Origin of the sequence: Moorena bouillonii PNG (genome assembly GCF_001942495.1) — a bacterium.
Classification (GTDB): domain Bacteria; phylum Cyanobacteriota; class Cyanobacteriia; order Cyanobacteriales; family Coleofasciculaceae; genus Moorena; species Moorena bouillonii.
In genome coordinates, this window is the sequence record NZ_MKZS01000001.1 from 7926902 (window position 1) to 7984572 (window position 57671).

The 57671-nt window shown below is 43.8% G+C and carries 48 protein-coding genes (1 of these 48 cut by a window edge); 22 read left to right on the top strand and 26 right to left on the bottom strand.

All coding sequences use genetic code 11. The features are described 5' to 3' along the window. Positions 1-760 precede the first annotated feature (760 nt). From bicA to BJP37_RS32380, 5 genes are all read left to right on the top strand, one after another. Positions 761-2464, top strand: a complete 1704-nt coding sequence (bicA, locus tag BJP37_RS32360; RefSeq protein ID WP_075905156.1) for a bicarbonate transporter BicA — start codon at positions 761-763, stop codon at positions 2462-2464. Positions 2465-3087: 623 nt separating this feature from the next. After that, positions 3088-4074 (top strand): AAA-like domain-containing protein, encoded by a 987-nt coding sequence (locus BJP37_RS32365; RefSeq protein ID WP_229415356.1) that lies wholly within the window; start codon positions 3088-3090, stop codon positions 4072-4074. Between the two features lie 189 nt (positions 4075-4263). Then, a complete protein-coding gene (locus tag BJP37_RS32370; RefSeq protein ID WP_075905158.1) occupies positions 4264-4743 on the top strand; it encodes an AAA-like domain-containing protein in 480 nt (159 codons plus the stop codon). Between the two features lie 78 nt (positions 4744-4821). Continuing rightward, the gene (locus BJP37_RS32375) at positions 4822-5502 is read left to right on the top strand and encodes a calcium-binding protein (RefSeq protein ID WP_075905160.1); all 681 of its coding nucleotides are present in this window, start codon (positions 4822-4824) and stop codon (positions 5500-5502) included. Positions 5503-6050: 548 nt separating this feature from the next. Further along, positions 6051-7163 (top strand): FHA domain-containing protein, encoded by a 1113-nt coding sequence (locus BJP37_RS32380; RefSeq protein WP_075905162.1) that lies wholly within the window; start codon positions 6051-6053, stop codon positions 7161-7163. On the opposite strand, the gene BJP37_RS32385 is transcribed toward BJP37_RS32380, so the two are convergent. The 8 genes from BJP37_RS32385 to BJP37_RS32420 all read right to left on the bottom strand — a co-directional run bounded on the left by BJP37_RS32385 (position 7105) and on the right by BJP37_RS32420 (position 19311). Beyond that, positions 7105-8391 (bottom strand): ATP-binding response regulator, encoded by a 1287-nt coding sequence (locus BJP37_RS32385; protein WP_075905164.1) that lies wholly within the window; start codon positions 8389-8391, stop codon positions 7105-7107. The genes BJP37_RS32380 and BJP37_RS32385 overlap by 59 nt on opposite strands. 4 nt (positions 8392-8395) lie before the next feature. Continuing rightward, a complete protein-coding gene (locus tag BJP37_RS32390; protein WP_229415521.1) occupies positions 8396-10951 on the bottom strand; it encodes a CHASE2 domain-containing protein in 2556 nt (851 codons plus the stop codon). Positions 10952-11017: 66 nt separating this feature from the next. Beyond that, positions 11018-11542: a transposase gene (locus BJP37_RS45275; RefSeq protein WP_438941520.1), complete on the bottom strand. Its 525-nt coding sequence runs from the start codon at positions 11540-11542 to the stop codon at positions 11018-11020. Then, positions 11539-11943: a winged helix-turn-helix domain-containing protein gene (locus BJP37_RS45280; protein WP_438941521.1), complete on the bottom strand. Its 405-nt coding sequence runs from the start codon at positions 11941-11943 to the stop codon at positions 11539-11541. Before BJP37_RS45280 ends, BJP37_RS45275 begins: the two co-directional genes overlap by 4 nt. A 1116-nt stretch (positions 11944-13059) precedes the next feature. Beyond that, positions 13060-13758: a DUF928 domain-containing protein gene (locus BJP37_RS32410; protein WP_229415522.1), complete on the bottom strand. Its 699-nt coding sequence runs from the start codon at positions 13756-13758 to the stop codon at positions 13060-13062. Positions 13759-14140: 382 nt separating this feature from the next. Beyond that, positions 14141-15229 (bottom strand): CHAT domain-containing protein, encoded by a 1089-nt coding sequence (locus BJP37_RS43065; protein WP_229415523.1) that lies wholly within the window; start codon positions 15227-15229, stop codon positions 14141-14143. A gap of 167 nt (positions 15230-15396) precedes the next feature. Then, positions 15397-16755, bottom strand: a complete 1359-nt coding sequence (locus BJP37_RS43070; RefSeq protein ID WP_229415524.1) for a tetratricopeptide repeat protein — start codon at positions 16753-16755, stop codon at positions 15397-15399. An 810-nt stretch (positions 16756-17565) separates the two neighbouring features. Further along, positions 17566-19311, bottom strand: coding sequence for an ABC transporter ATP-binding protein (locus BJP37_RS32420; protein WP_075905172.1), 1746 nt, complete (start codon positions 19309-19311; stop codon positions 17566-17568). Positions 19312-19410: 99 nt separating this feature from the next. Here BJP37_RS32420 and BJP37_RS44145 point away from each other — a divergent pair, with 99 nt between their 5' ends. Then, positions 19411-19536 carry a hypothetical protein gene (locus tag BJP37_RS44145; protein ID WP_269087103.1) on the top strand — a complete coding sequence of 42 codons (126 nt, stop codon included), beginning with the start codon at positions 19411-19413 and terminating at the stop codon, positions 19534-19536. A gap of 15 nt (positions 19537-19551) precedes the next feature. On the opposite strand, the gene BJP37_RS32425 is transcribed toward BJP37_RS44145, so the two are convergent. Beyond that, positions 19552-20232: a hypothetical protein gene (locus BJP37_RS32425; RefSeq protein WP_075905174.1), complete on the bottom strand. Its 681-nt coding sequence runs from the start codon at positions 20230-20232 to the stop codon at positions 19552-19554. Between the two features lie 504 nt (positions 20233-20736). Between BJP37_RS32425 and BJP37_RS32430 the strand changes: the two genes are divergently transcribed. The 5 genes from BJP37_RS32430 to BJP37_RS32450 all read left to right on the top strand — a co-directional run bounded on the left by BJP37_RS32430 (position 20737) and on the right by BJP37_RS32450 (position 25101). Further along, complete coding sequence (locus BJP37_RS32430) at positions 20737-21072, top strand: hypothetical protein (RefSeq protein WP_075906684.1); 336 nt, start codon at positions 20737-20739, stop codon at positions 21070-21072. A 291-nt stretch (positions 21073-21363) separates the two neighbouring features. Further along, entirely contained in the window at positions 21364-21765 is a 402-nt protein-coding gene (locus BJP37_RS32435) for a hypothetical protein (protein WP_229415525.1), read from the top strand. A 270-nt stretch (positions 21766-22035) separates the two neighbouring features. Then, a complete protein-coding gene (locus tag BJP37_RS32440; protein ID WP_075905178.1) occupies positions 22036-23166 on the top strand; it encodes a glycosyltransferase in 1131 nt (376 codons plus the stop codon). Between the two features lie 100 nt (positions 23167-23266). Beyond that, positions 23267-23998, top strand: coding sequence for an undecaprenyl-phosphate galactose phosphotransferase family protein (locus BJP37_RS32445; protein WP_075905180.1), 732 nt, complete (start codon positions 23267-23269; stop codon positions 23996-23998). A gap of 542 nt (positions 23999-24540) precedes the next feature. Further along, positions 24541-25101: a 5-formyltetrahydrofolate cyclo-ligase gene (locus BJP37_RS32450; RefSeq protein WP_075905182.1), complete on the top strand. Its 561-nt coding sequence runs from the start codon at positions 24541-24543 to the stop codon at positions 25099-25101. Positions 25102-25160: 59 nt separating this feature from the next. Here the strand turns inward: BJP37_RS32450 and BJP37_RS32455 are convergent, their stop codons facing one another. The 9 genes from BJP37_RS32455 to BJP37_RS35105 form a co-directional block, all read right to left on the bottom strand. Further along, on the bottom strand, positions 25161-27719 hold the full coding sequence (locus BJP37_RS32455) for an HD family phosphohydrolase (protein ID WP_075905184.1): 2559 nt from the start codon (positions 27717-27719) through the stop codon (positions 25161-25163). Between the two features lie 95 nt (positions 27720-27814). Then, positions 27815-28183: an RRXRR domain-containing protein gene (locus BJP37_RS32460; protein ID WP_075905186.1), complete on the bottom strand. Its 369-nt coding sequence runs from the start codon at positions 28181-28183 to the stop codon at positions 27815-27817. A gap of 504 nt (positions 28184-28687) precedes the next feature. Next, on the bottom strand, positions 28688-29647 hold the full coding sequence (locus BJP37_RS32465) for an ADP-ribosylglycohydrolase family protein (protein WP_075905188.1): 960 nt from the start codon (positions 29645-29647) through the stop codon (positions 28688-28690). Positions 29648-29733: 86 nt separating this feature from the next. Beyond that, complete coding sequence (gene aroQ / locus BJP37_RS32470) at positions 29734-30204, bottom strand: type II 3-dehydroquinate dehydratase (protein WP_075905190.1); 471 nt, start codon at positions 30202-30204, stop codon at positions 29734-29736. A gap of 9 nt (positions 30205-30213) precedes the next feature. Continuing rightward, positions 30214-30354 (bottom strand): hypothetical protein, encoded by a 141-nt coding sequence (locus BJP37_RS41820; RefSeq protein ID WP_008177935.1) that lies wholly within the window; start codon positions 30352-30354, stop codon positions 30214-30216. A gap of 1009 nt (positions 30355-31363) precedes the next feature. Next, positions 31364-32338: a CHAD domain-containing protein gene (locus tag BJP37_RS32475; RefSeq protein ID WP_075905192.1), complete on the bottom strand. Its 975-nt coding sequence runs from the start codon at positions 32336-32338 to the stop codon at positions 31364-31366. A gap of 358 nt (positions 32339-32696) precedes the next feature. Continuing rightward, positions 32697-33533, bottom strand: a complete 837-nt coding sequence (locus BJP37_RS32480) for a pentapeptide repeat-containing protein (protein WP_075905194.1) — start codon at positions 33531-33533, stop codon at positions 32697-32699. A 91-nt stretch (positions 33534-33624) separates the two neighbouring features. Further along, the gene (gene ccmP, locus BJP37_RS32485; protein WP_044491860.1) at positions 33625-34266 is read right to left on the bottom strand and encodes a beta-carboxysome protein CcmP; all 642 of its coding nucleotides are present in this window, start codon (positions 34264-34266) and stop codon (positions 33625-33627) included. A 611-nt stretch (positions 34267-34877) separates the two neighbouring features. After that, a protein-coding gene (locus tag BJP37_RS35105; protein ID WP_143727908.1) for an IS5 family transposase occupies positions 34878-35692 on the bottom strand; the annotation gives its coding sequence in 2 pieces (ribosomal slippage) (positions 34878-35314 and positions 35314-35692; 816 coding nt in all). A gap of 626 nt (positions 35693-36318) precedes the next feature. Between BJP37_RS35105 and proS the strand changes: the two genes are divergently transcribed. After that, positions 36319-38130 carry a proline--tRNA ligase gene (gene proS / locus BJP37_RS32500; RefSeq protein ID WP_075905200.1) on the top strand — a complete coding sequence of 604 codons (1812 nt, stop codon included), beginning with the start codon at positions 36319-36321 and terminating at the stop codon, positions 38128-38130. A 122-nt stretch (positions 38131-38252) separates the two neighbouring features. On the opposite strand, the gene BJP37_RS32505 is transcribed toward proS, so the two are convergent. The 6 genes from BJP37_RS32505 to glnA form a co-directional block, all read right to left on the bottom strand. Beyond that, positions 38253-39509, bottom strand: coding sequence for an ATP-binding response regulator (locus tag BJP37_RS32505; RefSeq protein ID WP_075905202.1), 1257 nt, complete (start codon positions 39507-39509; stop codon positions 38253-38255). A 304-nt stretch (positions 39510-39813) separates the two neighbouring features. After that, entirely contained in the window at positions 39814-41121 is a 1308-nt protein-coding gene (locus tag BJP37_RS32510) for a hybrid sensor histidine kinase/response regulator (RefSeq protein WP_075905204.1), read from the bottom strand. Positions 41122-41732: 611 nt separating this feature from the next. Continuing rightward, positions 41733-42542: a lipoate--protein ligase family protein gene (locus BJP37_RS32520; protein ID WP_198954248.1), complete on the bottom strand. Its 810-nt coding sequence runs from the start codon at positions 42540-42542 to the stop codon at positions 41733-41735. A gap of 83 nt (positions 42543-42625) precedes the next feature. Beyond that, entirely contained in the window at positions 42626-43129 is a 504-nt protein-coding gene (locus tag BJP37_RS32525) for a YbjN domain-containing protein (protein ID WP_075905208.1), read from the bottom strand. 262 nt (positions 43130-43391) lie between these two features. After that, positions 43392-44291 (bottom strand): ferritin-like domain-containing protein, encoded by a 900-nt coding sequence (locus tag BJP37_RS32530; RefSeq protein WP_075905209.1) that lies wholly within the window; start codon positions 44289-44291, stop codon positions 43392-43394. A gap of 481 nt (positions 44292-44772) precedes the next feature. Continuing rightward, a complete protein-coding gene (gene glnA / locus BJP37_RS32540) occupies positions 44773-46194 on the bottom strand; it encodes a type I glutamate--ammonia ligase (RefSeq protein ID WP_075905211.1) in 1422 nt (473 codons plus the stop codon). Between the two features lie 1084 nt (positions 46195-47278). Between glnA and apcB the strand changes: the two genes are divergently transcribed. From apcB to BJP37_RS32570, 5 genes are all read left to right on the top strand, one after another. Continuing rightward, positions 47279-47788 carry an allophycocyanin subunit beta gene (gene apcB, locus BJP37_RS32550; protein ID WP_075905215.1) on the top strand — a complete coding sequence of 170 codons (510 nt, stop codon included), beginning with the start codon at positions 47279-47281 and terminating at the stop codon, positions 47786-47788. A 22-nt stretch (positions 47789-47810) separates the two neighbouring features. Continuing rightward, complete coding sequence (locus BJP37_RS37960; RefSeq protein ID WP_075905217.1) at positions 47811-47996, top strand: hypothetical protein; 186 nt, start codon at positions 47811-47813, stop codon at positions 47994-47996. Positions 47997-48258: 262 nt separating this feature from the next. After that, positions 48259-48969 (top strand): SOS response-associated peptidase, encoded by a 711-nt coding sequence (locus tag BJP37_RS32560; protein ID WP_075905219.1) that lies wholly within the window; start codon positions 48259-48261, stop codon positions 48967-48969. Positions 48970-48975: 6 nt separating this feature from the next. Continuing rightward, complete coding sequence (locus BJP37_RS32565) at positions 48976-49557, top strand: Uma2 family endonuclease (protein WP_075905221.1); 582 nt, start codon at positions 48976-48978, stop codon at positions 49555-49557. Positions 49558-49638: 81 nt separating this feature from the next. Further along, entirely contained in the window at positions 49639-49941 is a 303-nt protein-coding gene (locus BJP37_RS32570) for a hypothetical protein (protein WP_075905223.1), read from the top strand. Here BJP37_RS32570 and BJP37_RS32575 read toward each other — a convergent pair. Beyond that, positions 49919-50353: a helix-turn-helix domain-containing protein gene (locus tag BJP37_RS32575; protein ID WP_075905225.1), complete on the bottom strand. Its 435-nt coding sequence runs from the start codon at positions 50351-50353 to the stop codon at positions 49919-49921. The two genes, BJP37_RS32570 and BJP37_RS32575, sit on opposite strands and share 23 nt — an antisense overlap. Before the next feature lie 511 nt (positions 50354-50864). After that, positions 50865-52601 (bottom strand): glycosyltransferase family 39 protein, encoded by a 1737-nt coding sequence (locus tag BJP37_RS32580; RefSeq protein ID WP_075905227.1) that lies wholly within the window; start codon positions 52599-52601, stop codon positions 50865-50867. Between the two features lie 186 nt (positions 52602-52787). On the opposite strand from BJP37_RS32580, the gene BJP37_RS32585 reads away from it, so the two are divergent. From BJP37_RS32585 to BJP37_RS32605, 5 genes are all read left to right on the top strand, one after another. Next, positions 52788-53738, top strand: a complete 951-nt coding sequence (locus BJP37_RS32585; RefSeq protein WP_075905229.1) for a class I SAM-dependent methyltransferase — start codon at positions 52788-52790, stop codon at positions 53736-53738. Positions 53739-54642: 904 nt separating this feature from the next. Beyond that, positions 54643-54963 (top strand): AAA-like domain-containing protein, encoded by a 321-nt coding sequence (locus BJP37_RS32590; RefSeq protein WP_075905231.1) that lies wholly within the window; start codon positions 54643-54645, stop codon positions 54961-54963. Between the two features lie 24 nt (positions 54964-54987). Then, positions 54988-55869, top strand: a complete 882-nt coding sequence (locus BJP37_RS32595) for a hypothetical protein (protein WP_075905233.1) — start codon at positions 54988-54990, stop codon at positions 55867-55869. Positions 55870-56711: 842 nt separating this feature from the next. After that, positions 56712-57113, top strand: a complete 402-nt coding sequence (locus tag BJP37_RS37965) for a hypothetical protein (protein ID WP_143727909.1) — start codon at positions 56712-56714, stop codon at positions 57111-57113. 392 nt (positions 57114-57505) lie between these two features. Next, positions 57506-57671, top strand: the 5' portion of a protein-coding gene (locus tag BJP37_RS32605; RefSeq protein WP_075905237.1) for a XisI protein. Its footprint extends 164 nt past the window's final position; only the first 166 of its 330 coding nucleotides appear in the window; its start codon is at positions 57506-57508; the stop codon falls past the right edge of the window.

Consider the following 57671-nt stretch of genomic DNA (forward strand, 5'->3'; position numbering starts at 1 on the left):
TCGGGAATCGGGAATCGGGAATCGGGAATCGGGAATCGGGAATCGGGAATTGGGAGTTTTGAATCTAATTCCCCCCTTTTTTAAGGGGGGTTAGGGGGGATCTATGTACCTAATTTCAAAAGTGACATGCTCCCCGGCATACCGACATCAAATTAACTATAAAATAGGAGTTTTTTGTCTAGATTTTTAATAAAATTACTGGTCTGGTGGGCAGTGCCTAATACCAATTCAAAACCTCACAATCCTGTTGGTTCGCACTGCCCACCCTACATCTACATATATAGGTCTGGTGGGCAGTGCCTAATAACAATTCAAAACCTGAAAATCCTGTTGGTATCCACTGCCCAGCCTACATCTACTAGATTTTTAATAAAATTACTCCTCTGGTGGGCAGTGCATAATAACAATTGAAAACCTGACAATCCTGTTAGTACGCACTGCCCACCCTACATCTACTTCTTCCCACACTTCCCACCCTCCCCACACTTCCCACCCTCCCCACACTTCCCACCCTCTCCCTATCTCCCCTGCCGATAAAGCAAATCGATAATTGCCATGAGTTTTTCTTAAGTTAATAGATTTATTAATAAATTATTAATACTAAGTTAAAGGCTTATGTTTCTGGGGGTTGTGTCTTGACCATAGACTTAAGTAAATGATTTTAGTAAGATCATTAAATAAATCTAATGGATGTATTTGCAGTACAGTAAAAAGTAGTTACCTACATGTAATGTAACAATTACCTAAATGTAATTTAACAATGCAACTAACTAACCAAATTCACTTTCGTAACATTAAGGGGGATATTTTTGGTGGACTAACCGCCGCCGTTATCGCCCTCCCCATGGCTCTTACCTTCGGTGTCGCCTCCGGTGCTGGGGCAGAAGCTGGTTTGTGGGGTGCTGTATTAATCGGCTTTTTTGCTGCGGTATTTGGAGGTACTCCCACCCTAATTTCTGAACCCACTGGCCCCATGACGGTGGTGATGACAGCGGTAATTGCTAACCTTACCGCTGCTAATGCAGACAACGGCTTGGCTATGGCTTTTACCGTGGTCATGTTAGCCGGAATTTTTCAAATTCTGTTTGGCTTTCTGCGCCTAGGCAAATACATTACGTTGATGCCCTACACCGTCATTTCCGGTTTTATGTCGGGTATTGGCATCATACTAATTATTTTGCAAACTGCTCCTTTCTTGGGTCAAGGTAGCCCTAAAGGTGGCGTCATTGGCACAGTTACTAGTTTGCCCGAACTGATAGCAAACATCAACCCGATTGAAACTATTTTAGCTGTTTTGACGGTAGCAATTCTTGTTTTGATGCCCCGCAAATGGAAACGCATCTTACCCCCCCAGTTGGTAGCATTAATTCTGGGAACAGTTTTGTCTTTGGTGTTTTTCTCTGGAGTAGAGATTCGCCGTATTGGGGAAATTGCTGTTGGTTTGCCTAATTTGCGTCTACCGGTGTTTACCACTCAACAGTTACAATTAATGGTGGTTGATGCTTTGGTGCTAGCTACACTGGGCTGCATTGATGCATTACTAACGTCCCTGGTGGCTGATAGTTTAACCCGCACCGAACATGATTCTAATAAAGAGTTGATGGGTCAGGGTTTAGGTAATTTGGTATCCGGTTTATTTGGCGGTATTCCTGGGGCTGGCGCAACCATGGGAACTGTGGTTAATATCCAAGCCGGGGGTAGGAGTGCCCTTTCTGGAATCGCCCGTGCTTTAGCATTACTAGTAGTTGTGCTGTGGGCTGCCCCCCTCACCAAAAGTATTCCCCTTGCTGTTTTGGCTGGTATCGCCCTCAAGGTAGGTATTGATATTATTGACTGGGGTTTCCTCAAGCGTGCCCATAAAATTTCTTGGAAAGCATCCCTGATTATGTACGGGGTGATTTTACTGACTGTTTTTGTTGACTTGATTGTGGCCGTGGGAGTAGGAGTATTTATTGCCAATATCCTCACCATTGAGCGTCTTAGTGCTCATAGAGCAGACAGTGTTAAGGCGATTACCTATGACGATGAGGAAATTCAGCTTTCCCAGGAAGAAAAAGTACTATTGGATCAAGGTGACGGTCGTATTGTACTGTTTCATCTCAGTGGACCGATGATTTTTGGGGTTGCCAAGGCAATTTCCCGTCAACACAATGCCATTGAAGGTTTTGATGTACTGATTCTGGATTTCAGTGATGTACCTATTTTAGGTGTTACCGCTACCCTAGCTTTGGAAAATGCTATTCAAGAAGCCTTAGATAAAGGTCGTCAAGTATTTATTGTAGGGGCAGCAGGCAAAACCAGAAAGCGCTTACAAAGCTTGGATATCTGGCATAAGATTCCAGCCCAAAACCTAGAAGTTAGTCGTTTAGAAGCACTGCGGTTGTCTCGTACGATCGTGAATAACTATCAAAATTATGCACCAAGTCAGGCACAAGCTAATTTTGATTTGTCAGCTGATATATAAGTTTTGTTGTAAGCATTTATAGCTTTGGCTTAAAAAAACTTGAGTTCGATAACTGATCAATCACCTTTCCTTAATGGTTTCCAGCTTTGGCTTAAAAAAACTTGAGTTCGATAACTGATTAATCAGCTTTGCTAATTGATTAATCAGCTTTTCCTTAAACAAACCTGATTAATCAATTAGCAAACGTTACAAATGAGAAAGAATTTGCGTTAGTTACTTAATCCGTAGTAATAATAGCACTGAAGCGTTGAATGTTTAAAACGTTCAACGCTTCTGACTTTTTGATACCTTTTGATAGTTGTTTAGTTAACAAAAATAAAAATTATTTAAAATAAATTAAAATATCGACGTCTTGCATAAATAGCCAACAACAGGGTGATAAGTACTATAGCGTTTATAGGATTTATGAGGTACGCTTCTAAACCTCAAAGTCCCCCTTGATAAGGGGGATTTAGGGGGATCTATTTGTACCTCATAGCATAGAGTGAGCCGTAGTGAGCCGTAGGGTGGGCAGTGGATAAGACCAATTGAAAAGCTGACAATCGCTTTGCTAGCCACTGCCCACCCTACCTCAACGTTTGCCTCTTGCCTTGCCCTAATATTCCCAAAACATTTTTACTGACATGATTGCTCAAGAATTTGATGAGTTTTACCCCTCCCGTCCAGTTCTGAGTGTAGTCTCTGGAGTAGACTCAGAATCAGAGTTAGCTTGGATACAAGCAAAAGAGTCTGCTGATCAAGTTGTCTTCAAAAATACAGGCAAACATCTCAGTGACATTGAAACCAAAGTACTTCAGGGTTCCTGGGAAGGGAAAACCTATGAGCAGATCGCCAATAGGTATGGCTACAGTGCTGAGTATCTTAACAAAGATATCGGCAACAAATTATGGAATAAGCTGTCAGAAGCCTTAGGAGAAAGGGTTACCAAAAATAGTTTCAAACAAGCACTGAAAAGAGCATGGAAAAAGTGTCAAAGTAAATCAGTTAGCACTAATAGAGAGCAGCAACCATCTGAGCCCCTAACAACGCTACCATTTCCGTCGGGTTGGGTGGCCCTGGATTCACCTCTTTATGTGGACCGAGACAGCATCGAATCTCTCTGTTACGATACCGTTATTATGCCTGGTTCCCTGATTCAGATTAAAGCACCAAAGCTAATGGGAAAAACCTCCTTAATGATGAGGATTCTAGCTCATGCTCAATCCCAGGATTTTCAAACGGTGTATTTAGATTTGAATAGTGTAGACCGAGCCATTTTAACGGATTTAGATAAATTCCTACGCTGGCTCTGTTTGAAAGTTGGTCGGCAGTTAAAGTTAGACAATCAGTTAAATGATTATTGGGATACAGAGATTTTGGGTAGTAACGATAACTGCACAGTCTATTTTGAAGAGTATTTACTGGCAGAAATAGATTGTCCCCTAGTCTTAGCATTGGATGAAGTCGATCGAGTTTTTCCCTACCCCGAAGTAATAGAAGACTTTTTAGGGATGCTGCGCAGCTGGCATGAGAAAGCCAAGATTTCAGATATCTGGAAGCAACTGCGGCTAGTGATAGCACATTCTACCTCAGGGGGTGACAAGCGCTCTTTAAAATCTTACAGGGGTTAGGTTAATGGGGTTAGGTGTTAGGTAAAATTGCCCTGGCGGGATGGATTGATTAAAACTATCATTGACAAAGTATGCGTGAAAATTGCTTCAATTGCTGGGAAATACAAATGACACCGATGCGCTCATTTTACCCAATACCTAAAACCTAAAACCTAACACCTATATAGGTTTGAGCTTTGTTGTCACCCCGTGAGACATTCTACAGAAGTTTATATTCCCTTGGACTTAAATCAATCTTCCTTTAACGCTGGGATTCCAGTAGAGTTGCGAGAGTTTGACCAACAGCAGGTAAAAAATTTGGCTCAGCTCCATGGACTAAATTGGGAGAATGCCCAGATAGAGAAATTAATGACAATGGTATCTGGTCATCCCTATCTGGTACGGTTAGCGATGTATGAAATTGGCTCTGGCAAGGTAACATTCCAGCAGTTGTGGCAAGATGCACCGACAGAAGCAGGTATTTATAGCAACCATTTGCGGCGACATTTAGAAACACTGCAACAATCACCAGAGTTGCTTCAGGCCCTCAAGAAAGTTGTCACGTCATCCGAGCCAGTGGAACTAAATCCCATAGAGATTTACAAACTACACAGTATGGGGTTGATAGAGCGACAGGGTAACTATGTTCTCGCTGCAATTTGTATCGGGAATATTTTTACCAAGTTCTAGCTTTTAGGTAAGCATCTGCGCTACGCGCACGCTGCGCGAACAGCTGTCAGCTATCAGCTAATGAAACAGCAAACATGAATGGCAGATATTTTTGGTAATAGCAATCCTAATGTGCTACCTGGCACAAACAACAGCGACAGAATCTTTGGTTTGGGTGATGATGATCAACTGCGTGGTGGAGGTGGATACGATCGGCTATTTGGCGATCGCAATGCTCCAGGAGAGCAGCCTATAATTATTATCCCCGGAAATGACACCCTTTGGGGAGGTGGCGGCACTGACGAACTGTTTGGCGATGCTGGTAATGACTTCCTCGATGGTGGCAATGACGATGACTCCCTTGAGGGTGGCATAGGTAATGATACTCTGCTTGGGGGTGATGGCAATGATACTCTCGTTGGTGTTAATCCCTTGGCAATAACACCCGGTTTTGATGAGATTGACTCCCTAACTGGTGGTTCTGGAGGAGATCTATTTGTGCTTGGTGATGCTAATCAAGCTTACTATGACCATCTAGGCGAGAGTGATTTTGCTATCATCACAGATTTGAATCTGTTTGAGGATAGTATTCAACTCAACGGAAATCCTGCTCGCTATGAATTGCAAGAAGAAACCGTCATCCTTGATTCTGGAGATGTGATTCAGGGACTAGGAATTTACGCTATCCAAGAAAGTTCCGGTTCAAATGATTTGATTGGTTTGATAGAAAACTCCCCCATAGGTCTGGATTTGAACGATTCTGTATTTAATTTCGTTTAGTTTCTATTGAACCAAACTTGATAGAGTGCGGTCTGAACTTGACTCAGATCGCCTCTTTAAGCACAACAGAAATCGATGTTGCCAGAATTTAAATTCTAGGTTCGCTGTCAATCATATCATCAATTTTTTCCAGAAAACTGTGTCTATTTCCATTAGCTTTAATCGCATTTTCTGAACCACCATGAATATTGGCTAGTAAATTATAGCGTTTCTAGGACTCATGAGGTACACATTATTTTTTACTTCTTCCCTCTTCCCTTCCCCTCCTGGGAGGGGTTAGGGGTTGGTTCCTCTTTCTTCTTCTCTGCTCCCTGCTCCCTGCTCCCTGCTCCCTAAAAACCAGAAATTTGTACCTCACAAGTTGTATAATTGCTATATACAACTTGTGAGGTACTCAAGTACAAACCGTTATAATAGATTCAGGCGGTTCCGGTAAATCCCTGTCCGACATTCATCTCGCCATTGATCAGGCAGCATTCCATCGGAGCATCCTGTCGGCGGAATGCTAAAAAAAGCACTACTCCCATCACTCCTCTAAACAAAATCTAATGTCTGGTAACTCACCCCCACTCATTCAAACCCTCACCCCAGAGCGTTGGGCAGGGTGGAGCATGGACTTTATCGGGGCAGGCTATATTGCTTTATTTGTCAAAAATGGTCGGTGTGTGCGGGTATGGAAGCCAGGGCGTCATGTCAGCTTCGCCCTACCCTGGCTAGAAAAATGTGAACTGCTCCTAGTAGACAGCAAACTCCGGCACTTGCCCATTACCTCTCAAGGAGACTTTCTATCCCGCGATCAGTATCTTGTCAATGTCTCTTTGAATGTAATGTATCAAGTGGTAGATGCCAAACGAGTTGCCCTAGAAATATCTGACCCCATTGCTGCCTTAACTAGTGCCGTTAAAGATAGCTTAGGAGTAGCAATTAGTCACCTAAGGATGGAACAGTTAACCAATCAGGGACGGGTAGACGTCCGACAATATATTCTCGACCATGTTGACGTTTACTATACCGTAGGCTTTTCCATCGAAGATGTGCGAGTCAGTGACATCAGCTTTCCTAACACACGGGGGATAATTCGTCAAGTCGAAGGGATGAGTGCTCGACAGGAAGCAGAACATGAAGCCGTCCTAAAAATGCAGATTGCCAATGCTGGTCGCCCAGAACTCTCCCCACCACCAATCCAGCAAGTCAATATCCTCCCTGGTGGAGAAGCTAACTCTAAACACTCTATTGTCAATCAGGAAATACCTAGGGCTACAATTCCAGACGAATCAGCCGCCACACCCAGTCTGCCCATTCGCGATCAACCAGTACTTGCCCCAACCGTACTTTTTTCCAATCCTACCCCAGCAAGCAAGGGGCGTTTAGTAAACCGTTCATCCGGTGCCATCATTGTTTTGTCTGCTAATCCTTTCACTATTGGCAGAGAACCCACGAACACCCTAGTGTTAGAAGATGCGATGTGTTCTCGCAACCATGCCCAAATTCTGCAAATTCCAGAGCCTCAGGACAAAGTGCGCTATCAAATCATTGATGTAGGTAGTTCCAATGGTACTTTTGTGGACCAACAGCGGCTTACCTCCCATCAACCCTTTTCGCTCAGTGCAGGAAATGTGATCCAGATTGGTAATCAGGAATGGACTTTCCAGTTACCTTGAGCAGTTGATCCGCATCTAATACTCTACGAGGTAGCATTACCGTAAAGGTAGTGCCAAGACTGATATCACTGTTTAGACTAATTGTCCCGCCATGGATATCGACACATTTTTTGACAATAGCTAACCCCAGTCCACTACCAGAAATATTTTCTACATTCGAGCCTCGATGAAAAGCATTAAACAGATTATGTTGGTCTTTCCTCGGAATGCCAATCCCATCATCACTCACCTCAAAAATAACTTGGTTATTTTGACAGGCAAACTTAATCAAAACCTTACCTCCATTAGGGGAATACTTGATAGCATTATCAATCAGATGGGTAAGGATTTGTAGTAGCAGCTTAGAATCAAACAACGGTCGCCCACACTGTTGATCAATTTTTAAAATCAGGCGATGTTGCTCACCATAGTTATGTTGCATGTCATCCACTAGATCACGCACAAATACCCCTAAATCCAAAGGAGTAGGCTGAAACTCTAGTTGTTCAAATTCTGCCTTATTAAGGAACATCACATTACCCATTAAGTCCGTTATCCGTTGAACAGCTTCTCGGATCCGTTGAAAATGTTGGCTTTGCTTAGATTTATCCCATCTATGGCAGTAAGCTTCCAGGAGTTCAGAACTGGAGAGAATGCTGGTCAAAGGCGTGCGGTACTCATGGGAAATGGCTATGATCATCCGAGATTTAAGATGATTGAATTCTTGTTCTTGGGCTAGAGCTTTGCGTAGCTGAGCTTCTAATTCTCGCAGTTGCTGGTTTGCCTGTTGTAGATCAGCAGTGCGTTCCGCTACCCGTTCCTCTAAGTATAGATTTTGGTCTTCTAGTTGTTTGGTCAGGAAATGCAGTTGTAAATGCACCTTGAGACGGGCTAACACTTCTTCAGTCTGAAACGGCTTGGTGATGTAATCTACAGCCCCCAGGGACAAACCTTTGATCTTATCAACCGTGTCATTCAAAGCAGTCATAAAAATCACTGGGATTTCATTAGTCGCCGGATTAGATTTCAGTCGGCGGCAGGTTTCAAAACCATCCATTCCTGGCATCATGACATCTAACAAAATCAGATCTGGTGTTGCATATTCGCTCTGATCGATAGCCGTTTCACCATCAGTTGCTACCAAGATTTCCCATCCCGAATTGGCGATCGCTTCTGACAACACTTTCAGATTCGTGGGATTGTCATCAACGATCAAGATAGTGGCTTGATCAACTTTATTGATAGTCATGGATTTACCCCCTGAACGATTTGATAAATTCCCGAATTTGCTTAACCTGAAAGCTAGTTGCTAATTGCCTTAACTCATTGGCAAAAGGCCCAAATTTTTTATCTCTCTGTTCCAGTTCAAGCACAGTTTTCTCTATGCCATGGATATTGCCTCTTTTTGCCAATTCAAATAGCTTTTCAATTACCTCAGCTGGTGGAGGTAAAATTTCATCTGTCTCCAGTGGTAAATTTTCGGTATTTATACTTTCTAGATGATTATTGGCTTCATAAAACCAATCAATTTTTAAATATTTTTGTAACTGATTAAAAAGATAATCCATGTTAATTGGCTTAGATAAGAATGCATCAGCTCCAGCCTTTATACTGTTTTCTATGTCAGTTTCAAAGGCACTAGCAGATACAACCATAATCACTACATTTGGCAGTTGTTGTGATTTTCTAATAGCACCGATCATTTCCAATCCATCCATAATTGGCATCACAATGTCTGTCAAAATTAAATCGGGCTTAATTTCTGTTGCTTGCTGATAACCTTCTTTCCCATTACTTGCTTTAAAGCAACGAAATCCAATCGACTCTAGTAGGTTAATGAGTAACGAGCGATTGTTGAGATGATCATCCACTATTAAGATGGTTGGAGGTTTACCTTTAATGCCAACAATATTGCTGCTGTCTACGACTGTTTCTTGCTCCAGGGATTCCGTAGCAGTTGCTAGTTCCAAATCTAGCCAAAACTGACTTCCCTCACCTAAGGTACTATCTACTTTTATTTCACTCCCCATTAGGGAGATAAGTTTCATACTAATTGCTAATCCCAAGCCAGTGCCTTCTGACTGTTTTTTAGTATCTCCTACCTGCTCAAACGGCAAAAAAATATTTTTCAACTGTTCTGGAGTCATCCCTACACCAGTATCTTCAATTTTAAATCTGATTGTTTGGGAACGGTCACCATTCAATGATGAACCGATTAAACTTACTTGAAAGGTCACACTTCCAGTATCGGTAAATTTAATCGCATTACCCAGTAAATTAATTAAAACTTGCCGCAGGCGTTTTTCATCCCCATAAATTGCCACTGGAAGCTGAGGATCGGCATGGTAAATAAACGATATACTTTTTTCCTGGGCACGAATCCGACAAATTTCTACCACGCCCATTAAAAAAAAATGAAAATGAATATTATTTTTGTGCAGATCTAGTTTCCGAGCTTCAATTTTAGATAGGTCTAAAATATCATTAATTAAAGTAAGCAAATGAGAGCCACACTGGTGAATAATACCGATGCCATCCAGGTCTGATTTACTTATATTCGAGGAGCGTTTGAGGATTTGAGCATACCCCAAAATGCCATTGAGGGGAGTGCGTAGTTCATGGCTCATGTTAGCCAAAAATTCGCTTTTTGCCTGGTTAGCCACATCAGCAGCTACTTTGGCTTTTTCTAATTCTTGGGTGCGCTCTTTAACTTTGACCTCCAAAGTGCGAGAATAATCTTGCAATTGTTGGTTAGCTTGTTTCAATTGCCATTGATTGTGGGTATTAGTTCCTAAAATTGCCGATAAACCTAGAGCCATTAATGGGGAAATTACAGGAATCCACCAACCTGTTATAAACACTAAATAGCTACCACCGACAATCATGCCCCCTGTGATCAAAATACTCAGAATTAATTTGCTCAGGAGATGTTTTCTTAACCAGTTAGTCTCTGGTAATATCCAACTTCCTACGGCTCCGATCAACGAACAGCAAAAAATCCACAGCCCCTGTGCGTTAATAGACCATACTCGCAGCAGAACTCGTCCATCAAGTGCTGAACTCAACATCTGGCTGGCGATATTGGCATGAATAACGACACCAGGCATTTCCTGAACGGTAGAGCTCACACTGCTATCATAGGGAGTCGGAAAAATGTCGTTAAGGCTCGGTGCGGTCATACCAATCAAAACAATGCGATTGTACAACTGCTCCGGCGAAATTCTATTGCTCAGAACATCACTGATTGAAACTGTATTGAAGCGCTCCTGGGTGCCACGGTAATTCAACAATATTTGGTAGCCTCCAAGATCTGCACCTTGATAACCAGCATTTTTCTGGGTTAGATTGAAAAATGTTGCTTGACCTAATTGGTAAGATTCGCGCCTCCCATCGATTTTTTTGAGATTGATCCCTTTGGCTTGAAGATACATCAAGCTCAATCTAACCCCTAAGGTAGGTATATCCTGACCGGATTGATCTGCTGCTGATATCAAGCTTCGCCTTACTTTACCATCCCCATCTAGCACCAAATCTGCTAGAGCAACTTGATCTCGTTGTGCTAAGGTCGGAGGTGGTGCAACTCTTTTATCCCTCAGCACGGACTTCACTCCAATCAAGTTTGGTGTGGACTTCATCACCTCAACCAACTCCTGATAACCAGGTTCCACTGGAAAATCGCGATAAATATCCAGACCAATAGCTTGAGGCCGGTGTGCTTTAATTTTTTTGATTAACTCAGCTAAAACAGCATCAGAAATCGGCCATCCTCCAAGTTGAGTCAGATCCGATTCATCAATGGTGATAATCATATCAAATCCGGCTAATCAGTTATCGCAAACGTTGTTTTAGGCCACCAATGAAAACAAGTCAAACCACTAATAAATTTTGGCTGTTCCATTAAAACTTTCAAGCGAGTAAGCAAAACTTCTTCTAACTCTGAGGTCGAAAAATCTATTGACTATCGGTTCATTGGTTAAAGGCCACAGTCTTTCTGCGGGCTGCAATTCGGGAGAGTATGATGGCAATAATTCTAAAGGTGCGCTTTCCGTTGGCGAATTAAATTCGCCACGGGTCGCACCTAAATGTATTCCTTCAGGAATTTTCAAAGATTTAGTGGTATGCCATCTAGCTCCATCTAAAACTAAAATAACTTGTCGGTTTTTTCCCAATCCAAAATAGGTAGCAAAATCCTCTAAAACTTTACTAAATATTGTACTATTGACTTTCGGTAATACCCACCAGTAGGTTTTTCCGGATTCAGGACAGACAAAGCCGTACAACCACACCCATTTATATTGCCACTTGATTTTTGCGATCGGAACCTCAAACCAAGGTATCCACACCTTTCTATAAATCGGCTTTAATCCAATCCGATGTTCGTGGCTTTGCCCAAAGTTCAACAAACGAAGTCGGGATACTTTTGTTGTAATTCTTTTAACTGACCAGTAATTTTTATTTTCCAACCTTCTTGTTCAATCCGGTCGGCTTGTTGATTTTCCGGTCGAGGCACTCTTAAACGATATTCCATCGCCTTCAAATATTCCCAACCTCTTTGAGGTGAAACGGGACGTTCTAACAAATCACTCATCAAATCCGCTACTTTTCTTCCGTTCCATAATCCACCATCATAAGCAGGCTGTTGTATTATTTGTAGTAATTGTGCCGTTTGAATTTCATCTAAAAGCGGTTTGGCTCCTGGGTTGTTTTGCCTGCGTTCGCGTAGCGTGGCCACAGGCCAATCGCCTAATCCTTCTATTCCCAAGCGATTATAGCGTCTAGCCAGTTCTGTGATCCATTGCACTGAGTATCCTGTTGCGTGCGCAACTTCTTCGGTTTTTTTCCCACTCGCTAATAACCACAGAATCTGATACTGACTTCGGGCGACAGAATTTTGGGCTTCCCGATACTTTGAGTACAGTTGGTTGACACAAGGCGTGAGGAACTATTGTGATTCTTCTTGGCATCGGTGTATATTGCTTACGCTTTGTCCACTTATACGTTTATTATACAACCGGATTTGATATCACAATGCGATTATCAATGTCTTCAACCGGACGCAGGCGAAAAAATTGATCCAGGGTAGCCCACTCCAGTAGCTGGAACCATCCTGCCGTATCCAAAACAGTGACCAGTGCAGCCACAACGGGAGCTATTATCAGTACAAAGCGCCATTGCTTCAAACGCTCTTTAAAGTGAAGCCACATTCCCCTTAGTCAATCTCTAATCTAGGTCAGGTGTGTTCTCTACCAACCTTAGTGAGAAGCCTATAGGCGCTTCTATTGGTTGGCAGGATTCCAGGAATAGCATCGACCGGTAGAACTGCTTTTGTGGTGAGTCACTAACCCGTCGATAACTTACCTACAGAATTCCCAGTAAATCCTGACTAAGTAACAGTCTTGAGAAAACAAGCAAAAAAGGGAGAAAAATTGAGCTTGCCCAATTGTGGAATGATTGAGGCTAATTGGTCATGGATAATTGCTAACTGACTCAACTATACCAGGGTAAGCGCAAGAATCAATAAGTCGTGGCTTACCCTCGAAAAAAACCGCTTCATTCTCAACAAATAAACTCTATTGCGATTAAATTTATACGAGATTATAGGGGTTTCGAGCGACGATCAACGAATATCCAGCCAATGCACATTATGAGCCATTTTTTCTTGCGCTTACCCTGTCAACTATACTTGATTGAGTTTCTTAGTTCAGCTATTGACAGGATAGGACGGAATCAATTCCGTAAGTTGTTTTAAGCCCCATCTTAAACCCCTGGTTTTCAACCAGGGGTTTAAGATGCGATATTTTTTGGAGTTATCACAAATCAGCTGCTAACTAACCCCTTGATCCAGATAGGATTAAATCCTTGCTTTATAAGGATTGCAGGATAATAGTTGATGGTATGATGTTCAGATATTTATAGTTTATTTATTGAGCAACGGCTGGTTAGCGATCGCAGTTAGTCCTTGTGATTGTAACAGTTCTTCCCAATGGGAGAGATAGACTGAATTTTTTGGTTCAGCTCGCCTTAAATCAGCGAGGGTAGAGACAGTATCGACCCAAATGCCTGATTCAGCCAACAATGAGGCTTTTTTCAGTGAGGCTTTTAATGTCTTCTGATTCATCAAGGTAGAATTGGCTTCAACTCGACGAACCCATCCAGTTACCTCAGGACTATCTGGTTCTAAATACTCCCCACAAATCATCACCAAAGACCACTGGTAATTCTTACCGACCTTTAGTGGTGGAGCCTGAGGTGGTAATTCAACCGCCATTACACCTGGCTGATTAGGCAGACGTATAAAGGTCTGGTAATGATGGTTTCGCTGTTCATCCTCGAAACTTAAAAAAGCTTCTTTAGCTGAAGTCTGAGGAACATATACCAGCAAAGTTGGACGTTCTGCCACCGTTAAGCCCACATTAGTAGCTGGCATCAGCGGTGTGACTGATGAAGTGGTGGTTTTAGAATCAGAGAAACAAATATCTTCACCCCGGGAAGCTCCACCCCTTCCCGTCTTTGGTGCTGGATTCTTCCCATTTTGGAACATCACCGCCTGACTTGGCAAACTGTGGATTAAAGTCATTCCTAGGAATAGGAAAGTAAAACAAAGTGGTAATCTCACGGTTAATTTGTTTGATTTCATAAAATATTTCCTATTGCTGCAGGACCTTCTTTATGATTATTCTGGGCACAGAAAGCAAAGCAGATATAGCAGAAGTCAGAAGTCAGAAGTCAGAAGTCAGAAGTCAGAAGTCAGAAGTCAGAAGTCAGAAGTCAAACTATTGCGCTTACTTAGGTTTGATACTTTTGTGATGTCCTAACTGCCCTGGCGACTGCTAGAATTTGCCGCTTTCTAATTTTTTTTTTGAGGGTTGCTATAAATTTCAATATAAACGCCTAATGTTTGCGTTCATGTTTGTTTTATGTTTTATTTCTAGTATGTTTTATGCCCAATTGTCCTCTAATAATGTGTTTGAAAAGTCCTTCGATTAGAGATAGAGCAATTACAACCAATTTCCCACTAACACAAAGGGAGCCCAATAGACAGGATGGTTGTATTCCCCTTTCAATAGCGCTAACTGAGCACGGCGCAACGCTTCAGCTTTAGTTACACCTGCTTGAGCCAGATACTTGTAAAATTCAGCCATCAGCTGAGCAGTAGATTCATCCCTTACTGCCCATAGGGTAGCTAAGGTACTGCGTGCTCCCGAACGTACTGCTACTCCAGCTAACCCCAACACAGCACGATTATCCCCTCTAGCAGTTTGGCAAGCACTGAGTACCAATAATTCAATTGGATTAGTGTCTTGTCTTTCTCTTGAGCGCAGTAGTGAATTAAATTGCCGGACATTAATTCGATCGTTCCAGGCTAAAACAAACGTCTCATCGGCAGTACTACTAAACTGACCGTGGGTTGCCAGATGCAATACTGGGAAAGGTTGTGCATCAACAGCGTTTTGGAGGTTGGTATCAGTAAACTCCTGATTCAAAAGTACTGTTGTGGAAATTTTTGACGAAATCTGGTCTAATTCTCGCTTTACTGCTGGCAAAGGCTTAAAACCTTGGCGACCCTCACTCAGCCCAGCAGTTATAGCTTGGATCTGTTTCGATTCAAGGGAACGTGGATCTAAAAGCTGCAATCCTGGACTTAGAGCTATGCTATATTTCTCGATAAGATACTGTTGACCATCATACAGAGCGGACATGGGTAAATTCCGCAAATAACCATCTAGTACAAATACTAGAGTGGTGATGCCGTGGTCTTCTAACTCAGATTCTGCAGGTTTAATCAGCAGATCATAAGCTTGCTGATAGAGCTTGAGACGTGCTGGCTCAGAAAAAGCTCTATTCAGGGATTGTCGCATCCGTCGGAGGAACTGCTTCAGCTCTGCTTGAGGTATATAACTTTGGTAGTGACGGAGGGCTTGTCCTGGCACAGAAACAATCACCTCTAACCGTTCTGGCAAAATAATAGGATATATAACTGCCGCTTTCTGGTCAATTTGGTCAATCTGCCTTGGTTGACCTTTTAAACAGGCTTCCTGGAAAAAGTTCTCTAATTCAGCTAATTGCAGCGATTCAATAACTTGCATCGCCTTTTTCAGGTGGTCTTGACTAATTTCCCCTGAGGCTTTTGCTTGGGATATCCCTCCTGGCTCAGGGGTGGTGACAGAAGGTTGCAGTAGTAATTCAACTAGCTCTCGATAGATCGGTTCAACAGTTTCAGTGAAAGAAAATTGGACATCTCGATTGATAGCGACTAAGTCTTTGCGCAGTGACTGGAGAGTTTTGACCGCTGAATCGTAGCTGCGATCGCTTCATTGATATCCCCCTGCTGTTTGTGCAGCCTCCCCAGTTGCCAAGCTGCACGAGCGGCAATATCTGAGGCATGATGACTTTGGGCAATCTGTAGAGCATTCTCTGTTAACCTCAAAGCTTCCGACCACTGCTGGGTTTGTTCATACAATGAACCTAACTGAGTCATGGCATAAGCTTGAGCTGTTGGATCCCCCAATTCCGTCGCTTGTTGCACTGCTCGTGCGAGAATTTTTGCGGCTTTTTGGATGGGTATAGGCACCCCTTGTGACTCTCTAGTGGAAGCAGCTGCCAACTTTGACAAGCTCTCAGCAAAGTTGACTGCAGCGTAGACTGTGGTTCGACTAGGGGGCTGCTGAGCTAGATTAGATTCAATGGCAGGCAATAGTGCGATCGCTTTCTTGTGCTGGTCTAGTTCTAGATAAAGGCTGAGTTGGTTGAGTTGGGCTTCAGTTTTAATTTGTGGGCTAGTTGCTTTTCTGAGCACTTGTTGGTAATAATTCAAGGCGGTTTCCGGCTCTTGTAAGTTCCTGGAAGTATTGCCCAAGCTGAAAAGAATGTCACTGGTATCGGTGGGAGAATCTAACTTCTGGGCGATTGCCAAACTTTGCTCTAAAACTTCCCTGGATGCGTGTACATCTCCCACTACTTGCAAAGCCACTCCCAAACTCCGCAATCCCTTGACTTTAAGCAGGGAATCATCTTGAGCTTGGAGCTTTTCATTGACAGCTTCTAAGAGTTTTCGCGATCGCCTGTAGAAGCCCATAGTTTGCAGGGCTTGAGCCTGGTTAATCTGGCTACCCAAGATGCCAACCTCATCCCCTACAGATTGATAGGTAGCTTCTGAGTCTTGCCAACTTTCCAGAGCAGATTCCGTTTTTCCCATAGCATTTCTGAGACTTCCCTGAATAGTCAGCGCTTGAGCCAAAATCGACCTTTCTTCCCTAAGTTGTAGACCCTGCAAAATCTTCAAACTTTGGTCAATAGCACTCTGGGCTTGCTCCCATTTTCCCAATCGTTGGTCAGCTAAGGACAGATAGCTCAAGCTCAAAGCTTGTCCCACTTCATCACCTTGTTGCTCAAAACCAACAGCTGCCTGTTGCCAGACAGCAGCCGCCTCAGCAAATCGTCCGGCTTCATAGAGAGTTTTGCCTTGCTCTAGCAACTCTGAACTATGGTCGGCGGGTTGTACCACAAGGGTTTGGGGATTAGAAATAGCACTAACGATTTCCTGGTTTCCACCGACCTTTAGTCTACTCCCCAGTACCGAATGATCAGGATGGGCTAGAGCAGGAACTACCATAGTCACTATAAAAAAGGTTAGTAATCCTAACCAGATAGTATAGTGAAGAGATTTGGGAAGCTTACCTAACTTGCTCATCATCTATGTCGAATAACCACCAGCAAATGTTCTTGGGCTCAAATAAATTTCTGGCATCTTAGTTATTAATTAGTTATTTTTAATTGATTATTTTTAATTAGCTGAATATTAGCCATGACCGGAACATAGTCTTCGCCAACATGAGAACTAATCGCGATTAGTTCTATAGTTCCCACTTTTCTAGGCAAGAGCGTCAAGCAAAAAACTGCTTAAAAATTGGGTTCGATTACCCATTACCTATTACCAGTTGGGTTAACGGGGGTATTCAACCCTGATCAGGTATGGCTATCGATGCTTGATCAACAGCTTTTGTGATAATATAGAGGTATATTGCGATTGGGGCTGTGGCTCAGCTGGATAGAGCAAGCGCCTCCTGAAAAATCGGGCACCATGGAAGAAATTCTGTGAGTGAATGTGGTCAAATTCGGTGAAACCTAAGGGGTATTTAGCTTATTGAGTACTCTAAGGCAATACCGAGCCAAGCCTGAATCTGTGTGCGAGTAATCGTCGAGGTTAAATCCAGGAAGGTGGAGAGACTAGACGGCCACCACCTAAGGGGTATTATCCTTAATGGGTATTATCCTAGGGTGAAGGTATAGTCCAGAGAGTGGGGAAACTCACACCAATCTGAAGCGCTAGGTCGCCGGTTCGAATCCGGCCAGTCCCGTTTTTAAGCTGTTAGCTATTAGGTAAGTTAACTACTTCTTCAATAACTACTTCAACACTTCTTCTCTACTGCAATACTTCTTCTAATTGGTGCTGCTCCCAAAGAAAGCGATAAATACCAGGTTGTTGTAGAAGTTCACCATGAGAACCAGTTTGGACAATTTCCCCTGCGTCCATTACCAAAATTCGGTCAGCCTTGGCCGCAGCTGAAAGTTGATGGGAGATAAAAATTACAGTTTTGCGCTGGACTCCTTCCGAGAGATTGTCCAGAATTTGGGTCGCTGTCTGATTATCCACACTGGAAAGGGCATCATCAAGAATCAGCACTGGTGCATCCATCAGCAGAGCTCTAGCTAAAGCAGTACGTTGTCGCTGCCCCCCAGACAGGGTTATTCCCCTTTCCCCAACAATTGTTTCGTACTGCTGGGGGAAATTCATAATTTCCGGGTGAATTTGGGATTGCGAAGCTGCGTATTCTACCTCTGAGTGTTCGCTGATTGGTATACCGTAGCAGATATTGTTTTTAATGCTAGTGCTGAACAAGAAGCTGTCTTGAGGAACATATGCGATCGCATTCCGCAAGTCCTGCAAGGGCAGCTTAGTAGTATCATATCCATCCAAAAACAGTTGACTAGCTTGAATATCCAGCAAACGAGGCAAGGCATTAGCCAGGGTAGATTTTCCAGAACCAATGGCTCCCACAATCGCTACTGTCTCACCTGCATTAATCGTGAAGCTAACATTTTTCAGGGCAGGAGTTTGGCTGCTGGGGTAAGTGTAACTCAAGTTGACAGCCTTGATCTGACCCCTTACTGGCGTTGGCAGACTAACCGAATCTGGGGCATTTGTAATCCGAGGCTGAGCCAATAGAATCGACTCAATACGATCAATACTCACTTCACCGCGTTGATAAGCAGTGATGGTAAACCCTAGCAGTGCTGTGGGGAAGACTAAACGTTCAGTGTAAATAATCAGCGCCACAAAGTCACCAATACTAATAGCACCGGACTCAATGGAACCAGGACCAATGCTTAACAGCACCAGTAAGCTGAGGTAGGTAAGAGCCTCAATTATTGGAAACAGAAAGTTTCGTGTTCTTGCCAAATTGAGATTTGCTACCAAAAGCTGCTGATTGAGTTGATGGAACGCACGACGCTCGTTTTCTTCCTGAGCGTATATTTTAATCATGGCGATACCACTCATATCTTCCTGAATCAGCTCACTGAGGTTAGAAAGTTTCTCCTGGACTACTTGTTGTTGGCTGCGCAGTTTCTCACTAAATAGCTTGACAGTGATCAACATCAACGGATAAACCGCCAGCGCGAAGAACGTCAACCACGGATCAATGGCAATCATAACCGGCACGGTCAAAGAGTAGGCAAACACCGTATTTGCCAGACTCAAAACTGCAAACCCCAATAGACGCCGAATATTATCCACATCACTGGTGGCTCGGTTAATCAAATCACCTATGGTGTTCTGAGAAAAATAGGCTGGTTCCAATGTCAGCAAATGCTGAAAAATCCGCTGCTTCAGGTCAAATTCAACTTTGCGCCCCACTCCAAACAATAGGATGCGCGAAACCATCCGAATCCCCCACATCAATGAGGTGAGTATCAAAATAAGCAGCACAAAGCTCCCGACTTGGTCGAAGCTCAGGGTTTGACTCAACTCGTCAATAGTATCCCTGATCAGTAAGGGGATATAAACACCAAGTCCATTGACAATAAGGAGGGCAAAAATACCTAGGGCTGACTGTCGCCAGTATGGGCGCAGGTAAAGCAGCAGTTTTTTTAGACGGGAATTCAGCATGTTACAATACTATACAATTCCCGTCCTGGTTACAATATTCAACCATACCCCTCCTTTAGGCTTAACCTTTCACCAAAAATCGGGGAGTAATTACCCTCAATGGAACCGCAGATCAGGATAAATCATCGACCCTTACTGACGGTGGGAGCCGAAGGTTGTATCAATTTACTTCCGATTAAACCAGAAACCCACACTATACCTGATCGGGTTCATGTGGGTAGTTAACATAAGGTCTATCTTTCAAGAAACATCTCTTGCGGTCGGCGATTCAAGTTCTGTGCTGGTAACTGGTCTTCCTCGTAGTTGGAAGTAAATATTGCTAAAGAAGCTGTTAATCACCTGGGTAGTTTGGTCAAGGGCTCCGATAGAAGGGATAAAAGCTTGGATGCCAATGGCTTGATTGGGTGGAACAAGTTGAGCCAACACAGCGTCCCTAGGGAAAGGACTAGCATTAGTAGTAAGCTGAATTGATTCCCCATTGGGAACAAAAGCAGTGAGGGTTTCCTCCTGCCACCCAATTGTTTTCGCCATTTGAACCTGAGGTTGGTTTTGAACGACTCCAGGCCCGAGAAGTTGAGCCAACCGATTAGATAGAAAAGGGGTACTGGCGACAAGCAAGACAAAAAATCCCGTCCAAATCAAGGTAGGTCCTGGTTTAGAGATGTTGTCACCTTTAATTCGCATTGCTCCTAGGAACCAAAGCAGAATTGCTAAGCCCAATGGTTGAAAGGGAAGTGAGAGAATTGTCCATATCGGTGAAACCAGGGCATTGGTTGGGGTGAAAAACAGCAGGACAATGATGGCAAAAACCAAAAAACCCCCAAGCCAGGTGAAATACTGTTTAGGGATGATTTCGAGCAGCAGCTTGGCGAGCAAAAATCCAAGCACTACCCATAGCAGGACTAGAAATAGTAGTTGCATAAGTGAATACCCTTGTAAGTTTTTGACCGTTAGCTGTTTGTTGTGGAAGTTTGATCCGACAACTCAACGTCCTATCCGGCTAGTCGTATTCGGCTAATTGATAAACTGTGGTAATTTGATAGGCATAAATCCCTCAAATTGGGGCGACATGCTCAGTTTGAGGAATCTCTCAACAGGTAAATCACCCCAGTCTGAATTGCCTTAACACCGGCATTATACTTGCCATTGGCAGAAAAGCGTCACTTTGAAATTTCTGTGAGTGGGATCAAACTACGAAACGTTTTCTGTCAAAGGGGTTGAAATTTGGCTAGTTCAACCAATAATCATAGAATACTCTTGGCGAATTAAAAGGGGATATTTGGATCTGACCCCATTTAATGGCAGACTAGGCAAGACTTCATACTCCATGCCTGTTTGCCTCACGCCCATGGTATTGAGGGCCGATATTGAGGGCCGATATTGATGAGGGAATTGAAAACGTTGCCGGTGGATAAACCAGCTCAAATGGGAAACACTTCATACAACACGACTCCTACCATACAAGAGTCTCTGACGGTGGAAAACCGCATCAGTCGTTTGGAATTAATTGTTGGACAAATCGGAGAGGCAGTGCTTGCCACTACCGAAACCATAGACCGTCTAGCTGACCGGGTCGATAACTTTGTCATTCAAGTACAAAACCAAGGGCAGCAAGTTCAACAACAAGGCTACCAGCTTTTTGCTCTAAGTGATGCGGTGCAAACCTTGGCAGAAACTCAAAATGAGTCTCTAAAACAGCTCGAGCAAGTCACACAAACCTTGCAACAGCTTGCTACAGCTATTGAAGCAGGGGAAGACTGACCTTCCTGGCTCTTGACTTACGCAGCAACTGTACTTGTAGGGTATCGCTCAGTACCCTACACCATAAGCGCGTTTGTTGCAGAGTTTTGCGTAAGTCTTGTCAATGTTAGCCTACACCCGCGCGCTCACCCTATCCTGACTCTGAAGGCGGTGCATTGAAGAGTGGAGTGTTGTGGAATTAAAGCTAAAGCTTTTCAGCATGGTAAAAATATGCTACCAAAACGAGAGTACCCAAAACTGATTAGGAGAGCATTAATGCATTTTCCAACGCGGTACTTCCTCCTTGTTCCGGTGACTGTACTCATGAGCTTATTGACCGTTAGCTGTAGTGGCAAAAAAGTTGAATGTCAGAAAATTATTGAAGTGGCGAACCAGGCCGTTGAAGAAGCTAAAACCCTGACTAATGGTGGAGAATCAAGTGATCCCGAGGCAATGCTCCAGGCAGCTGATGCTATGGAGGGGGCATCTCAAGACATGGAATCGATAATAGTTAAGGACGAACAGCTCCAAGACTATCAAGCTGGTTTTATTAAGATGTATCGCAATACCAGCAAAGCGACTCGTGACTTTGTAGAGGCTTTTAAGAAGCAAGACCGCTCAGCTGCGGAAGAAGCTTTGAGCAATTTGCAGAAAGCCACCACCCCAGAACCAAAATTAGTGGCGGATATTAATAGCTACTGCTCAGCTAACTAGGGGGTTGAAACAGTTAATAAAACCCTATTATTAACTCAACCTCTGTATCACCAGACAGGTTGTTTAGATGTCTTGTCGGGAGCTGAGTGCGCTATAGAATCGCCCTCTAGAGCGCAGCTGAAAAACCCTATATTTTTATATCCTGGTTAGGCAATACCCAAAATACCCTATCTGCTAGGTCTATAGTAAATTTACCATTGAAGTATATGGTATGTTTCGTTTGTCAAGTACTGTCAGTAGTATATTTAAACAATCTGCCTTTGAGATCTAATGAAATATGCCTTGGTTCATGAGTGGTTGACTCCCAAAGCAACTGGTGGCTCAGAACTGGTAGTGCAAGAAATACTCAAACACATTGATGCTGACCTGTACGCCCTGATTGATTTTGAATCAACAAATCCCCAGAGTTATCTATATCAGCGCTCTATTGGCACAACCTTCCTACAGAACTTACCCTTCGCTCGTAACGGGGTTCAGAAATATCTGCCGCTGCTACCCTTAGCGATTGAACAGCTCGAACTAGGGGAGTATGATATTATTCTCTCCTCATCCCATGCTGTTGCCAAGGGTGTCCTTACTAGTCCCCAACAACTGCACATCTGCTACTGCCATACGCCCATGCGTTATGCCTGGGACTTGACGTTTGATTATTTGCGCAGTAGTTCTATGGGACAGGGTTTTCCAGGGTTGATCACTCGCTATCTGCTTCATCGGTTACGTCAGTGGGACGTGATTACAGCAAATCGGGTGGATTACTTTATTGCCAACTCTCATCACACAGCACGGCGGATCTGGCGCTGCTATCGGCGTAGGGCTGAAGTGATTTACCCACCGGTTAATATTGAACGTTTTCCTTTCCAGGAAGAAAAGGAAGATTTTTATCTAACCGTTTCCCGGATAGTAAGTTACAAACAAGTATCTTTAATTGTTCAAGCTTTTAATCAACTGGGATACCCTCTAGTGGTGATTGGTGATGGCTCAGATTTAGCAGGGATTCGCAACTTGGCTCACAAAAATATAGAATTTATGGGATTTCAACCCAATCAGGTGGTTGAGCAGTATATGGCTAAAGCTAAAGGGTTTGTCTATGCTGCCTGTGAGGATTTCGGCATTGCCCTGGTGGAAGCCCAAGCTTGTGGTACGCCGGTGATTGCCTATGGTGCTGGTGGGGCACTAGAAACAGTTCTAGATATTCGGCAACATTTAGACAGTGGTACAGGTCTATTGTTTCCAGAGCAAAGCTCAGGGGCTTTGATTGAAGCTATGGAAACCTTTGAGACCTTGGCAGGAAATTTTAATCGGGAAGCAAGCCGATTAAACGCTGCCAAATTTGCCTCCAACATTTTTGCTGATCGCTACCTGACATTTCTGGAAAAGTGTTATCAAGACTACCAGTTTTAATTTCTCTGGTAAAAAATTAAATATCCTAGCTGGCTATGCGCTATAGCGAGTGTCTCGTAGCTTTATGATTATGACGTGTGGTGTGAATTGAAGGAGTGAGATGACTGCCGAAAGCCAACTTAACTCCGTCAAGATATTGCGAGCATTCGTGAAGCGAGGTTTTCAGCCCCTCGTTTCACGTCGTAGACACAAGAATCTGACTCGCTATCGCTTAGACGGAAATTTTGCCAAGCGACTGTTTGATGTTACTTTTTCCCTATCAGTTCTGATTTCGTTTTTTCCCGTTTACCTGCTATTGACATTGCTAATTGTGATCAGCTCACCTGGACCAATTTTTTATGTTCAGGAGCGGGTGGGTAAAGACTACAAACCTTTTACTTGCCTGAAATTCAGAACTATGGTGGAAAATGCAGACGAAATGTTGCTAGAGATGATCGAAAAATACCCTCAGATACGGGAGGAATTTCAGGATAATTACAAGCTCAAGGATGATCCTCGAATTACTGGAATTGGAAAATTTCTACGGCTGACTAGCTTAGATGAGTTTCCTCAGTTCTGGAATGTACTCAACGGACAGATGAGTGTGGTTGGTCCAAGACCGTTAGTGCCAGAGGAATTGCCCAAATACGGGCGTCACATGGATAAAGTCTTGACAATTCGACCCGGAATTACTGGCTTATGGCAAGTTTCTGGACGCAATGACATACCTTACCACCGCCGTGTGCAAATTGATGTTTACTATGTCAGTTTCCGGAATTTTTGGCTGGATTTATGGATCATATTGAAAACCATTGGTGTTATTATTTTTCCCAAAAATAACGGTGCTTACTAGAGGTAAATGGTGCCTGCTAGAGGAGAGATTAGGTAATGGGAGAGATTAGGTAATGGGTAATGGGTAATGGGTAATAAGCCCAGTTGCCAATTACCCATTACTGATACCAAGTTGCTCTCAAACCTATTATTTAACCTATTATTTATCAGAGTGGGAGAGTTTGAGAGGGAAAAGAATACCCCGTCCTCTTAGATCGGGGATGAATTTTCCCTCTCAAATAGTATTAATATAAAAAGGAAGGGTCTCAAAAAAACAGGGCAAAAGACCCTACTCAGCTACCCTGGCCATAGGCCACGCGGGGCGCGTTCGGTGCGCGGGAAAGTTACGCCCAGGTCGATAACAACCAACGCTGGTTGTGCCTGGGAATCCCCATTCCTGCGACGGATGGGGAAGTTCAATGCTTAAGGGCTCAATTGAACGGAATTGGTAGATGGGAGTGAACAAGCTCCTATCTACTACCTATAAATGCAACTCGGTATGATTACCCACTATCAGCATAGTTTGTTGATATGATCGCGCTATCAAACCGGAGGTAAGATCAGATGAACAAAGCAGAACTACGCCGATCCCTGCTTCAAAAGCGCCAGTCTATGTCTGTAGAAGAATGGCGGCAAAAAAGCGATCGCATCTGTAGCCATCTGCAATCTTCAGCCCTAGTTACCCAGTCACAAACAGTCTTAGCCTATTTCAGTTTTCGACAAGAACCAGATCTAAGTCCCCTATTTACAGACACTAAGCACTGCTGGGGACTACCCAGATGTGTGGGAAAATCTCTCTTCTGGCATAGCTGGAAGGCGGGCGTTCCATTGCAAAAAGGAAATTATGGTATTTTAGAACCCAAACCTAATGCTACCACCCTAGAGCCAAAGGATGTGAATTTAATCCTTGTACCCGCTGTGGCTTGTGACCAGCGGGGGTATCGTTTGGGCTACGGTGGTGGTTTCTATGACCGACTGCTGAATTCACCAGAGTGGGATTCTATTCCTACCATCGGCATTGTATTTGAATTTGCCTATATACCTCAACTACCCATTGATGAGTGGGACAAAGGCTTGCACAGTGTTTGTACAGAAACAGGATTCAAGAGGGTGGAACAGATCTGAAATTCCTTGTTCGATACTGTTTCATACTATTGCTGTACCAAGACTGGAGACTTCATACTTCATTTAGGAGACGACTGGCAATTAAGTGCTCCCTTTGGATAAGCAATACGTTGGTGATTATATTGTTGCCAAACTCTGATAAACACTTGGGCAATTTTTGATAAATCCTGCCGGGTTAGGCCAGAATCCACTAATTGGTTGTCCTGCCAGCGAGCTTTGAGAATTTTATTGACCACCGTAAGAGCAGTTTCCGGAGTGACCTCTTTGAGTGAGCGTAGGGCCGCTTCACAGGCATCAGCTAACATAACTACACCAGTTTCCTGGGACTGGGGAATTGGACCGTCATAACGAAAATATGACTCGTCCACAGACCCAGTACCTTCGAGTTGGGCTTTTTGCTGAGCCTGGAAATAAAAATAGGAAATCAGCAATTTCCCCTGATGCTCTGGGATAAAGTCCCGCACTGCCTTGGGTAACTGGTGCTTACGAGCCATAACCAGTCCTTCGGTAACGTGCTTTTTGATAATTTCAGCACTCTTGAAAGGATCATTAATCTGATCATGCTTGTTCGGACCACCCATTTGATTTTCTATAAACCCTAACGGATCGTGCATTTTACCAATGTCATGGTAGAGCGTACCTGCCCGAACCAGTTCCACATTACAGTGGAGTTCTTGAGCCGCTGCTTCTGCCAAAGAAGCAACAAACAGAGTATGTTGAAACGTTCCAGGTGCCTCAGTAGCTAGACGTTTGAGCAGGGGACGGTTGGGATTAGACAATTCTGCCAGACGAATCGGTGTCACCAGGTCAAACAAACGTTCCAGGTAAGGTGATAGGCCCAGGGCGACAATACTCCAAGCTAAGCCAGACAGAGCGAATAACAAGGCTCCTGGCAGAACTGCATACCAAATTGTACTAGCCGTGGCACTAATAATCAGATTGATAATCAGGGAAACGACACCTTGAGTTAAGCCTACCCCAACTCCCAAAACAGCCAATTCCTCTCGCGATCGCATTCGTCCTGCCATCAAGGCACCCAGTAAACCACCAGCAACATTTGCCAGTACTTGTTCTCCAGTGACTTCCATACTAAAGGTCACTAAGCCTGTCAGTAAAACCACCACTGTCACGCCCATGGTAGACCCATAAAAGTTCCCTACTAACAAACCAATAGCAGGCATAGTGTAGGGAATCTTGAAGAAGGGACTCTTGAAGAGTATTGATATTGGCATACTCAGCGTCAGTAGCAATACCAAAATGTAGTCCCGCCGTCTCCATTTCGGGTGAACTCGCCGTTGCACTAAGGCAAAGATGCCCACCGTAGTAGTCACCAAACCACCAAATCCCATCAAACCCGGCCAGTTAATTCCTCGACGGCTTAAGTCGAAATAATCCAGTAGTACAAAGTCTGTTTGAGTGATGGTTTCACCTGCGGTTACAATCACATCTCCTTGCTGCACTGAAACCATCATTGGTTCCACTTTTTCTGCTGCCTGTTCTGCTATGAGCTTGGTTAATTCTTTATTTTCGATCAAGTTGGGTTCTAACACTCTAACTAGTAAATACTTAGCTAGTGGTTGAGCTTCCTGAGGCATAAGGCTACTCAAGTTTACCTTCACCGCCTCTTGGATCAGATTTGGTGGTAATCCTGGAACCATGCCTTGGGTCAGGATGCGACCAGCAGCCTGCTTAATTACTATGCGGGTTTTCTGCCAATCTTGATCTGATAGATCCAGTACGGAAACATCATCTAGGCTACTGAATTCAGGGCTCAGGTATTGTGACAGCTGAGGCAACACCTGAGCGTACTGTTGGCGAGCAGCAGATATTGACTCAATCAGAGCTGAGAACTCTTGTTCAGAAGACTGTTGACGGTAGCTTTGCAGTTCACTTACTGCCTCAACAAAAGCTTTATTTAATGAATTTTCTGCCGGAGTTGGTGGTTTGGCTTCAGCATCAAACCCCTTGACATGGTTATCGATATCTGAAAATGCCAAGATAGCCCGCCATTCCCATTCCTTACTTTGGCGCAGATACCGCTGGGTGGCGATGGATAGTACATCAGTCTTTACAAAAGGAAAAACACCGCTGTTAGTGCGCAGTTCTTCCACAGCGTCGAGAGACTTCTCAAGATTTTGATCAATTCTTTCTGTAACAGATTGGTCAATCATCAAGACTGGTTGAGCACCTCTTTGAGCTTCTTTGCGTCTCTCAGCCGTCGTCTTAGAGTCCTCAACCAGAGCATCGAATGGTGCCCGGACTGTCTGTGGTGCTACTGTCTCTACATCTAGCTGTGGCTGATTGTAAAAGCGCCCTCCCATAACACTGGTCAGGGAAACCACTGCTAAAGTCCACATTACAGGTAGAGTAATTTTCTGTTGAAGTTGGTGCTGGCTTTTGCCCCAATCTTTTCCTGAAGTTAGGCTAGTCGAAGTGCCTTCACAATGGGTTGGAGACTCTGTGAGCTGTAGAGGTTGTCCTTTCAAATTCTCCTGCTGTGATTGGCTAACTGAGGATTTGGCAGCACTAGAGGAGTTAAATCCCAAAAAACTGCGAAGGTGCTGAGATGTTCGCCGTAATTGCGTGATCGGCTGCGTCAGCGAATTGAACGTTTTCATAGCACAGGAATGGCAATGTCTGGTAACAGTAGCGGTCTGCTCACAATTTGCTGTGTGGTGGTGGCATTTTGCTTAAAGACATCTACATTTATTTATTATTCATAAAAAACACTGGAAAGTTTGCCTCCACTCATTTTCAATCCACTCATTTGACATGGGTAGAGCGCAGGTTGTGTGGGAAACTTCCAGTGACAATCACGCCTTGTATACTGTAACAGTAACTGGAGTTTGCGAACAGAAAACTTCATTAAAGTGGTAATTATGGTTTCGTGGTTACCTTGGTCAATCCCCATGGCTATTGCTTGGGTTTGACTTCCAGATGATTCACAGACCAACTTCACCGTAAATACGCCTACATCATTATGTACAACTTTAGCTTTTCTTTCTTTGATCCATTCCCTAGGGGAACTTGGGGTAATTCGCATTAGTCGCTGTCGAGTTGGTGATAAAATAGCTACTCGCATTGAGATAATCCTCAATCATGGAGTTGTAAGTCCCCTTGACCACCTAATCCAAGCGGTGCCACCCTAGGCCGCGAGGGATTGCTCGCGGCCTAGGAGGCGCGCACCTTGATGATTCCGATCCTTAACCGCGACTGAAGTAAGCAGTCTTGCAGATACTCCAGCTTAGGGGTTGTGGCTGGAAGTTCTTACCAGGATTAGGCTCAATGGTCTAGTCACACTTAGGCTTAAGTCTTACCCCATAAGCACCCTTTATTGCGGGGTCAGTAACAGAATATAATTCCAGACTTGACTGATTTTTAGTTTACAAAACTCAGAAGCCAGTGTTTTTTTTAGATCATCTTAGTTTAACTGGTTTATATTGGTTTTACCTATAGCTGTGGTAGCCAATTCAACACCACGGGTGCAACACAGACCATGAAAATTTTATGTACCATCAAGTTTCAGGCTACAGCCCCTTGTAGGTGGAGCTTCATTTTTGCCTTGAAAGTCCTTTGATTGAACAGCTTATCGAGATCCGATCACCCTTGGTGCCACCACAGCTAGCTTCTGAAACTGAGCTATCGCTGAAACGTCATATACACCTGACCACACTGCCAACAACTGGTCTGCTAATTGCCATTGGTCAACCCCAGTACTGCTGAGGTTAAGCGCCACCAGCCAGGGCACTGGAATACCGATGATACCGTTATAGGCACCAGCTAAAGCACCTGTTAAGGCAGCAGTAGTTTGTGATTGATAGCCTGTAAGAGCTGCACGAGTTACACAGAGGCGAAAATCTTCTGGGGTGTTTAGGAAACAGTACAATGCTAAGGCAATCGATAAAGAGCAGTCATCCTCAGACTCATTTCTACGCCTTTGCTCTCGACGCAGCTGGATAACAGTTTGTTCTAAACTTGCCCCAAGCTCCAGTAGACTTTGTACTTGTTCCAATTGTTGCACCCAGGCATTTTGATTTTCATAGTTCCCTAGGTCGGCAATGATTCGGGAAATCAGGTTAGGGCAGTCAAGTTTTTCGGTAAGGGCGATCGCTATTGCCCAACCTATAGTCAAGACACTCTCAAACCTTTCAGAATCATTTTGCCAAATTGCTGCCGCCTCTAGCAGCTTTTGGCGCAACTTGACTTCATCTTCATGAAAAAATAATGCTACTGCTAAGGTTGCTACTGCTGCTTGGCTACTGTTGGCAGTCCCTTTTAATGAAAGGATAGAGGGTTGAGCCTTTTCACAGTGAACTAACCAATCTCCTAAATCGAGGTTGCCACAGCGAATTAAACTTTCAATACCACAAGTAGCAATCTTTCTCCAATCGGAAATCGCCTTACTCAAACCAGCATCCCCAAGGGAAAGCGGTCGAAATCTTACTTGAGCTGGTGGTAACTTTTGGCAGCCACTCCCAGCCAGGATTTCTCCCACAAGGCTACCTAACAAGGCACCTCTAAATCGGTTCAAAAGTGAGTACCGCATCCATATTTTGATTTTGTCAAGAAATCTACTGTGCTTTTAAATTCCCTTTTTCAACCCCCAAGGCAGCACCCATCACCTTTTCGATTTTAATTACCAATCGATTTTCTCAATGTAAGAACTAGAGCCTGTAACCCCAGTCTATAGCTGTTAGCTCCAAAACCACTAATCTGACCGACTACCACTGGTGCCATTAACGAATGATGTCTAAAGGCTTCTCGTTTATAGATGTTGCTCAGATGAACTTCTACAGTTGGCAAGGCTACCGCAGCTATTGCATCTCGAATAGCCACACTGGTATGGGTATAAGCACCAGCATTAATTAAAATCCCCTCGTGGTTTCCTAAAGCTCCATGTATCCTATCGACTAAGATACCTTCATGATTAGACTGCAAGGCTGTCACGCTTGCCTCAAGCCTTTGCCCTTCTTGCTCTAGGAGATAGTTAATCTCATCCAAGGTTACAGATCCATAAATACCTGGTTCTCGCTGTCCCAGTAAATTAAGATTGGGACCATGGAGAACCAGGATACTTAGACGTTTTCGAGGATCACCGGACACAATAACTATCTAATTCCGACGACACCTTGGGTCATTAACAGGAATGGGTATTGGTTCTGGTTCAGGCTGAGCCTCAGGACCTAATAGCGCTTCAATAAGTTTGCGCGCCCATTCTTGAATTTTTTCCAAAACCTTTTCTATATAGTCCATCAAGCAAAAAGCTCCTATAAGACCACTTGTATCTTTTCTTTTACACTTTCAGTTCCGATACTTTTTAGCTACCAAAGTCTACCAAGATAGACCAAGGCTCGCCAATGCAAGATGCTTTCGCATCCAGGGGGTATCTCCCAAAGCTCTCAGGAATATCCCGCGAGCGCCATAAAAATGTCAAAAAAGTTCGTTCCACCGGGATTACAGCGCAACTATTAAACCCTTGGTTTTCGGCTTTAATTTAAGTTACATAATAATCCCTGTCGGTGTTACCTTAATTTAAGTCTAACAAATAATAAGAGTTTTTGGTAGACTCTGCGACATTTTCGATTAGCTTTTACTAACCCTAACAGGTTAAAAACCGTTACTGCTTTTTGAGCAGCTTAGCAAGGGAATCAGTCTTGCCTAAGGTTTTTTTGCCTTGACCATGACTCTGAGAAAGGAAAAAGAACAAAGTGTTGTATCTATTATGTTATTGAACCTCCCCATCCTAAGAGGAATGGGGATTCCCAGGCACAACCAGCGTTGGTTGTTATCTCCATGGGCGTAACTTTCCCTGGCCTATGGCCACGCTACGCGAACGCACCGAGGGTAGCTGAGTAGGGTCAATACCCAGTTTTTTTTGAGACCCTTACTTTTTATATTAACACTATTTGGAAAAATTCATCCCCGGAGACGAAACCGATAGAGAGAGTCCCTTTTATGGTTAAAGACGCGCGCCTTAGACAGGGTAGCCTTTATGGTCGGCAGGCTATGCAGATGCATGGTTAAAACTTTTTGATTAAGGCTACCCTGTCTGAGGGTAACTCCCTCCGCAGGCTATGCAGATGCATGGTTAAAACTTTTTGATTAAGGCGACCCTCTCCTTACGGTAACTTCAAGACCTAAGAGGACGTGGTATTCTTTTCCCTCTCAAACTCTCCAACTCTGATAAGGCTAGCACATTTTATACAATTCATTCAACCAAGATACATTAACAGTGTTTATACCCTCACCAGCATAAGACCTATCAGTTGCCTGACTCAGTCAGTAATATTTGGCGAAAGGCTTGCCTGGTTTCGGGCTTCAAATAATTCTGTTGTAAGGTTTGCCACTGTTGCCATGATTTGTAGCGGTTGGCCTGTAGTAACTCAGCCAACTGGGGAGCCTTATGTTTTAGGTCCGAGTGAAAGACAGAGTTTAAGAATTCGTCTAAAACCATACTGTCCTGAATATCACCTAAGATGCCTTGAATTTGCTTCATATCTTCCACATAGTCCTTATAGGTAGGACTATATAGTTCAGTAAATAGGTTCATTTGGTAACGCACCCGCTTGGCTTGCTTGCGTAGATCGTGAATCACTGACCCACGAATGGCTAGCAGGGATTCAACTGCTGCTGGTTTCAGCTGCTTGGGAGTTTGGCTACCAGTATCCTTAAGATCAATGCCCACTAGCCAAGCCGGGTGGAGTAACAGGCTGCTGACAATGGGTAAGAGTAAATCAGGTAATACTGCAGCCGCTGGCATCTGAGCAATTTCTTTATAGGTGGGTTTTTTGAGCCACCGTTTTAAGGTTTGCTTAAGCTTTTGATGTGGCTTACCTTGCAGAGCTTCCCGAACTTGTGTTAAAGCTTTGCACCGCTTTTTTTCCAAGTAAACGTAAGCTTGCTTCAATGCTTTCCGTTCTTTGGTGGGTAACTTGGGTTGGTAACCTTTGTGGAGGGTTTCTTGGAGGACATCTAGATCTCGAAGACTCCCTAAAATACGGGCAATCTTACCAATCTGTTTTTCAGAGGCTGCTTTGGGCAAGTCTAAGGCAGGGGTAAAACTAGTGATGGCGGTACGCAAGCGCCGCATTCCAATACGCATTTGGTGCAGCTGTTCTGGATCTCGATCTTGGAGAACGGCGGCTTCGTGACTAAGCATTTTCTGGAAGTGTTTCTGAATTCCCAGATAACTCCATTCTCCAATGGTTTTGGTTTGGGGTAATACTAGTTTGTTCATCGTCCCAGTCTGACGTCTAGCAAGCCAGACTCTTGAGATTGAGGTTGAGTAGACTCAGGATAGTCAGAGTCCAAAGCTTAACGTAAAGTTAACCAAAAGCCCACTTTGATTAACTTTACGTTAAGGATAAAAATAATGTTTTGTATTATTACTTATTCAGAGAATATTGTCAAGTTATGATCAGACTTTGCATAGAGGTTTGCAGCTCATGAGTCAGGTCAACTATAGCTTGTCGGATAAATTCTAGGGGCGGTTGGGCATGACTCATCGGTGTCTGGTCGATTTTGTCTGTTGGATGATATTGGCAGCACTAACTGATTAATCGAAGGTTTGATTGAGTGTGATCAGATGTGGTGATCTAAGGATGGATGGTTCCATCAGGCATAATTGTTTCCCTTAGATTAACTTGGCTTAGTTCAGCTTCAATGATAGTAGCCCCAGTTAAGTTAGCTTTACTGAGGTTAGCGCCCCTGAGCTTAGCTGTAGTCAGGTTAGACCCGCTTAAATTTGCTTTAGTAAGGTTCGCCCATCTAATGTCAACCCTGTAAAGGTCTGCCTCTGCTAGGTTAGCTCCAAACAGATAGCTTCCACTAAGGTGAGCTTCTGCTAGGTTAGCCCCTCGACACTCAGCTTTGTATAGGTAAGCCCCAAGCAGTTCAGCTTGATGAAGATTAGCATTGCTCAGATTAGCATGGCAGAGATTAGCAGCCATAAGGTTAGCCTCAACCAGGTTAGTCCGTCTTAGCTTTGCCCCACTTAAATCTGCTTCTGAGAGATTAGCTTTGAGCAAGCTAGTGCCAATTAGATTAGCATTACTTAAATCAGCTTCCATGAGGTTAGCTAGGGTCAAGTCAGCCCCAATTAAATTGGCACCATTTAGGTCAGCCCTGATCAGGTTAGCTGCTATAAGTTTAGTCCCAATTAGCTCTGCCGAGATCAGTTTAGCTTTGATCAGTTCAGCATCTTGGAGGTTGGCATTACTGAGGTTGGCATTACTGAGGTTAGCGCTAATCAGTTTAATATTGCCTAGATTTGCCTTTTTTAAGTTAGCTTTTGCTAAGTTTACCCTTTCAAAGTTAGCCCCATTGAGGTTAACTTCGCTAAGGTCTGGTTCTAGATCTAGATTTGTCTTTCTCCATTCTGTCCATCTCAATGGATCTTGTTTGAGTAGAGCAAGATGTTCTATATTGGCCATTGAGGTTCTCCTTCACATTATGTAGCGGTGCCAACAAAGACTTTAACTCAATGGCACTACATTAAGGGATCAGCTCAGGAAGAATTCCTTTCTATTCCTTGCGCTTGGCAGCAGGATGTTCACGACCACTCACGCTTTCAATAGCTGTCAGCGCTGCCTGAGACGCTGCTAATATATCCCGTTCTTCTCCACCTAGGTAGAGGCGTCCAAAGCTGCCCACTGCACTAATTTGTAAGATGTTAATTAAGGCAGATTTCTCTGCTTCATTGGCAGCTAGGGCAGCATAGGCAGCTGGCTCAACTTCTAATACATATAGGGTTTGCCCTGCTAGCAACATTTGACCCCGCCGTGTGCGATTAATTAACTGGGTCTGGTGGGCATCAATGTTACGGATAATTTGGCTAGAAATGACCCGAGGTTTGAGCCGATCCTGTTCACGGACGCCCAGTGCGTCTAAAATTGCTTTGCCAGCTGTACGGGTTTCCCCTTGTTTATTAGCATGCACCTCTAGAAGTCCATAAAGCCGTTCTACCACCAGCACTCCTGGACGCACGGCAGTGGATTTGAGGGCAATATCGGTAATCCGGTTAATTTCAATACCTGGTGAGATTTCAATCCAAAGGGAGGTATCTCCTGGTAAGGGCAAAAATCCTAACGCTACTGTTCCCATGTAAGCGGCGTGCTGAGGCTGCAAGCTGTCTATGTATACGTAACTGCGTAGTTCAATACCCAAAGTTTATATCTGTTCCTTTTTTGCTGACTAGAAGTTGTCCAAAAGGTAATTCGCACTCAAAGAAGCCTACCACACCTCTCGACCTTCTGCTTTACCCCAGTGAACCTCTTCACTGATTTCGACTTCATTGGCTAGTAATTCATCTAGGGTATATTCTCTGGGGGGCAGATGGGTTGCTCGAGCTTTTGTTCATAGACATCAACAGCAATTATGACAAGCAACGAAAGATATTATTTTTGTGTTGCTATAGTAAGAAATGTCTTCAATGGTCAAGTCTATAATAGTTTGGCATTTAACAATAACAAGTTCTTTTAGATGATCAAATAAAATAATTTATATTTGTTTATTTGCAAATATAAATTATGGTTATTATTTTATGCATATATACAAACTATGCTTGGCATTATTTGTGCTATTTTTTAGGTAAATCTTGAAGTTATTTATATAAATTAAAGCTATTTAAAATAAATTAAATAGCATCAATGCAAACCTTTATTAAAGGTACAATGGTAATATGTTTACTAATGAAACCAAGGAAACGTAGAGCTTCGCGAGCTAAAATTTCTATAAGCACGATTAGGCTAATTTAGAGCTGATTTGTAAATAAAAGCTTAAGAAGCTAATCGGCGAGTCATTAAACGAATAAGCGAGCCATAAATCATCGCTTCGCTGATGGTTGTGTACAATTCATAATCTTTACTCAAACGCCGAAATCTGTTGAGCCAACCAAACGTCCGTTCGACAATCCATCGCTTTGGTAGAATCTCAAATTCCTTTGATGTTCGCTCAATCACTTCCACTCGCACATCCTCCCCACAAACTTGTTGGACTGCATGAACAAAGTTTTTACCTGAATAACCTTGATCTACCCAAATCACTTCTAATTGCCTGAGTTGGGCAATAGCATCATGCAAAACAACCACTGCACCCAAACGTTCTGAGCCATTGGCTTCACTCACCAGCATCCCAATGAGCAGACCCTGGGAATCTACAACAATATGGCGTTTACGGCCTTTAACTTTTTTGCCACCGTCATAGCCGTAGACCGCCCCCTTTTTTCCGCCGTCTTCACTGATTGGGAATCAGCGATCGCCACACTCGAATCTTCCTCTCGTCCCATTTGTTGTCGGAGTTGATGACGCAATTGGTCATGCATTCTTTGCCAAATTCCTTTACGCTGCCATTTGCGGAAATAACCATAGACTGTTGGGTGGGGTGGAAAGTCATGGGGAAGCATTTCCCACTGACAGCCACTACGTTGCACATAGAATATGGCGTTGATAATCTCCCGTAGGTTAACCATCCTCGGATGTCCAAATCCCTTCGGCTCTGGTATCAGCCTACGCAGCACTTCCCATTCCCTATCACTCATATCACTCGGATAGGCTTGGCGGTGGGGATTGGCGATCTCAGGCAAACGACTCATGGATACAGTGGTTTAACTCATGTCGTCATATAGGTTACAGGCTACTCAGCCCGTCATTGAGTTTCCTTTAGATTCTCTTTACAAATCAGCTCTTAAATTAAACTAGAAATTAGCCTATAGTCACAAAAATATAAAACGCGGAAGCCCCGTCTTTTTAAAGCAGGGAGGAAGCGTAATAGCGGCTTGACGCGCCATCAGCTATAATGAATAAAGACCGAAATAGACAAGGCACTCTTAACTTCGGAGTAACAGCTAGTTCAGTAGGTTAGTATCGGCGAGTGATGCGCAAATCGAAGTATTGGGGCTGTCCGAGAATTGACTCGGTTGTAGAAGCTGCGGATTTGTCTGTAGAGTAAGCCAGCCTGGAGGTTCAGCGCTTAACCCTTAGATTCGATTAATTTGGAGTCTAGGCGCGTTAAGTATGCTAGGGCTACTGAAAACCAACGTTCTGAAGTCTGGGCGAAAGCACCCGTGCTATGCCTAGCGGCAGGCTACGCCAACAGCCGGGGGTAAGCTTACATACCTTCTCAGAGTGCAAAGAGTTTGTCAATCCTGGCTGACACACTGTTGATGAAAGTTTTCGAATGATGAGATAATGGTAGTTTGGTCTAAAAAGGAAGTAAGTAATGCGACTGTCTCAGATGCTGTTGGTGACACTGCGGGAAGACCCAGTGGAAGCAGAAATCCCTAGCCATAAACTTTTGCTCCGTGCGGGTTATATTCGACGTATTGGCAGTGGCATCTACGCCTATTTACCCATGATGTGGCGTGTCCTGAAAAAAGTTTCTCAGATTGTGCGGGAGGAAATGGATGCCACAGGTGCTCAAGAGTTTCTACTGCCTCAGTTACAACCGTCTGAGCTGTGGAAAGAATCAGGTCGTTGGGACACCTACACCAAAGCTGAGGGCATTATGTTTGCTATGATTGACCGACAAAAGCGGGAATTGGGACTTGGACCAACCCATGAAGAGGTAATCACTACTGTTGCTAAGGACATGATTCGCTCCTATCGGCAATTACCTCTAAACTTGTATCAAATTCAAACTAAGTTCCGAGATGAAATTCGCCCCCGATTTGGCCTGATGCGGGGACGGGAATTCATTATGAAGGATGCGTACTCTTTCCATACCGATCACGAAAGCCTGAAAAAGACTTATCAGGCGATGGATCAAGCCTATCGAAATATGTTTAGCCGCAGTGGTTTGGAGTTTAGAGCGGTTGAGGCTGACTCTGGGGCGATTGGGGGTTCGGGTTCTCAAGAATTTATGGTTCTGGCTGATGCTGGGGAAGATGAGATTCTCTACACGGAGGATGGCAAATATTCTGCCAATGTAGAAAAAGCGGTTTCCCTACCACCAGATCTAGAGCCCTCACCCTATAACACTTATGAAAAGCTAGAAACTCCAAACACCTCAACTATTAACACCCTCTGTCAATTCCTGAAGTGCTCTGCCACTAGTGTGGTTAAAAATGTTCTTTACCAAATTGTCTATGACAACGGCATGACGGTGTTGGTTTTGGTGAGCATTCGGGGGGATCAAGATGTAAATGAGGTGAAGTTACAGAATGAACTGGTGAAATTGGCAGACCAATACGATGCCACAACGGTTTTAGCCCTGACTGTACCAGAGGTGGCTACCCAGGAAAAATGGGCATCGAAACCTTTACCTTTGGGCTACATGGCACCTGATTTGGCAGATGATTACATCAAGCCAGCTAAAGATATTCGGCCTCAGTTTTTACGGTTGGTAGATCAAACAGCAGTGGAACTGAAAAACTTTACTACTGGTTCTAATGAGTCAGGCTATCACGTAGTTGGTGCCAATTGGGGTGAGCAATTCCAGTTACCGAAGCTAGTGGTGGATGTCCGTAAGGCGAGTCCAGGCGATCGCGCCATCCATGACCCGAATCAAACCCTCTTATGCGCTCGCGGAATTGAAGTTGGCCATATTTTCCAGTTGGGGAGGAAATACTCATCTGTGATGGGGGCTACTTACACCAGTGAGCAAGGAGAAGAAATTCCGTTATGTATGGGCTGTTATGGGGTGGGAGTGTCTCGGTTAGCTCAAGCAGCGGTAGAGCAATCCTATGACAAGGATGGGATTATCTGGCCAGTTGCGATCGCACCCTACCATGTGATTATCACGATCCCGAATGTGGGAGATACCCAGCAGATGGCAGCAGCAGAAAAACTTTACACTCAACTCAATGAAGCAGGTATCGAAACCCTGCTTGATGACCGCAACGAACGAGCTGGGGTCAAGTTCAAAGATGCTGATTTAATTGGGATTCCCTACCGGATTGTGACTGGGCGATCGCTTAAAGATGGCAAAGTGGAAGTGGTGGAACGGGCTACCCACAAATCGACAGAACTCTCCCTTGAGGAAGTGCTACCCACCCTAAAGCAGTGGATTGATAAAGCTCTAAGGACGGTTTAGGATTGAGGGTTGCAGGTTGTTCGCTTAGCGTGGCCTTTTGACCAAAGTTGTTTGCCCAAGGGGATTCGGTGTAGGGATACAAGGATAACCATTGGGTAAAAATCATTAATGATTAATGATTGTTAAACTAATTCTATGGGTAGGGAAACGGTAAAGGTCGCTCCCTTACCCAATTCACTGTCCACAGTTATCTGACCGGCCATCAGATGACAGAGTTTTTTTGCGATCGCTAAACCCAACCCAGCCCCACCATACTTGCGGGTGTCCGACTCATCTACCTGAGTGAAGGGTTCAAAAATCTTTGAATGTTGCTCTGGACTGATGCCAATACCGGTGTCACTGACTTGAAATGTGATTGATGGTTTAGTTCTTTGGTGTTGACCAAAATCAGAAGTAATTGTAGATTCTAAATTAAATTGATCGTCAATCTCTGCTGTGCCATCACTCTTTTTGACTATCAATTTAACAGTTCCATGCTCTGTAAATTTACAAGCGTTGTTGAGCAAGTTAAGCAGGATTTGGCGCATTTTGGTGGGGTCAGTACGGATTCTGCCAGGGTTGTTCAAATAGATTACTTCTAAGGTATTTTTGTTTTTTTCCGATAAAGGACGCACATTGGTTATCAGTTCTTCAATCAATGAGGATATCTCAGTCTTTTCTTCATGGATTTCTAGCTCACCTACTTTCATTTTCGATAGGTCAAGTATGTCGTTAAATAAATTCAGCAGATGCCAACTAGAGTTTTGAATCTTCTCTAGCCGGGGAATAAAGTATTCTGGATCCGACTTTTGAGCCCGAGCTTGTAATAACTCACTATTACCAATAATGATATTTAGAGGCGTGCGAAACTCATGGCTCATGTTGGCTATAAATTGGCTCTTAGCATAGTTAGCTTTCTCAGCTATTTCTTTAGCTTTGATCAGCTCCTGCAAGTAAAGTTGACGCTGTTTATGAGCCTGTCGGATTTGGTGCTGTTGATCTCTAACTTGATCGACAAACTTTAGGGTTTTATTGATGGTAATTTCCAAATCCTGAAAATCTATTGGTTTGGTCAGAAAATCAAAAGCACCACAGTTCATCGCTGTCCTAATATTTTTCATATCCCCATAAGCTGATACCACCACTGCTTTAAGTGTTGGGTCAACTTCAGGGATAAACCCTAGCAAAGTAAGACCATCCATCTCAGGCATATTGATATCAGTTAAGATCAGATCTATTCGTTTTGAGGATTTTAGGATGTCGAGCGCTTCAGAGCCATTATGCGCAAATAAAAAGTCCAACTCTTGAGTTCTGATCCGTTTTCTAAGTCGCTGTTTTATGAGACGTTCTAATTCCAGCTCATCATCCACAACAAGGATGATTTTTTTTGAAAATGCCATGTAATTTTATCTCCCCTTGAGGATTACCACTTAGTTTTAATAGTTGGTAATGGGTAATAAGAAAAATAATGAATTTGGAATTTGGAATTTGGAATTGTTCTTACCCATGACCGATTAGCCATGACCGATTAGCCATGACCGATTAGCCATTACCAAAAAAACGTTTATTATGAACACTACTAAAAATACCGGACGTGATATATCTATATAATTCCCATTAACCCTTAATTAAGTAACAGTCTAGAGTAGTAAAGTTATTTAATTATGTTTACTGGTTTGTGAATATATGATGACCAAAGGAGTGTCAGTTGCTGCTGTCTAAATTCGTGAAGGGTAGGCAAATTATAAATTCCGTATAAGCTCCCAATTCAGTGTCCACATTGAGTTTTCCTCTATGCTGTCCAATGATGATATCATAGGTTAAGGATAATCCTAAGCCTGTTCCTTCTCCCGTAGGTTTAGTAGTAAAGAAAGGATGGAAGATCTTCTCCTTAATTTCAGGCGGGATACCAGTACCATTATCACCAATCCGAATTTCTACTGAGTCACTTAAGCGCAATGTCTTCACCCAAAGTATGGCGGTAAATGGTTCACCGATGTTTTTCTGCTTGCTTTGGAGGGCATAGCAAGCATTTTCGACAATGTTAATGAAGGCACGACTAATATCACTAGACACCAACTCCAGTTGACCAATGGAATCATCATAGTCAGTTTTAATCGTGACATTGAAGTGATGATTCTTGGCACGAACACTGTGATAAGCCAACTGGATAGCTTGGGCTAATACAGTATTGAGGTCAGTCAGTTGGAGTTGAGTACTGTCAGTTCGAGCATGCTGCATCATACTTTGAATGATGCCCTCGGCTCTTTGACCATGACGTTTGATAGCGAGAGAATTGTCTCGCAGTTCTGTCAAGGTTTCTTTGATATAGCTAGCTGTTGTTGTTTCTATATGCTCTAATTGGATTTTAAATTCTTCGATGAGTTCCTCAGCTAACTCCATCGAACCTTCGGCATAATTGTTGACAAAGTTGAGAGGATTCCTCAGTTCATGGGCAACCCCTGCAGTTAAGGTGCCGAGGTATGCTAGTTTCTCTGTGGCAATAATTTGTTCTTGGGCTTCCTTAAGCTGTTGGAAAGTTTTACTTAACCTCGTTTCCGCCGCCGCACGTTCCGCAACTTCTTCTTTCAAACGGGCATTTTGCTCATCAAGGGTTCTAGTCAAATTTCTTATTTGTAGATGTATCCTTACTCTAGCCAATACCTCGTCTTGTTGAAACGGTTTGGTGATGTAATCGACGGCTCCGATGGAAAGACCTTTGACCTTATCAACTGTGTCAGTCAGTGCGGTCATGAAAATTACTGGGATGTCTCGATTTGAGGGGTTGGCCTTTAGTCTTTTGCAAGTCTCAAATCCATCAATTCCTGGCATCATTACGTCCAATAGAATTAGATCTGGTTGATTATAGTTAACTTGTTCAATTGCGCTTTCACCATCTGTTTCCACAGCAACCGTAAAGCCAGCATTGTGAAAAGCCTGGGATATAACTGATAAATTGGTGGGTGTATCATCTACAACTAAGATGAGATTTTTGTCTTGATCGTATGTCACTGCTTCAGGATCCTATCAACACAAATTGATTTACTCATAAATTTAAAAATATCTATAATTTATTATCCCTTAACCATGTATAATCGTAATTTAATTTATTAAAATAAAAAAAATATTTTTGAGTTTTAATTAGATCAAAGTTAGTGATTATCAATTGATTTTGATAAATGAGTTAACTTATTAAAGTTAGCAAACCCTAAGCCGGAAAAAAAAATGGGTAGCCTGATTCATCTGTGCTGGTGCATACTTGAAGCTATTAATGAAAAAGGTGCTTGTTTAGGATTATATAAACTTACCTTGAACTTACCCTCAGGGAAAATACTGACAGGAGGCGGTATTTATGGCAGTTATTGTCAAAGATTGAGAAACGAGCCAGGAGTATATTTGGCTCGGAACAAGATTCGGAGTTTACAAGTCATCACGCCCAAGTCATTTCTGGGAGTAATTTCAGACATAAGCGAGTTTGTTACCTACTTTTGCTTAAGTCCTGTTCGCGCAGCGGAGGCCTTCGGCCAATCATTTATAGATGATTACCCATGATAAAAACCTGTCCTTGTCTGCTTTCCCATCAGCCTTAACTATGGGTGTTCAACCATATTTGTTATGATGGGCTATTGATCTGATGGGCTATTTACCGAAGCCAGAATTTCTTGCCATTCCTGATTTGATAAAGGCTTCTCTACCAACTCCACACCAAAACAATCGGCAGCAGCATGAGTTAGAGCATCCACCACAATTTTGATTAAGGCATCTCCCTGTTGAGCCATGGGTAGATTAAAGGGAGGGGGCGCTTCCTCAAACACGTGAGTATACAGTCCAGCATCTGGTTCTAAGCGAATTGAGCCATGCTGCAAAATCACATTACCACGGCGCAATTGAGCACTACCAATCAGTTTAGAACCATCTGCTAACACTAAATCGGCACCAGTAGCAGTCCCGAAACAGTTGGGATTGTGAATATACCCCCGTCCAGCTGAACCATAGTGCAACTCTACACCAAGGGAGCGCCACCCCTGAATCAAAAACTCACAAATTTGGTGATAGGCATCAAGACGTTTACCAGTCAATCCGGAATTAACCACCATATAGGTCAAATCTCCCTGATGTAGCACAGCTCTACCACCACTGGGACGCCTTACCAGCTCTACTGGTTGTGATGCCCAAGTGAGTTGTTCCCAGAACTCAGGCCAACGGCGTTGATGGTAGCCAAGAGAGATGGTTGGTGATGCCCAGGTATAAAATCGCAATACTGGGGAATGTTTTCCCCGTTGGTGCTGGGCTAGTAGCCACTGGTCAATGGCCATCTGAAGCCGCCCTGATGCCTGTAGTAAGGGTATTAAACGCCAGGATGAACTCTGAAGTGGTAAGTCTGAACTATCAGAAGTCTCAAGTGGTAAGTCTGAAGTATTAAACAATGCCATTGTTGGCTGATTTGTTCGCTAACTGGTATGTTTTAAGCTTTATCCTTCACCTGTGTGCTAACATCAAGTTGAATCGGAAGATTCTAGGCCGCACCAAACTCAGCTTGTAATAAGTCATCATTGTCATCGGCAATAGTGGCTACCACGGTAATGGCGCGAGAAATTTCTCCTGGGGACAATTCAGCAACAGTTCGGGTAGATAACACGACAACTTGATCCTCAACAATAGCAAAGCGAGATTCAAAGGTGTCATACCAGTTCATTTCCAGGAGCTTGCGCATCAATGTTGCCTCGTCCTTGGCAGGTAGATTCATCACAGAAGACCAAGCTGTAAAGGTATCATCATCTGTGGAACCAGTGAGCTGAACGAATACTTCCACGCTACCGTACTGAAACTTCCACAAGTAGCCTTCTTCACTGTGGCTTACCATAGCGCTATTGTTTTGTTCCAGGCTGGAGATAACCGTTTCAATGTTTTCGACATAGTTAACGGCAGTCATAGTCTGGTTGAACTCACTGGCAACGATTTCTGCCATTGACAAGTCTTGACTAGATAGAGTGTCAGGATTCGGCTGTGGGTTTGTCATAATCAATTTCTCTGTGCTGGTCTTGGGGTTTGCCTAAGACCCAGTATCACCTGTAGCTATGCATGTTGACACGTTGATTAATTTTCTTAAATCAAGGGTCGAGACTTGCAATTAGGTGAGACAGGCAAAAAGTAAAAGGTCAAGGGGAAAAGATGATTTTGCCTTAACCTTTTTCCTTGAACCCTTGTCTTAGATTTTACCTTTGAGAGACCGAAACAATAACAAAAGCCCTTGAACAGCTTCTGACTGCTTGAACAATTTTCTAGGAGACTGCTTTTTGCTGATTTTTAGATACCTGATTCAAACCGTTCAAAAACATTGGCACAAATTTTTCTATAAACCCTTGTGGATCTTGCTGCCAAGCCTTTTGTGCTACCTGAATCCTGGTCATTTGCAGTTCAGGGGCTAGCAATGTTTGGGGTAAGCGCTCGATCAGGTACTGAGGACGTTCCCACACTGGCAAAGTATTGGCAACCTCCAGCAAGTTATTGAGTCGGCGTAGTTCCGCACCTGCCATCAGATCTATACCAGATTCATAAGCCGCCTGTTCTATGGCTACATACTGGCGCTTTGCCTGTTCTACCTTCTGTCGATGTTCTGGGCTTTTCTTGGCAATTTGTGCCAACCACCGATTCCCCCAACGGACATGACCAACTTCCTCTGGGAAAATCCGTTCAATGGTTTTGAGAATCTTAATATTTTCTTCAGTTTTTGGTGAGTCGTTCAATGCTTTGATGTGAGCTGAGAAGTACTCACATCCCCGTTTTTCGGTGACATTAATTGCTGCCAATCCATGGATCAGCCGATCGTCAAGGTTTCCTTGTTGTCTATAGCTTTCCTGGTCGATGAGTCGATCAAATTCCTTGATGTAGGACACTCCAGGGGGCTTACCAATCTCTGCCCCCAATTCCATGAGTAGGTCAGTCAACCACATGGCATGACGAGCTTCATCAGCAATGTGATGAGATAGATCCCGCACCAGTTCTTTTGGCTGACCATCCAGGTTTTCTACCAAATCCGTGAGATCCAGGCAACTGTGTTGTTCGTTGTAGCGATAGCGGTTGAGCATGACCAGGTGAAGTTTGCGATCGCGTACCACATGTGGCAGGATTTCACGAGCACCCATGCCGTTGTTTGATTTGTGAGGATATGCAACTGTCATAGATTTTATTAGCTATACCCGCACCAAACCCACGTCTGACCCGATAGGAGAGCGGTGGTTGAATTGGGGACAGGAATTATTTCTAAGTTTCACCGAACATACCCCAAGTCTACTTTAGTCTCTAAGAGGATATCTGAAAAGTTTTTTATACTGAATTTTGCCCCCCTAACCCCCCAACTTTGGGGGGAACAAGAGTCAATTTGCTTGTAAAAGTCCCCCAGAATTGGGGGACCCACGGGGGCTTGGATGTAGCAAATGATACTTCTCAGACAACCTCTAACAGAACAAGTTACTCGACCTTACCAGTAGCCAAAAGTTGGATTCAGTAATAACATCAATCTCAAACAATCTACAAACAGTGGGATCATACCTGTTCCTAACTTGTGAGCGTACTGAAATACTAATTAATCAAGAGTCAGACATAAATAAAGAAGCCACCCTTAAGGATGGCTAATGGTCTTAGTTCACCATTGACAAAGTACTAGACATCGTAGTAGAGTGCGAACTCGTAGGGATGAGGCCGCAACCGCATGGGGTTGACTTCGTTGTCTAGTTTGAATTCAATCCAGTTGGTAATGAAGTCTTCGGTGAATACTCCTGATTCAGTCAAGAAGGTATGATCCTTTTCTAAGGCTGCCAGAGCGTCTTCTAGAGAACCGGGGGTGGATGGAATTTTGCTCAATTCCTCTGGAGAGAGGTCGTAAATATCCACATCTAGAGAGTCACCTGGTTCAATCTCGTTCTTGATGCCATCAATACCAGCACAGAGCATAGCGGCGAAGGCGAGATAGGGGTTACAGGTGGCATCAGGGCAACGGAACTCTAACCGCTTCGCCTTGGGATTGGGTCCAGACAGAGGAATGCGGATGGAAGCTGAACGGTTACCTTGGGAATAAGCTAAGTTCACGGGCGCTTCAAACCCAGGTACCAGACGCTTGTAGGAGTTGGTGCTGGGGTTGGTAAGTGCCAACAGAGCCGGGGCGTGCTTGAGTAAACCACCGATGTAATTGAGCGCCATTTTACTTAGGTTGGCGTAACCATCACCCCAAAACAAGGGTTCTCCATCCTTCCAGATAGATTGATGGGTATGCATCCCGGAACCATTGTCGTTCAAGATTGGTTTGGGCATGAAGGTGACAGTTCTGCCATACTTCTTGGCAACATTTTTGATGACATACTTATAAATCATCAGATCGTCAGCAGCCTTAATTAGGGTGCCAAAGCGGATACCCAACTCGTTCTGTCCACCTGTAGCCACCTCGTGGTGGTGCTTTTCAATGGGTACACCGCACTCTGCCATAGTCAGCAGCATTTCGGTACGCATGTCTTGCAGGGTGTCCGTGGGGGCAACAGGGAAATAACCTTCTTTATAGCGAGGCTTATATGCGAGGTTACCACCTGCTTCTTCTCGACCAGAATTCCAACGACCTTCAACGCTGTCTACATAGTAGTAGCACTGACTCTCGGTTTGGTCAAAGCGAACATCATCAAACACAAAGAATTCAGCTTCTGGACCAAAGAAGGCGGTATCCCCAATGCCAGTGCTGCTCAGATAGTCAAGGGCTTTCTGAGCAATGCTGCGAGGATCGCGGCTGTACCACTCCCCTGTACGCGGTTCCTTAATGCTGCAAATCATGCTCAGGGTTGGTTCTTTCATGAATGGGTCGATCCAAGCCGTTGTGGGATCAGGAACCATTGCCATGTCAGATTCGTTGATTGCTTTCCAACCCCGAATGCTTGAACCATCGAAGGGAACTCCTTCGTCAAAGGAACTCTCTTCTATTTGGTCAAAGTAAAACGAGCAGTGCTGCCAGATCCCTGGCATATCAATGAATTTAAGGTCGATGATTTTTATGTCTTCGTCTTGAATCATTTTCAAGACTTCTTGTGGGGTTTCAGGCATGAATGACTCCTTTGAACAGCTTTACGTTTGTTTACAAAGAAACAATTTTAGAAAATTACTTGAGGCACGTGAATCTACCAAAATTGGCTACACTTAACCTTTCCCAAACCGAGGACTGGCTAGGTAAGCATCCGAGTCAGTTATTCGTGGGGAGATACTTTTTTTGCGAGTGGTTCAAGGAGCACGATTTCCTTAAAAGCATCCTGAGGGGGTGACATGAGCCATTAAAAGCTTGCTATATAAGGCTTTAAGGCCAATAATTCATGTAAGATCTAGTCCCAAATTAACTCTCGATTCATTTAATGGCAAGCTCAAACCCTTATAACATAGTCCAATGTCAACCCAAAACAGAATGTATCTTTTTGTAACATATGGGCTGAAATTATTACCCAGTAATGATTTCAGCTTGCATGTCACCCCCCCATAAAAGCATCTTGATTGGCTTTTCCCTTGAACAGTGAAAAGTTGTAGTTCCCTGATTCCTGACTCATCCTAGGGATAGAAAGTAGGAGATTATGTATCTAACAATACAGAATGTCCTAAGATGTACGGATCTCATATGAATAAAAAATTAAATTTTCGACTTCTAGACTCAGTCAGGTTGGCAAAAAGGCTCGCACAAAGGCTCAACAGAAGGTCTTTGTCTGCTCAGCAAGGGAGCCCATGGCAAGACTAGGCTCTGGTTAGTGGCAGGTTTTGCCTAAATCCCTCTATATGGCCTCTATATGGGCAATGGGGTTAGTGGGAGCATTTGGTCGGTCGGTTCTAGTTTCCCTGTTTCCCCCCTCTGGGAGTGTCTTGCTCAACTATAAGGTCACATCTATGGTGGGCAACCCCCAATCCTATAGGAGGATTCAGGATGAAAGCAACAAGCAACACGGTACAATCTAGTGATGAAAGATATGTATACGCTTAGCTCCAGGCAATTATAGCGTCTGGAGTTGAGCACACATTCAACTTGCTGTTTAACTCCTGTGGGGCGCATAATGTAGCGCTCTGTATCTGTTGAGTTCTCGCCCTAAATCTAGGGAAGACACCAATAGTAAATCAAAATTATCAAGATTGTTGTTGGGAGAATAATTTAATGAGGGATTTAGTCACAAACTTGATTAGGAATTATGATAGCTCAGGTCGCTACCTAGATCGGGATGCCATCGATTCACTTAAGTCTTACTTTGAAACTGGCACCGCTCGGGTGGCTGTAGCTACTTTAATCAATGGCAATGCTGCTTCTATTGTCAAGCAAGCATCAGCACAACTGTATGAGGAAGTTCCTGAACTGTTGCGTCCAGGTGGCAATTCTTATACAACTCGTCGTTATGCTGCTTGTTTACGAGATCTGGATTATTACCTGCGCTATGCTAGTTATGCCCTAGTTGCTGGTGATACGAATGTCCTGGATGAGCGGGTTCTACAAGGGTTGCGGGAAACCTATAACTCCCTTGGTGTGCCAATCGGTCCAACGGTACGTGGGATTGAGATTATGAAAGATATGGTCAAAGCAATGGCAACAGAAGCTGGTATTGAGAATATCGGATTTGTTGATCAGCCTTTTGACCACATGAATCGTGAGTTTAGCGAAACAGATGTTTAAAACATTGATGGTTCGTTGAGAGTTGACGGTTGTACGGGTGACCGGACTGGTTGCCCGTACTATAGGGCTGCGCGCAGGGAATCGGGAATCGGGAATCGGGAATCGGGAATCGGGAATCGGGAATCGGGAATCGGGAATCGGGAATCGGGAATCGGGAATCGGGAATCGGGAATCGGGAATCGGGAATCGGGAATCGGGTAATTGGTGATTATATTGCTAATTTTGTCAAGATCGATTATTTTATCGTTGCTCTAGGAAGGGTGGAAACTAACAAACTTGCCAGAGGCGACCGCCACAAATGATTGAATTGCTGATTTAATTGCGATTGGCCTTTGGCCTCAGCTTCCGCGCTTATGCGATTGACCGTAGGTCACGCTACGCGAACGCTTAATACAGGCTTGCTGGTTTGTAGCACTCAGGACGGATAACTGGCTTCTAAAATAGTACATAAATACTAAATCACGTCCAGTATGTGTGGTAGATTCACCCTGGCAACTATAGGGGTAAGCTTAGCGCGAGCTTTTAATTTAGATAATGTGCCAACTGAGGAGGCTAAGTACAATATTGCCCCTACTCAGCTGGTAGCAACAGTCTTAAACCCCTCAAACGATAGCGAGCGACAATGGCAATTGTTTCGTTGGGGTTTAATTCCTAGTTGGGCAAAGGATATTAAAATTGGTGCAAAGCTGATTAATGCTAGAGCAGAAACGGTAGCAGAAAAGCCAGCATTTCGTAGTGCATTCCGTCGTCGGCGTTGCTTGGTTGTAGCGGATGGTTTTTATGAGTGGCGACGAAAGGATGGCAAGAAGCAGCCGTTGTATTTCCAGATGAAAGATAAGCGTCCGTTTGCTTTTGCAGGACTTTGGGAACGTTGGAAAAATCCAGCGGGTGAGATAATTGCTTCTTGTACAATTATAACTACAGTAGCTAATGAAATTATTAGTCCGATCCATGATCGGATGCCAGTGATATTAGAACCTAGGGATTATGATTTATGGCTGCATAATCAGGTAAGTCAACGGGAGCTATTGCAGCCACTACTGATTACCTATGATGCCCAGAAGATGAGTGTTTATCCCGTTAGCACTACTGTGAATAATGTCAGAAACAATAGTCCTGATTGTATCATCCCTGTGGAAATTGATAATAAGTCCAATAGTCCCTACCATTCTACATTTTAAATCACCATGATGGCTTTTACAGTAAATTTTAATTACATTATCCAACTGACTGATGACCAATTTTATCAGTTATGTCGAAATAACCCGGAGATTAAATTTGAGCGCAATGCCAAGGGAGAAGTGATTATTATGTCACCTACTGGCGGAGAAACTGGTAACCATAATGCTGAAATCATCATCGATTTAGGTATTTGGAATCGACGAACTAAGCTAGGTAAAGTTTTTGACTCTTCGACATGCTTTAAACTCCCTAATTGTGCTGACCGTTCTCCTGATGTAGCGTGGATTAAACAACAACGCTGGGATTCACTTAAACCAGAGCAACGCCAGAAGTTTCCACCGATTTGCCCCGATTTTGTGCTAGAATTAATGTCTCCAACTGATCGGTTAACGGTGACTCAAGCCAAGATGGAGGAATATCTAAAAAATGGGGTACGTCTGGGCTGGTTAATTAATCCTCAAGCACGGCAAGTGGAAATTTATCGACCAGGACAAGTGGTGGAGGTGTTGGAGTCTCCTAAGACTTTATCAGGGGAGGAGGTTTTGCCTGGGTTTGTCTTGGATTTGCACTATCTTTGGTCAAGCTAGGATTCTGCTTTTGTCAATAATCACTTGCCCCCGGAATGATAATTTTTTAAAAATTCAACACTAGTTTTTTAGAGGTCTGCTATGGGTCGTGCATCAAAACTAAAACAACAACGTCGCCAAGAATCTCACGATGTTACTAACAGGACTTCATCCCGACCTAGGTACGTATTATTTGAATCCAATAGCTCTAATTACCTAGCTTCATTAGAGTTATTAGGTGGTATGGAACGCTTAAATTGGTGTCCTCATCCAGGGGGAGCACTCAAATTTGATTCCTTCAGTCAAGCCCAAGCCAAAGCTAAGCGGATTGCTAAGCAAAGAGGATACAGCCTAGAAGTGGTTGAGCTTAATTCTGAACATGTTAATACTGACCAAAAACCTTAGTTACAACCTCCACATTAGGCTCAACCTCTATCCAAAGGGTGGCACCACCATTCTTGGGAGACTCTGGTCGATAGACTAACCGGGATGGCCCGCTGATTTCTACATAATGACAGTTGATATCGCGATTACCCCGTTTAACTGTAATCACTGGGTCTGTTGTATGGTTTTGTTGATTCTTGAGAAGTATTTCCTCGTTGAGGTAGATGTGAGTCAGGGATTTGCTGGGCTGTTTTCTCCAGGAGCCTTGTGGTCCTCGGCTACCGGGAACTATCTTGGGCATACCGTTATATAGGGGAATCCGCCAAAAGCGACCAACTTTTTCGGCTCCTTGAATTCTGCCCTCTTTCAGGAGTTGGCGAACTCGTTGAGGACAAATACCTAGAAGATAGGCGGCTTGGGTGGTATCTATCATGATCGGACAACTTACTCTAGCGCTATTGATTTATTCGGAAATATACCATACAATTACAGCAATTGCCAAGTTTGATAGGGAACAGGGAACAGGGAACAGGGAACAGGGAACAGGGAACAGAGATTATTAAAGATTAAGTATTAAGTATTAAAGATTAAGTATTAAGTATTAAAGATTAAGTACTAAGTATTAAGTATTAAAGATTAAGTGTTGAATCTAGTAATAATGGTTTAGAAAAATTGCTGATGTCTGTACATAAAGTAGGATAAAAATAAGCAAAAATATCTCTAACTATAGCAAATTATCGAAAACTACTTCTTAGATCTCCCCTCTCCACCCTATCCCCACACGTAAGCATTCAGGCGTCAGGCGTCAGCCGTTGACCAACGGCTGAATGCTGTTCGCGTAGCGTGCGCGTAGCGCTTATGCTGTTCGCGTAGCGTGCGCGTAGCGCTTACGCTGTTCGCGTAGCGTGCGCGTAGCGCTTATGCTGAATGCTTACCACTCTCGCTTATTCGCTGGCTCCAGCCCTATAGTTCTGACAGTAATACCGTCGAAATCGATAACCAGGGACTTTAGATATAGATTGTTTATCCTTAATACAACCTTGGTCTTTTAACTCAACAGAGGCAGAAAAATTGACTACCCACAATTCTAAAGGTTTGGGCAGTTGAGCCACAGTTTTTTGCAGGGTTTCTGTAGCCACCCTTGGCTCGGTGTCTTTATGTGCCAAGAGAAACTGGGGTGAATTAATGGCAGCATCAACGACTTGGCGACGGTTCAATTCCCACGCTAACCCCATGATTTCTCCTGTTTGTTCATGGCTTTTGTGAACTGTGGCAATCAGGACTGGAAGGGATTGAGGCTGGGAATCACTAATCTCTAACATTTTAGCGATCGCAAGATCTGGTCGATCGGCTTTTTGGTAACTCACATGGGATGCGACTATGACTCCACCTACCAATCCCATCAACAGGATTAGTGCTACCCATTGCTGATCTTTCCCTTGGGCCGCTCTCCAACAACTGGCAAAGCTTGCTGCTAGTAACATAATTACGATGGGGAAGTAGACAAACTGGTAACGAGCCGCTAAGGTCAAATCAATGCCAAGACCGTAAGTGAATAATAAGAATAATGCGATCGCTCCCACCACAAATCCGCCCAAAACCTGAGTCATGACCTTAGTCTGGGAGTGTAAGCTCTGAATTCTGAGTCCTCGACGCAACAGTTGCACGATCAAGACTACTAATATTACTGTTACTAGTCCAGAGGCGACCATAATCGGTAGGGATTGCCCTTCTACTGGCAGCATCACTACCATAGTGATCAGCCAAGACAAGAGTCTAGCTACCGGTTCGAGCAAATTGCTCAGGGTTGTGTCTTGGTGAACCCACTCTGTCAAACGATTACTGGAGGGGCGTGGCAAAATTGGCAGCCAAACTAAGACTCCCATTAATGTCCCGAGGGCTACCGCGTAAATTCGCCACCAGTACTTCCAAGAAAACACTGAACCCCCTGACCCAATCCGCAACCCAAGCATTACCAGTCCTACAGCTGCGATCACCAGGACGAAAAAGTAATGGACAGCTATGCCTAAACTATTGACAATAACCCAGATTAATGCTATTGAAATCGGGAAGGGAGTCTGCCGTTGAAGCGATCGCGTAGCGTACACCAAACAACTGACTGAAGCGATAACTAATAGAATCCCTAGAGTGTAGTGTCGAGCTTCTTGTGCCAGATAGATGCCATAGGGTGAAACAGCCATCAGTGCTGCTGCGAAGTGACCGACCAGGGAAGAGCGAAACCCTAACCAACCTAAGCCAAACATGGCTGGAATGGAAATCACTCCCAGTAGGACACTTAAGGATCGCGCTACCCACAGGGATACCAATTCCCCATGGCCTGGAAACAGCTTCAGCCACAGATGGGTGAGGACGAAGTACAGTGGTGGGTGATTACTCTCTGTGATTAGGTTATTAATAACGGAATTGATGCTAGCACTAGAGTTCGGTTTCAGGGGAGCTAAGAGGGTATCTGAGGTAATCACCTGATCCAGCGGTACCCTCCGAAAACTATTGCCCAGGCTAAACACTAGGGTGGCAAATTCATCTGACCAGGGGGGTTTTCCGGCCAGATAGGTAAACCGTAAACCTGCTGCGATCGCTATCCACACCAGCAGTAATAGAACTATGACCCAACTACTCCAGCTTTTGTCCACTTGGGATTTTGGGTGGTTAAGAATCATTAGCCATTAATTCTCTTTGTAGGTAGGAATAAACGTAACGTTCTCCCACACTACTTTATTATTGTTGATGCCACTGTTTAGTTACTTGAACTGAAATCGGTGCTGGGGCAGAGGAATAATACCGCGCAATAATACCCCTATGAAATAATTAGATGAGCTAATCATTGGGATAATTTTTGAATACTGATGAAAGACAAGCTCAAACCAGACTGGGCGGGGGATGACTTACTCTCCCGGTTCGTTAATCTGTTGATCGACACCAAGCCGATCTACAAGGTGATGCAACACCAGGCCAGACAGGTGCTAATTAAAACCGCAGAAAAAAATGGGATTGAGTGGCGGAAAAACTACCAGGAGTTAGAAAAATCAGCAGCGAAGACCTTACTATCCGAGATTACTAACCCTAGCCTGGTCTACCCAGACTACTACAAAGTGCCTTTCCATGCTTATGACCAGGGAAACCTATGCTGGGAAGCTGCCTTTGAAGCTGGCAGTGCTACCAAGGCTATGGGGTTGAGGATTTGGCCTAAAGAAAAACTTACTTGGCTTTCGGCACAAGAACGATTACGAAGTAGTTTTCATAAAGTACTAGGAGAGTATAATCCCGAGATAGTCACAGATGTCCTAGACATTGGCTGCTCAGTGGGCATCTCTACCTTAGCGCTACACCGCTACTACTCCAGGATCAAAAAGGGCAAAATCCGCACCGTTGGGTTAGACTTATCCCCTTATATGCTGGCTGTGGCCAAGACAATGGATGAGACAGCAGAAATATCAGAATGGATCCATGGCAAAGGAGAGGACACCGGTTTACCGGACAATTCATTTGATGTGGTCACGTTACAGTTTGTGATCCACGAACTACCGCGCCAAGCAACAGAGGAAATTTTTTCGGAAGTGCTACGGATTCTACGACCTGGTGGCTGCCTTGGTGTTGTAGACAATAATCCTGCCTCCCCAGTCATCCAGAATCTCCCCCCTGCACTGTTTGTGTTGATGAAAAGTACAGAACCTTGGAGTGATGACTACTACAGCTTTAATGTAGAAGGGGCGATGATTAAAGTTGGTTTTGACTATCAGACCACGGTGGCCAGCGATCCTCGTCACCGCAGTATTATTGCTACAAAACCTGGTTGAGGTGAGTGTGGGTTGTAGCAATTCCTCTTGATGCAGTGGCTAATAGTGATAATTACGAGTCAATCCCAAACTAGTCCATTTGGGATTGACTCGCTGTTTGCAGCTTCCTGTGCCGTTCAAAGGTGCTGTAAAAACAACCCAGTTAGGTTATATAAGTAAGGATATGAAAAAATCAGTAGAATTTTAATAAATTTATGATGAAGACTAGCCAAATTTTTTGAAAGCTTTTTTAAACTAAATGTGAAGATTTGGTGATTTGTGAAAAAAAAGTAAAAATCTTGTGAATTAAGTCCAGGTGGTTTTCGAGTATCCTAGTCTTGCCCAACCTGAGTTCGACATCACCGAATTTATCCAGGAGTCAGGAGGTTCGATTCAGGAGTCAGTAGCCATAATAACTGAATTTTATAGTTAATTTGGAATTAATCAGAGTTTAATGGGCAATTAAGCTATGTATTCTCCCAATAACTTCTGAATTATTCTCCTTAATTCTCAAAACACCAGCCAATTTCTTAGATAAAACTGAGGTTGATCAAGACCTATTGCCCAAGACCTATTGTTCATACTGGGATTTTGGCATCAACAGGTTTGGGGTAGACTCAAATCTAATCTCTTTGTCCTTTGCCCTAATCCGCTGACAAATCCGGCGAAGTCTAATCAGCGCCCAAAGCCGGTTAGACCAAAGCACGGGCAGAATTTAGGGCAGCACTATGGTATTGATTGGACTAATAGCAGTCAAACCCAATTGGACTAATAGCCATGGGAGGAGGATATCCTGATCTGGTCAGCCTTGGCCTTTATCACCTTTCTCGTCAGAGAGATAACATAAAAGAAGTTCTTGCAAGCAGCACCTACACTAGAAGGTGCGACCCAAGGGCGATTTACTCGTCCTAGGAGGCGCGCACCTATGAAAATTTATAGCCACCATCTACGAGGTCTTCTGGTTATGATCACAGATCTGTCCCCATTGGGATCAGGACTGAAACAAGTTGTTAGGACTAATCAGGGGGTGTCGATAGAACGGATTACTGGCTATCAGCAGGTGCGACCCATGGCTAATTTAATTATTCATGGGTCAAGCGCACCTATAGAAAGTATGGGGTTGGTGAGACTCGATGGCAATCAGGCGAAGCCAAGCTGTCAGTTGTATGGTCTCTATTTTCGTCTTGCAGTTGCCAGGGAACCTATTCGACCTATTTCCTATATTTCTTTAGATGTCTTTTGTTAAGAACATAAACAATCAGTTCTAATTATGTCAGAAATTCTAACACTAATCAAAAAACCAGAGATTCCCAGAAAATTAGTAAAACCATCTCAACCAATTGAACTAATTCAGCCATCAGAACCAAAGTTTATGGCTGTTGGGGTTATTACTGGTGAGGTAGATTTGTCGGAAAAAATTCCTACCATTACCATCCAGGGTAAGGCTTACCCACTCTTTTTTCTGCTGAAGCACAACCGGAAAAGGTATGTGCTGGATATTCTCAAGGGGCACATCGAGGCTGGAAACCGAGAGCATCGCCTCGTGGTATATCCTAAGCCGATCCACTTCCCAGATAGGAACAAATTCCAGGATATCCGGTTTGAGGTAATTGGGATTTTACAGGAAGACAGACCCCATGCTTGGGCTGAAGCGATTGGCAATGGGTATTTCATCTTGGCTGGATTGTGGCAGTTCATCCCTGTTTGTAAAGTTCCCTGTGTGTCAGTCTTTAGGAACCACAGTGAACAATTAGTGAACTATCTCAAAAACCACCAGGCTACAGAAAGAACTCGGGTACTCAAAGCTGGTCACTGTCCATTATTCTGGCGGGACTCCTCGGTCAAACCATTCCGATTCAATCCTAAGCTCAAGGAGCAGGGCAAGCCAAAATTCATCCAGGTCAAAGCCCGATTCCTTCCCCACAAAAATGCTTTCGCGTTTGTGGAAGAATTGGCACCCCCAATGGATCAGGCTCCACGGTTCTGCAAAGTTCGGAAAGAAGATAAGCAGGAAGCCTTGGCCGAAGCTAAGAGAAGAGCTGCTGAAATGGCTGAAAAAAGAGCTGCTGAAACGGCTGAAAGTCCTGAAAAAACAGCTGCTGAAAGTCCTGAAAAAAGACCTGCTGAAATTCCTAAAAGTGCTGAAAGTTGAGTACTTCTATTCACAATACCAACTGTGCTCAGTACCAACCCAACTCCCAGTCGAGCCGTTGAGACTTGACTGCTCAGGTGTTTGGTGCTGGCAAGGCTGGTAGGGCGATAGTTAAGACGTCAGCACAGGTCAGGTAAGTCACCACTGCGCTATAAATTGATTGAGTGGCTATAGTATTGCCAGGGCTTAACTATAGCGCTATGCTAAACGAGTAACTATAGAGGTTTTCACTTAGGTTAGGTACATTTTTAGAGAAAGCAGGGAGCAGGGACTGAGGCCGTAGGCCACGCTACGCGAACGGAGCAGGGAGCAGGGAACACTGATAGGAATTATTTGAGCAAGGAATTTACTTAATCTAGCCAATCATTGAAAATAATAAGTTATGATTAGAGATTAACCTATTTTATTCAGGTTTAGGGTATTGCTTTGACAAGGATGCGTTCGCGTAGCGTAGCCCTTCGGGCTAATCGCAACTGCCCCCGTTGGTACTTTTCTGTAAACAAGCGAAGCATCCGCAGTTTTTGTACTTAAGAGTAATTATCTCTGATTATCTTCTATTTTCTTGACAATGAAATATCCCTGCTCTTAGAATCGCGGATGGCGCAGGACTTCTTGACCCGAATTCCACTCTTTTCCAAAGTGCGATGGGGCAGTAAACCTGAGTATTCCTGAATTTCCGGAAAGCAGAAGCCACAAGGAGACCCTAGGGTTCAGTCTTTCGAGTGCTCAATCTAAATTGACCAGGCCTTAAGGGGATGGCAGACACGAGGGTCTCCATCATCTCGACCGTCCTGTCCCTTTAACATCAGGCCAAAATTCGGAAAATCATTAATTCAAACATCATGCTAAGTACACCATTCAACCGCTTCAAGCCAGCTGCTCTTCCCTTGAAGAAAGCACTCTCAAGACTAGCACTCGGTCTAGCGACCCTGCCCTTTGCTGTAGTGGCAGTATTTTGTGTCACAGCTCCCACGGCTTTAGCAGAAACGGTAGAACCATTGCATGGAATAAACATCACTGAAAAAGGTGTCACGATCGTAGTGACGAGCAACGGCTGCACGCAGAAAGAGGACTTCACAACCATATTGGCAAAATCCCAGCCTCCCATTGTTACCTTCATCCGCCTGAAACCGGATCTTTGTAAAGGTGTTTCCCGTCCCTACCCGATTAAGTTCTCGCTGTCGGAAGTGGGAGCGAAAGAGTTTAAAGTGGCCAATCTGTTTGTACCCGGCCCCAGATTTTAGCGGCGGAAGTTCTTAAAACAGGACTCTAAGTCGAAAAAAATGTCACAAACTGCCTGGTGATATCGTTTTAGTTATAGAGGGACATAGCTAAATTTGGGGTAGGCGAGTGTGGCCAACAGTAGTTAAACAAGGTTTAACTTTTACCCTATGGTCTCAATTTAATAATTCCGCTGAAATTCCTCCCGATGCTGACGTTACGGTAGAGCGCGGGAGGAATTTTTTAGATCGATCTCAGTTATAATAAATCTTAAAAAGCCTAAGTCATTTCCAATTGCCCATCTGTCTATACCAACCAAGGATATTTTTCACAACACCGTTCGGTTAGCCCTGGAAAAAGATGGCTAGGTTATCACCAAATATATTCTATTATACATCAAAGTTTACGGAAAGGCATGGAAACCTTAAACTATCATGAATTAGTCCAAAAAATCCTGAAAGCCCACGCTATCAACCTTAACGATGATGATACAGAAGTTCAAATGATTTTTGATAGTGAGCGCAATCATTATTTAGTTATGCTAGTGGGCTGGTATGACCAACGACGGGAATATGGAAGCT

Excerpts from the sequence above, each read along its gene's own strand:
- bicA (WP_075905156.1), top strand. The coding sequence starts at position 761 with ATGCAACTAACTAACCAAATTCACTTTCGTAACATTAAGGGGGATATT.
- BJP37_RS32365 (WP_229415356.1), top strand. The coding sequence starts at position 3,088 with ATGATTGCTCAAGAATTTGATGAGTTTTACCCCTCCCGTCCAGTTCTG.
- BJP37_RS32375 (WP_075905160.1), top strand. The coding sequence starts at position 4,822 with ATGGCAGATATTTTTGGTAATAGCAATCCTAATGTGCTACCTGGCACA.
- BJP37_RS32380 (WP_075905162.1), top strand. The coding sequence starts at position 6,051 with ATGTCTGGTAACTCACCCCCACTCATTCAAACCCTCACCCCAGAGCGT.
- BJP37_RS32385 (WP_075905164.1), bottom strand. The coding sequence starts at position 8,391 with ATGACTATCAATAAAGTTGATCAAGCCACTATCTTGATCGTTGATGAC.
- BJP37_RS32390 (WP_229415521.1), bottom strand. The coding sequence starts at position 10,951 with ATGATTATCACCATTGATGAATCGGATCTGACTCAACTTGGAGGATGG.
- BJP37_RS43065 (WP_229415523.1), bottom strand. The coding sequence starts at position 15,229 with ATGCAAGTTATTGAATCGCTGCAATTAGCTGAATTAGAGAACTTTTTC.
- BJP37_RS43070 (WP_229415524.1), bottom strand. The coding sequence starts at position 16,755 with ATGGTAGTTCCTGCTCTAGCCCATCCTGATCATTCGGTACTGGGGAGT.
- BJP37_RS32420 (WP_075905172.1), bottom strand. The coding sequence starts at position 19,311 with ATGCTGAATTCCCGTCTAAAAAAACTGCTGCTTTACCTGCGCCCATAC.
- BJP37_RS44145 (WP_269087103.1), top strand. The coding sequence starts at position 19,411 with ATGGAACCGCAGATCAGGATAAATCATCGACCCTTACTGACGGTGGGA.
- BJP37_RS32425 (WP_075905174.1), bottom strand. The coding sequence starts at position 20,232 with ATGCAACTACTATTTCTAGTCCTGCTATGGGTAGTGCTTGGATTTTTG.
- BJP37_RS32430 (WP_075906684.1), top strand. The coding sequence starts at position 20,737 with ATGGGAAACACTTCATACAACACGACTCCTACCATACAAGAGTCTCTG.
- BJP37_RS32440 (WP_075905178.1), top strand. The coding sequence starts at position 22,036 with ATGAAATATGCCTTGGTTCATGAGTGGTTGACTCCCAAAGCAACTGGT.
- BJP37_RS32445 (WP_075905180.1), top strand. The coding sequence starts at position 23,267 with ATGACTGCCGAAAGCCAACTTAACTCCGTCAAGATATTGCGAGCATTC.
- BJP37_RS32450 (WP_075905182.1), top strand. The coding sequence starts at position 24,541 with ATGAACAAAGCAGAACTACGCCGATCCCTGCTTCAAAAGCGCCAGTCT.
- BJP37_RS32455 (WP_075905184.1), bottom strand. The coding sequence starts at position 27,719 with ATGAAAACGTTCAATTCGCTGACGCAGCCGATCACGCAATTACGGCGA.
- BJP37_RS32460 (WP_075905186.1), bottom strand. The coding sequence starts at position 28,183 with ATGCGAGTAGCTATTTTATCACCAACTCGACAGCGACTAATGCGAATT.
- BJP37_RS32465 (WP_075905188.1), bottom strand. The coding sequence starts at position 29,647 with ATGCGGTACTCACTTTTGAACCGATTTAGAGGTGCCTTGTTAGGTAGC.
- BJP37_RS41820 (WP_008177935.1), bottom strand. The coding sequence starts at position 30,354 with ATGGACTATATAGAAAAGGTTTTGGAAAAAATTCAAGAATGGGCGCGC.
- BJP37_RS32475 (WP_075905192.1), bottom strand. The coding sequence starts at position 32,338 with ATGAACAAACTAGTATTACCCCAAACCAAAACCATTGGAGAATGGAGT.
- BJP37_RS32480 (WP_075905194.1), bottom strand. The coding sequence starts at position 33,533 with ATGGCCAATATAGAACATCTTGCTCTACTCAAACAAGATCCATTGAGA.
- proS (WP_075905200.1), top strand. The coding sequence starts at position 36,319 with ATGCGACTGTCTCAGATGCTGTTGGTGACACTGCGGGAAGACCCAGTG.
- BJP37_RS32505 (WP_075905202.1), bottom strand. The coding sequence starts at position 39,509 with ATGGCATTTTCAAAAAAAATCATCCTTGTTGTGGATGATGAGCTGGAA.
- BJP37_RS32520 (WP_198954248.1), bottom strand. The coding sequence starts at position 42,542 with ATGGCATTGTTTAATACTTCAGACTTACCACTTGAGACTTCTGATAGT.
- BJP37_RS32525 (WP_075905208.1), bottom strand. The coding sequence starts at position 43,129 with ATGACAAACCCACAGCCGAATCCTGACACTCTATCTAGTCAAGACTTG.
- BJP37_RS32530 (WP_075905209.1), bottom strand. The coding sequence starts at position 44,291 with ATGACAGTTGCATATCCTCACAAATCAAACAACGGCATGGGTGCTCGT.
- glnA (WP_075905211.1), bottom strand. The coding sequence starts at position 46,194 with ATGCCTGAAACCCCACAAGAAGTCTTGAAAATGATTCAAGACGAAGAC.
- apcB (WP_075905215.1), top strand. The coding sequence starts at position 47,279 with ATGAGGGATTTAGTCACAAACTTGATTAGGAATTATGATAGCTCAGGT.
- BJP37_RS32560 (WP_075905219.1), top strand. The coding sequence starts at position 48,259 with ATGTGTGGTAGATTCACCCTGGCAACTATAGGGGTAAGCTTAGCGCGA.
- BJP37_RS32565 (WP_075905221.1), top strand. The coding sequence starts at position 48,976 with ATGATGGCTTTTACAGTAAATTTTAATTACATTATCCAACTGACTGAT.
- BJP37_RS32570 (WP_075905223.1), top strand. The coding sequence starts at position 49,639 with ATGGGTCGTGCATCAAAACTAAAACAACAACGTCGCCAAGAATCTCAC.
- BJP37_RS32575 (WP_075905225.1), bottom strand. The coding sequence starts at position 50,353 with ATGATAGATACCACCCAAGCCGCCTATCTTCTAGGTATTTGTCCTCAA.
- BJP37_RS32580 (WP_075905227.1), bottom strand. The coding sequence starts at position 52,601 with ATGATTCTTAACCACCCAAAATCCCAAGTGGACAAAAGCTGGAGTAGT.
- BJP37_RS32585 (WP_075905229.1), top strand. The coding sequence starts at position 52,788 with ATGAAAGACAAGCTCAAACCAGACTGGGCGGGGGATGACTTACTCTCC.
- BJP37_RS32590 (WP_075905231.1), top strand. The coding sequence starts at position 54,643 with ATGAAAATTTATAGCCACCATCTACGAGGTCTTCTGGTTATGATCACA.
- BJP37_RS32595 (WP_075905233.1), top strand. The coding sequence starts at position 54,988 with ATGTCAGAAATTCTAACACTAATCAAAAAACCAGAGATTCCCAGAAAA.
- BJP37_RS37965 (WP_143727909.1), top strand. The coding sequence starts at position 56,712 with ATGCTAAGTACACCATTCAACCGCTTCAAGCCAGCTGCTCTTCCCTTG.